Source organism: Streptomyces sp. BK340, assembly GCF_007827595.1.
Lineage (GTDB): Bacteria > Actinomycetota > Actinomycetes > Streptomycetales > Streptomycetaceae > Streptomyces.
Genome location: NZ_VISR01000015.1, coordinates 1 through 57,671, shown reverse-complemented (window position 1 = coordinate 57,671; position 57,671 = coordinate 1). Strand labels below are relative to the sequence as shown.

The 57,671-nt window shown below is 71.3% G+C and carries 41 protein-coding genes (1 of these 41 running past the window's edge); 10 read left to right on the top strand and 31 right to left on the bottom strand.

Translation table 11 applies throughout. The features are described 5' to 3' along the window. The 3 genes from FB157_RS25025 to FB157_RS25015 form a co-directional block, all read left to right on the top strand. On the top strand, window positions 1-4,633 hold the 3' portion of the coding sequence (locus FB157_RS25025) for a non-ribosomal peptide synthetase (protein ID WP_145882887.1). Its footprint begins 2,582 nt before the window's first position; the window shows 4,633 of its 7,215 coding nt (coding positions 2,583-7,215); the start codon falls outside the window, past its left edge; the stop codon is at window positions 4,631-4,633. Then, complete coding sequence (locus tag FB157_RS25020) at window positions 4,630-5,805, top strand: FAD-dependent monooxygenase (protein ID WP_145882886.1); 1,176 nt, start codon at window positions 4,630-4,632, stop codon at window positions 5,803-5,805. Before FB157_RS25025 ends, FB157_RS25020 begins: the two co-directional genes overlap by 4 nt. Before the next feature lie 267 nt (window positions 5,806-6,072). Beyond that, window positions 6,073-7,233, top strand: coding sequence for an acyl-CoA dehydrogenase family protein (locus FB157_RS25015; RefSeq protein WP_145882885.1), 1,161 nt, complete (start codon window positions 6,073-6,075; stop codon window positions 7,231-7,233). A 182-nt stretch (window positions 7,234-7,415) separates the two neighbouring features. Here the strand turns inward: FB157_RS25015 and FB157_RS25010 are convergent, their stop codons facing one another. The 5 genes from FB157_RS25010 to FB157_RS24990 all read right to left on the bottom strand — a co-directional run bounded on the left by FB157_RS25010 (window position 7,416) and on the right by FB157_RS24990 (window position 11,864). Then, the gene (locus FB157_RS25010) at window positions 7,416-8,192 is read right to left on the bottom strand and encodes a polysaccharide deacetylase family protein (RefSeq protein WP_145882884.1); all 777 of its coding nucleotides are present in this window, start codon (window positions 8,190-8,192) and stop codon (window positions 7,416-7,418) included. Window positions 8,193-8,232: 40 nt separating this feature from the next. After that, complete coding sequence (locus FB157_RS25005; protein ID WP_261386504.1) at window positions 8,233-9,309, bottom strand: acyltransferase; 1,077 nt, start codon at window positions 9,307-9,309, stop codon at window positions 8,233-8,235. 253 nt (window positions 9,310-9,562) lie between these two features. Further along, window positions 9,563-10,519: a transporter gene (locus tag FB157_RS25000; protein ID WP_145882882.1), complete on the bottom strand. Its 957-nt coding sequence runs from the start codon at window positions 10,517-10,519 to the stop codon at window positions 9,563-9,565. Beyond that, window positions 10,516-11,433 (bottom strand): ATP-binding cassette domain-containing protein, encoded by a 918-nt coding sequence (locus FB157_RS24995; RefSeq protein WP_145882881.1) that lies wholly within the window; start codon window positions 11,431-11,433, stop codon window positions 10,516-10,518. Before FB157_RS24995 ends, FB157_RS25000 begins: the two co-directional genes overlap by 4 nt. Beyond that, entirely contained in the window at window positions 11,430-11,864 is a 435-nt protein-coding gene (locus FB157_RS24990; RefSeq protein ID WP_145882880.1) for a GntR family transcriptional regulator, read from the bottom strand. Before FB157_RS24990 ends, FB157_RS24995 begins: the two co-directional genes overlap by 4 nt. Before the next feature lie 302 nt (window positions 11,865-12,166). Between FB157_RS24990 and FB157_RS24985 the strand changes: the two genes are divergently transcribed. After that, on the top strand, window positions 12,167-12,871 hold the full coding sequence (locus FB157_RS24985; RefSeq protein ID WP_145882879.1) for a phosphatase PAP2 family protein: 705 nt from the start codon (window positions 12,167-12,169) through the stop codon (window positions 12,869-12,871). Window positions 12,872-12,888: 17 nt separating this feature from the next. On the opposite strand, the gene FB157_RS24980 is transcribed toward FB157_RS24985, so the two are convergent. From FB157_RS24980 to FB157_RS24865, 23 genes are all read right to left on the bottom strand, one after another. Further along, entirely contained in the window at window positions 12,889-14,214 is a 1,326-nt protein-coding gene (locus FB157_RS24980; RefSeq protein WP_145882878.1) for a glutamate-1-semialdehyde 2,1-aminomutase, read from the bottom strand. A gap of 7 nt (window positions 14,215-14,221) precedes the next feature. Then, window positions 14,222-14,773 (bottom strand): dTDP-4-dehydrorhamnose 3,5-epimerase, encoded by a 552-nt coding sequence (gene rfbC / locus FB157_RS24975; RefSeq protein WP_145882877.1) that lies wholly within the window; start codon window positions 14,771-14,773, stop codon window positions 14,222-14,224. Further along, window positions 14,770-16,038: a polysaccharide pyruvyl transferase family protein gene (locus FB157_RS24970; protein ID WP_145882876.1), complete on the bottom strand. Its 1,269-nt coding sequence runs from the start codon at window positions 16,036-16,038 to the stop codon at window positions 14,770-14,772. Before FB157_RS24970 ends, rfbC begins: the two co-directional genes overlap by 4 nt. Then, window positions 16,035-16,982: a glycosyltransferase family 2 protein gene (locus FB157_RS24965; protein ID WP_145882875.1), complete on the bottom strand. Its 948-nt coding sequence runs from the start codon at window positions 16,980-16,982 to the stop codon at window positions 16,035-16,037. Before FB157_RS24965 ends, FB157_RS24970 begins: the two co-directional genes overlap by 4 nt. Further along, complete coding sequence (locus tag FB157_RS24960) at window positions 16,979-18,277, bottom strand: hypothetical protein (protein WP_145882874.1); 1,299 nt, start codon at window positions 18,275-18,277, stop codon at window positions 16,979-16,981. Before FB157_RS24960 ends, FB157_RS24965 begins: the two co-directional genes overlap by 4 nt. Beyond that, entirely contained in the window at window positions 18,274-19,557 is a 1,284-nt protein-coding gene (locus FB157_RS24955) for a DUF4910 domain-containing protein (protein ID WP_145882873.1), read from the bottom strand. Before FB157_RS24955 ends, FB157_RS24960 begins: the two co-directional genes overlap by 4 nt. Then, window positions 19,545-20,570: an NAD(P)-dependent oxidoreductase gene (locus tag FB157_RS24950; protein ID WP_145882872.1), complete on the bottom strand. Its 1,026-nt coding sequence runs from the start codon at window positions 20,568-20,570 to the stop codon at window positions 19,545-19,547. The genes FB157_RS24955 and FB157_RS24950 overlap by 13 nt, the downstream gene beginning before the upstream one ends. A 3-nt stretch (window positions 20,571-20,573) precedes the next feature. Beyond that, window positions 20,574-21,221 carry a PIG-L deacetylase family protein gene (locus FB157_RS24945; RefSeq protein ID WP_145882871.1) on the bottom strand — a complete coding sequence of 216 codons (648 nt, stop codon included), beginning with the start codon at window positions 21,219-21,221 and terminating at the stop codon, window positions 20,574-20,576. Next, window positions 21,218-22,024: a glucose-1-phosphate cytidylyltransferase gene (locus FB157_RS24940; RefSeq protein ID WP_145882870.1), complete on the bottom strand. Its 807-nt coding sequence runs from the start codon at window positions 22,022-22,024 to the stop codon at window positions 21,218-21,220. The genes FB157_RS24945 and FB157_RS24940 overlap by 4 nt, the downstream gene beginning before the upstream one ends. Further along, window positions 22,021-23,256: a class I SAM-dependent methyltransferase gene (locus FB157_RS24935; RefSeq protein ID WP_145882869.1), complete on the bottom strand. Its 1,236-nt coding sequence runs from the start codon at window positions 23,254-23,256 to the stop codon at window positions 22,021-22,023. The genes FB157_RS24940 and FB157_RS24935 overlap by 4 nt, the downstream gene beginning before the upstream one ends. After that, on the bottom strand, window positions 23,253-24,494 hold the full coding sequence (locus tag FB157_RS24930) for a glycosyltransferase (RefSeq protein WP_145882868.1): 1,242 nt from the start codon (window positions 24,492-24,494) through the stop codon (window positions 23,253-23,255). Before FB157_RS24930 ends, FB157_RS24935 begins: the two co-directional genes overlap by 4 nt. A 2-nt stretch (window positions 24,495-24,496) precedes the next feature. Then, window positions 24,497-25,729, bottom strand: a complete 1,233-nt coding sequence (locus FB157_RS24925) for an O-antigen ligase domain-containing protein (protein WP_145882867.1) — start codon at window positions 25,727-25,729, stop codon at window positions 24,497-24,499. Between the two features lies 1 nt (window position 25,730). Next, window positions 25,731-27,251 carry a right-handed parallel beta-helix repeat-containing protein gene (locus FB157_RS24920; protein ID WP_145883023.1) on the bottom strand — a complete coding sequence of 507 codons (1,521 nt, stop codon included), beginning with the start codon at window positions 27,249-27,251 and terminating at the stop codon, window positions 25,731-25,733. 207 nt (window positions 27,252-27,458) lie between these two features. Next, a complete protein-coding gene (locus tag FB157_RS24915) occupies window positions 27,459-29,405 on the bottom strand; it encodes an alginate lyase family protein (RefSeq protein WP_398947205.1) in 1,947 nt (648 codons plus the stop codon). Window positions 29,406-29,407: 2 nt separating this feature from the next. Then, window positions 29,408-31,591 (bottom strand): bi-domain-containing oxidoreductase, encoded by a 2,184-nt coding sequence (locus tag FB157_RS24910; protein WP_145882865.1) that lies wholly within the window; start codon window positions 31,589-31,591, stop codon window positions 29,408-29,410. Between the two features lie 28 nt (window positions 31,592-31,619). Then, the gene (gene asnB / locus FB157_RS24905; protein WP_145882864.1) at window positions 31,620-33,554 is read right to left on the bottom strand and encodes an asparagine synthase (glutamine-hydrolyzing); all 1,935 of its coding nucleotides are present in this window, start codon (window positions 33,552-33,554) and stop codon (window positions 31,620-31,622) included. Window positions 33,555-33,557: 3 nt separating this feature from the next. Next, complete coding sequence (locus FB157_RS24900; RefSeq protein WP_145882863.1) at window positions 33,558-35,078, bottom strand: Wzz/FepE/Etk N-terminal domain-containing protein; 1,521 nt, start codon at window positions 35,076-35,078, stop codon at window positions 33,558-33,560. Then, window positions 35,075-36,442, bottom strand: a complete 1,368-nt coding sequence (locus tag FB157_RS24895) for a Wzz/FepE/Etk N-terminal domain-containing protein (protein ID WP_145882862.1) — start codon at window positions 36,440-36,442, stop codon at window positions 35,075-35,077. Before FB157_RS24895 ends, FB157_RS24900 begins: the two co-directional genes overlap by 4 nt. After that, entirely contained in the window at window positions 36,439-37,719 is a 1,281-nt protein-coding gene (locus FB157_RS24890; protein WP_145882861.1) for a glycosyltransferase family 4 protein, read from the bottom strand. Before FB157_RS24890 ends, FB157_RS24895 begins: the two co-directional genes overlap by 4 nt. Continuing rightward, window positions 37,709-39,025 (bottom strand): nucleotide sugar dehydrogenase, encoded by a 1,317-nt coding sequence (locus tag FB157_RS24885; protein WP_145882860.1) that lies wholly within the window; start codon window positions 39,023-39,025, stop codon window positions 37,709-37,711. The genes FB157_RS24890 and FB157_RS24885 overlap by 11 nt, the downstream gene beginning before the upstream one ends. A 73-nt stretch (window positions 39,026-39,098) precedes the next feature. After that, the gene (locus FB157_RS24880; protein WP_145882859.1) at window positions 39,099-40,577 is read right to left on the bottom strand and encodes a sugar transferase; all 1,479 of its coding nucleotides are present in this window, start codon (window positions 40,575-40,577) and stop codon (window positions 39,099-39,101) included. 1,542 nt (window positions 40,578-42,119) lie between these two features. Next, a complete protein-coding gene (locus tag FB157_RS24870; RefSeq protein WP_145882858.1) occupies window positions 42,120-43,115 on the bottom strand; it encodes a hypothetical protein in 996 nt (331 codons plus the stop codon). A 78-nt stretch (window positions 43,116-43,193) separates the two neighbouring features. Next, window positions 43,194-47,921 carry a DUF6531 domain-containing protein gene (locus tag FB157_RS24865; protein ID WP_145882857.1) on the bottom strand — a complete coding sequence of 1,576 codons (4,728 nt, stop codon included), beginning with the start codon at window positions 47,919-47,921 and terminating at the stop codon, window positions 43,194-43,196. A 195-nt stretch (window positions 47,922-48,116) separates the two neighbouring features. On the opposite strand from FB157_RS24865, the gene FB157_RS48665 reads away from it, so the two are divergent. Beyond that, a complete protein-coding gene (locus tag FB157_RS48665; RefSeq protein ID WP_261386498.1) occupies window positions 48,117-48,242 on the top strand; it encodes a hypothetical protein in 126 nt (41 codons plus the stop codon). A 15-nt stretch (window positions 48,243-48,257) separates the two neighbouring features. Here FB157_RS48665 and FB157_RS24860 read toward each other — a convergent pair whose 3' ends face one another. Then, window positions 48,258-50,036: a non-ribosomal peptide synthetase gene (locus FB157_RS24860; RefSeq protein WP_145882856.1), complete on the bottom strand. Its 1,779-nt coding sequence runs from the start codon at window positions 50,034-50,036 to the stop codon at window positions 48,258-48,260. Between the two features lie 189 nt (window positions 50,037-50,225). Between FB157_RS24860 and FB157_RS24855 the strand changes: the two genes are divergently transcribed. Next, window positions 50,226-50,969, top strand: coding sequence for a tryptophan 2,3-dioxygenase (locus FB157_RS24855; RefSeq protein WP_145883022.1), 744 nt, complete (start codon window positions 50,226-50,228; stop codon window positions 50,967-50,969). A 78-nt stretch (window positions 50,970-51,047) separates the two neighbouring features. On the opposite strand, the gene FB157_RS24850 is transcribed toward FB157_RS24855, so the two are convergent. Beyond that, window positions 51,048-52,631, bottom strand: a complete 1,584-nt coding sequence (locus FB157_RS24850; protein ID WP_145882855.1) for a (2,3-dihydroxybenzoyl)adenylate synthase — start codon at window positions 52,629-52,631, stop codon at window positions 51,048-51,050. A 13-nt stretch (window positions 52,632-52,644) separates the two neighbouring features. Continuing rightward, the gene (locus FB157_RS24845) at window positions 52,645-53,850 is read right to left on the bottom strand and encodes a cytochrome P450 (protein ID WP_145882854.1); all 1,206 of its coding nucleotides are present in this window, start codon (window positions 53,848-53,850) and stop codon (window positions 52,645-52,647) included. A 180-nt stretch (window positions 53,851-54,030) separates the two neighbouring features. Here FB157_RS24845 and FB157_RS24840 point away from each other — a divergent pair, with 180 nt between their 5' ends. The 4 genes from FB157_RS24840 to FB157_RS24825 are packed head-to-tail and all read left to right on the top strand — an operon-like array spanning window position 54,031 to window position 57,524. Continuing rightward, window positions 54,031-54,750: a thioesterase II family protein gene (locus FB157_RS24840; RefSeq protein WP_186581669.1), complete on the top strand. Its 720-nt coding sequence runs from the start codon at window positions 54,031-54,033 to the stop codon at window positions 54,748-54,750. Then, window positions 54,747-55,835: an isocitrate/isopropylmalate dehydrogenase family protein gene (locus FB157_RS24835; RefSeq protein ID WP_145882852.1), complete on the top strand. Its 1,089-nt coding sequence runs from the start codon at window positions 54,747-54,749 to the stop codon at window positions 55,833-55,835. The genes FB157_RS24840 and FB157_RS24835 overlap by 4 nt, the downstream gene beginning before the upstream one ends. A 37-nt stretch (window positions 55,836-55,872) precedes the next feature. Then, the gene (locus FB157_RS24830; RefSeq protein ID WP_261386497.1) at window positions 55,873-57,201 is read left to right on the top strand and encodes an NAD(P)/FAD-dependent oxidoreductase; all 1,329 of its coding nucleotides are present in this window, start codon (window positions 55,873-55,875) and stop codon (window positions 57,199-57,201) included. Beyond that, window positions 57,192-57,524 (top strand): antibiotic biosynthesis monooxygenase, encoded by a 333-nt coding sequence (locus tag FB157_RS24825; protein ID WP_145882850.1) that lies wholly within the window; start codon window positions 57,192-57,194, stop codon window positions 57,522-57,524. Before FB157_RS24830 ends, FB157_RS24825 begins: the two co-directional genes overlap by 10 nt. Window positions 57,525-57,671: the final 147 nt, after the last annotated feature.

Below are 57,671 nucleotides of genomic sequence, written 5' to 3'. Positions count from 1 at the left end.
GGACGACCAGGTCAAGATCCGTGGCAACCGCGTGGAGCTGGGCGAGGTGGGCAACCGCCTGGCGGCCTGCCCGGGCGTGCGGGACGCCCTTGTGGTGGACCGGACCGCGCCCGGCCGCGGCGTGCACCTGGTGGGCTACTACGTGGCGGACGAGGAGGTGGGGGCGGCCAGCCTGCGGGCCCAGCTCCTGGGCTCTCTGCCGGAGTTCATGATCCCGGCGTACTTCGTGCGGATCGACCGGATACCGCTGACCGCGAACGGCAAGGCCGACCGGCGGCGGCTGCCCGCTCCCAGGGTGGAGACGGAATCCGGCGCGCAGGCGCCGTCCAACGAGACCGAGGCGAAGCTCGCGGCGGCCTGGGCGGCCGTACTGGGAACCGACGCGGTCGGCGTCGACCAGGACTACTACTCCCTGGGCGGGGACTCGATCCAGATGCTCCGCATCCAGGCGGAGGCACGGCGTGCAGGGGTCCACTTCACCCTGGCCGACATGGTCCGCAACCCCACCGTCGCCGCGCTCGCGGCGGCCGCGACGACCGCGCCGCGGGAGGAAGAGGACGCACCGCTGGCACCGTTCGCCCTGGTCCCGGGCGTTGACCGGGCACGGCTCACCGGCCTGGCGGACGCCTACCCGGCCACCCGGCTGCACCTGGGCCTGCTCTACCACAGCCGGGAGCACGAGAGGTCGGCCGTCTACCACGACGTCTTCCGCTACTCGCTGAAGTCGCCGTGGGACGAGCAGGCGCTGCGCCGCGCCTTCGACGGCCTGGTACGGCGCCATCCGGTGCTGCGCTCCGCCTTCGACCTCGGCGGCTACTCCGAGCCGCTCCAGCTGGTGCACCGGCAGGCCGACGGCGGACTGCAGATCGTGGACCTGCGCGGCCGCGGCGAGCAGGAGGCGCAGGACGAGGTGGACCGGCACGTCCAGGAACGGCGCTACCACGAGTACCGCCTGGACCGGCCGCCGCTGTACCTGTTCCGCATGCACGTCCTGCGCGACCGCCTGGAGCTGGTGTTCAGCTTCCACCACGCGATCCTCGACGGCTGGAGCGTGGCCACGCTGGTGCGCGAACTGCTCCAGGACTTCCTCCACCACGCCGGACAGCCCGTCGCCGCCGTCCCGGCGCAGGAGCTGCCCTCGCCGGCCCTGTACGTACGCGAGGAGCGCCGGGCCCTTGCCTCCGAGGAGAGCAAGCAGTACTGGCAGCGGCTGCTCGACGGCGCCGAACTGGCCCAGATCGACGGCCTGCGGCCGTACGAGGCCGCGGGCGACACGGGTCTCATCGTGCACCAGGTGGAGCTGCCGGACGGCCTGGCCGACCGGGTGGGCCGCCTGGCGCGCACCCACGACCTGCCGGTCAAGTCCCTGCTGCTCGCAGCGCACTGCCTGACGCTGCGGCTGTTCTCCGGCCTACGGGACATCACCACCGGCCTGGTCACCGGCGGACGGCCGGAGCAGGCCGACGCCGAACGGATCACCGGGCTGTTCCTGCAGACGCTGCCGCTGCGCCTGGACGCCCAGCCGCGTTCCTGGCTGGACTCGGCGCGCGAGGTGTACGCACAGGAGCGGGAGAGCCATCCCCACCGGCGCTACCCGCTCAGCGCCATCCAGGAGGACCGTGGCGGGGACATCATCTTCGACACGGCCTTCAACTACGTCCACCCGCACGTGCTCACCTCGCTCTTCGAGGGCACCGGCATGGAGCTGACCGAGTTCAGGACCTGGGAGGAGACGAACTTCAAACTCCTGGTCAACGCCGTGGTCGACCCGGTGGACGAGCGCCTGTGGCTGCGTATGGACTGCGACGGACGCACCTTCTCTCGCTCCCAGATCGAGAGCATCGGACAGACGTACGTCGCCATCCTCCGGCGGATCACCGAGCAACCCGAAGAGGACGTGGACTTCGCCTTCCTGGGCGGCGGGCGCGTACCCACCGCGCAGCTCGCGGGGGAGGCGCCCGCGGACGTCATCCGGCTGATCGGCGAGCACGTCGCCCGTACGCCCGACGCGGTGGCCGTCAGCTGCGGTGCGCGCAGCTGGACGTACGCCCAGCTCGACGCGGCCGCGAACCGGATAGCCCACGGCCTCATCGGCGCCGGAGTGCGCACCGGTTCCACCATCGGCATCGCCATGGACCGCTCGCCCGAGACCCTGGCGACCGTCCTGGGCGTGGGGAAGGCCGGAGCCACCTGCGTGCCGTTCGACGTCAGCTACCCGCGGGCCCGGCTTGCGATGATGATCGCCCAGTCCGATCCGCTGTGGATCGTTACCAACGAGGCACACGCATCGCTCTTCGACGGCTTCTCCCGGCTGCTGTACGTGGACGGGTTGCTCGCGGCCGAACCGGACCCCGGTGGCTCTGCGGAGTTGCCGGAGATCACCGGCGAGACCGTCGCCTACCTACTGTTCACCTCCGGGTCCAGCGGCGAGCCCAAGGGCGTCGAACTCCCGCACCGGGTGCTCGCCAACTACATGCGCTGGCAGGTGCCCTCCGCCAGCGGTGCGGCGGGCGGCAAGACCCTCCAGTTCGCCCCCCTGAGCTTCGACGTGGCGTTCCAGGAGATCTACTCCACGCTGTGCGGCGGCGGCACCCTGCAGCTGCTCGCCGAGGACGAGCGGAAGGACATGCCGGCCCTGCTGCGGCTTCTGGACCGCGAGGAGGTGGAGCGGGTCTTCATGCCCTACGTCGCGCTTCAGCAGCTCGCAGAGACGTCCCAGGCGCTGGGCATCCGCCCCGCTGCCCTGCGGGTGATCATCTCCTCCGGAGAGCAGCTGAGGATCACCGACGAGATCCGCCGGCTCTGTGCGGCGCGGCCGGACACGGTCCTGGAGAACCAGTACGGGCCCACCGAGACCCACCTGCTGACCCATCACACGATGACCGGCGACCCGGCCCTCTTCCCCGACCTGCCGCCCGTCGGCGTGCCGGTGGACGGCATCGAGTTGCACCTGCTCGACGGCCTGATGCGGCCGGTGCCGCCGGGCGCGAAAGGCGAGATCTACGTCGGAGGGGTGTGCCTGGCCCACGGCTACCGCAATCGCCCCGACCTGACCGAGCAGCGGTTCGTACCGGACCCGTCCGGTGAGCCGGGCGCCCGTCTGTACCGTACGGGCGACCTGGCCAGGGTCATGCCCGACGGCAACGTCGCATGGCTGGGCCGCGCCGACTCCCAGGTGAAGGTGCGTGGCTTCCGGGTCGAGCCGGCCGAGGTGGAACTCGCGATCGCCAAGCTCGCCGAGGAGCAGTCGGCGTCCGGTATCCGAGAGGTGGCGGTGGTGGCGCGGCGCCGGGAGGGCGGCGACGCGTTCCTCGCGGCGTTCCTCGTCGGCGACGCCGACGTCGTGGACCTGGATGGGGTGCGCAGCCGACTGCGCGCGGTGCTGCCGGACTACATGATGCCCTCGCACCTGGAGTGGCTGGAGAGCCTGCCCCTGACGCCCAGCGGCAAGCGGGACGACGCGCTGCTGCGCCGCATTCCGCTGGCCGCGCCGTCGTCGGACGCCGTCCCGCCCGCCGACGAGCACGAGAAGGCACTGGTGGGCATCCTGGCGGAACTGCTGGAACTGCCCGCGGTGGGCGTGCGGGACAATTTCTTCGACATCGGGGGCACCTCACTGACCGCGATGCGGCTGGTGATGACGATCGAGAAGCGCTACGGCGTCAACGTCCCGCTCTCCGCGTTCGTCGCCGCCCCGACCGTCGCCGGTCTGGCACAGCACCTGCGGGGCAGCGGCTCCGCGGCCCGGTTCGACCCGGTCGTGCCGATCCGCACCGAGGGCGACAAGCCGCCGCTGTTCCTGGTCCACCCGCTGGGCGGCCATGTGCTGTGCTACGTACGCCTCGCCCGTCACCTGCCGCAGGACCAGCCGGTCTACGCGCTCCAGGCGTCGGGGACCGTGGCGGGCACCGAGCCCCTCGGCTCAATCCCCGAGATGGCGGCGGGCTACCTGGAAGCCGTGCGGCGCGTACGCCCCGAAGGGCCCTACGTGATCGGAGGGTGGTCCTTCGGCGGCTTCATTGCCTTCGAGATGGCGCGACAGCTGCGGCGCAGTGACCCGGACGCCCTGCACGGCACCGTGCTGATCGACCCGATCGCCGTCAAGCAGGGCGAGCGGCCCGACGTCGCCGACCACTCGCTGCTGGAGTGGTTCTTCTGGGAGCTGCTGTGGATGGAGCGCGGTGGCACCGCACCGGTGGTCTCGCTGCCGGACGGCCTGGAGGAGGAGGCGAAGTTCGACTTCATCGTCGGACACGCCACACAGGCGGGCGTCCTGCCCGCGGGCAGCTCACGCACCGCCGTGCGCCGCCTGTTCGAGATGTTCAAGGCGCACTGGCGGGCGATCCTCACCTACCAGCCCGAACCGGGCGACGGGGACGTGGTGCTGCTCCGTGCGACCTCGGAACTGCCGGAGATCCTCCAGCCGATGCACGGGGCCGCGCAGAGCCTGCACACGGACCCCACCAACGGCTGGGGCGACCTGACCACGGGACGGCTCCAGGTGGTCGACGTCCCCGGTGACCACTTGGTGCTCCTGGAGGAACCGCACGTGAACGTCGTGGCCGAGAAGGTGGCACAGATGGTCATGGCCGGCCAACCGGGCCGCCGGCCGTCGAAGAGGAGTGGGAAATGACGCAGCACCCCCCGCGCAAGGCCCTCGTCATCGGAGCGGGCATCGGCGGCCTCGCAGCAGCCGCGGCACTGCGCCGCGCAGGCGTCGAGGTGCAGGTCTTCGAGCGGGCTCCCGAGCTGCGCCCGGGCACCACGGCGGTGTCGTTGATGTGCAACGCCGTCCTGGCGCTGCGCACCCTCGACATCGACATCGCCCCGGGGCTCGACAAGCGCGGCGAGGTCTTCGACGAGCTCAAGTTCCTCACCCGGCGCGGCCATCCGATCAGGGCCCTTCCGTTCCGTGAGGTCTCGGACCGGCTGGGGGCCTCGAACTACGCCGTACACAGGGCCGACCTCCAGCAGACGCTGCTGGACGCGCTCGGAGACGAGAGCGTCATCGAATTCGGTGCCGCGGCGGCTGAGTTCGTCAGCGGCGAGGACGGGGTCGAGGTCACCTTCGAGGACGGCAGGACCGCCTCGGGCGACTTCCTGATCGGGGCGGACGGCTTCAACTCGGCGATTCGCAGGCAGGTGGCGGGCGCCGACGAACCGCGGCCCGGCAACTACGCGTGCTGGCTGGCCACGGTGCCCTTCACACACCCGCAGATGAGCAAGGGCTACGCAGCGCACTACTGGGGGCGTGGGCAGCGCTTCGGCCTCGCTGACATCGGCCGTGGCCGCGCCTACTGGTGGGCGACGAAGAATGTGCCCCCGGGCGCCTCCGGACACCTGCGGCGCGGCAAGGAAGGGCTCGCGGGCCTCTTCGCGGGCTGGGCCGACGAGGTGCGGGAGGCGATCCGTACCACCCCCGAGGAATCGATCGTCCGCATCACCGCCCAGGACCGCCCGTTCCTCCAGCGGTGGGGCACCGGACGCACGACCCTGCTCGGCGACGCGGCCCACCCGATGCTGGTGAGTCTGGGCCAGGGGGCGGCGCTGGCCATCGAGGACGCCGTCGTCCTCGCCCAGCACCTGCGCGCGACAGCGGACCCGGTCGCGGCGCTGCGCGGCTACGAGGACGAGCGCAGGCCGCGGACGGAGGCGCTGGTCGCCGCGGCCCGTGCGCTGAGCGAGACCGAGCAGCTGGAGGGCTTCTTTCCCGCCCTGGCGCGCGACCTCTACTTTCGGTTCGCACCGCTGTCCAAGCTCACCAGTCAGAACGAAGCGGTCCTCACCTGGCCCCCACTGGGCTGACCACACCCCATGTCCGCCGGTGGCCGACCCGCGGGTGGGCACACGCGCGCCCGCCCGCGGGAGCACCCGTCTCCTCGCATTCCGCCACAGCCCACAGAACCCGCACACCGACCGTCTCGTGCGCTTCTCCTTCTGCAAGCCTGCGGACGTGGTGCGCGAAGCGACCTCGCGACTGACCGGGAAGTGGCAGGCCTGACCCGCCGGGCGGACTGACCCCGCCGGCTCTTCTTGTGTACGAAACCTCTCACTTAAGGACCGCCGAAGACCATGGACCATCGCCTCACCCCCGAGCACGAGGAACTGCGCCGCACCGTCGCCGAGTTCGCCCATGATGTGGTGGCCCCGAAGATCGGGGATCTGTACGAGCGCCATGAATTTCCGTACGAGATCGTGCGGGAAATGGGGCAGATGGGGCTGTTCGGGCTGCCGTTCCCGGAGGAGTACGGCGGGATGGGAGGGGACTACCTGGCCCTGGGGATCGCGTTGGAGGAGCTGGCGCGGGTGGACTCCTCGGTGGCGATCACGTTGGAGGCGGGCGTCTCGCTGGGTGCGATGCCGGTGTTCCGTTTCGGGACGGAGGAGCAGAAGCGGCAGTGGCTGCCGAAGCTGTGTGCGGGGGAGATGCTGGGGGCGTTCGGGCTGACGGAGCCGGAGTGCGGTTCGGATGCGGGCGGGACGCGTACGACGGCGGTGCGGGACGAGGCGACGGGCGAGTGGGTGATCAACGGGTCGAAGTGCTTCATCACCAACTCGGGTACGGACATCACGGGTCTGGTGACGGTGACGGCGGTGACGGGGCGCAAGCCGGACGGGCGGTCGCTGATCTCGTCGATCATCGTGCCGTCGGGGACTCCGGGCCTGACGGTGGCGGTGCCGTATTCAAAGGTGGGCTGGAACGCGTCGGACACACGTGGGCTGTCGTTCTCGGACGTGCGGGTGCCGGGTGGGAATCTGCTGGGTGAGGAGGGGCGTGGGTACGCGCAGTTCCTGCGGATCCTGGACGAGGGGCGGGTGGCGATCGCGGCGCTGGCGACCGGGCTGGCGCAGGGGTGCGTGGACGAGTCGGTGAAGTACGCGCGTGAGCGTCGCGCGTTCGGGCGCCCGATCGGTGACTACCAGGCGATCCAGTTCAAGATCGCGGACATGGGGATGCGGGCGCACATGGCGCGGGTGGGCTGGCGGGACGCGGCGTCGCGGTTGGTGCGGGGGGAGTCGTTCAAGAAGGAGGCGGCGGTGGCGAAGCTGTACTCCTCGACGGTGGCGGTGGACAACGCGCGTGAGGCGACGCAGATCCATGGTGGGTACGGGTTCATGAACGAGTACCCGGTGGCGCGGATGTGGCGGGACTCCAAGATCCTGGAGATCGGCGAGGGCACGAGCGAGGTCCAGCGCATGCTGATCGCGAGGGAACTGGGCCTCCCGGCCTGAGTTCTCGCAGGCCGCAGTGCAAGGTCACCGCAAGGCTCGCTTGCACCTCGGCGACGTACTGAGCGAGACGGGGAGCTGGAGCCTGCCGAAAAGGGTCGCTGACCCGCGAGTCCGGCTGGTCCGCGCGCGAAACTCGGGATCGCCTCACGCGCGGCCCTCGGGGACGCTCTCGCGGTGCTGCCTCAGGGCCGGTAGACCATGCCCGGCTGCGGCTCGGCGGGGGCGAGCAGCTGCGACACGGTGACGATGGTGTAGCCGCGCTGTTCGAGCGCCTTGATGATCCCCGGGACGGCGGGCACGGTCCCCTTGTGCAGGTCGTGCAGCAGGATGATGCCGTCGCGGTGCGTCTGGTCGAGCACCCTCTGGGTGATCAGGGCCGAGTCGGTCGTCTCGTAGTCCTTGGCCGTGACGCTCCACAGCACCTGGGCCAGCCCCAACTCCCGGCAGATCTTGGCCACTTTGCGGTTGGTGCGGCCCTCCGGGGGACGCATCAGGACGGGCTTCTTGCCGGTGATCCTCTCGATGGCGTCCTGTGTCCGGGTCAGTTCCCGACGGGCGTCGGCCTCGGCGAGGTCCGTCAGCCTGGGGTGAGTCCAGGTGTGGTCGCCGATTTCGTGCCCCTCGGCAGCGATGCGGCGCAGGATGGCGGGGTACTTCGCGATGTGGCCCTCGCCCTGCACGAAGAAGGTGGCGTGCAGGCCGTCCTGTTTGAGGATGTCCAGCAGTTCGGGCGTCGTCGGGCTGGGACCGCCGTCGAAGCTGAGGGCCACGCACTTCGCCTTGCGGCAGTCGGTTCCGGCCACCGATCCCGACGCCTCGGCGCGGGCGGCGCGCGGTGAGGTGTGATCGTAGGTCGTGACCGTCAGGACCAGGGTCAGCGCGACGGCCAGGGCGGCGGCCACCGTCGTGACGGCGGCGATGAGTATGCGTGAGCGTCTTGTGCGCGCGCTGAAGGGCATGCGAGACCTTTCTTCGGATGGAGTTCCTGGAGTTCCGGGGTTATCGGGTGCGGGCGGGAGTCGGCTTCGCGGCCAGGTCCCGCGCCCGCACGTCGAGCGTCAGGCGATGCCTCAGCAGGTGTCCGAGACGGCGCTCCACCGTTGTGTGGATGAGCAGGGACAGCCCTAGCGCGCAGACGACGGCCACCGCCATCGAAGGCAGCGGCCCGAGCCCTGGAAAGGCCCGGAGCAAGCCCTTGGCCAAGGGAATTCCGATGCTCTGGTGGACGAGGTAGAAGGGGTAGGTGAGTCCCCCTGCGGTGACCAGCCAGCGCCGGCGCAGCCTCGCCAGCGGTCCTTTGCCACCGGCCAGCGCCAGCAGTCCGAGACAGACCGTGAGCACGGCCGCGCACACGGCCCAGGAGGGCCGGCTCTCGCCAGGGGGCACGGTGGCGTGGTCGGCCACCCGGAGTTCGAGCACGGTGAGTTCGTAGGACCACGCGAATCCCAGCAGCAGCCACAGCAGGAGGCTCTGTCCGAACCTGTGCATGAGGTGGAGGACGATGCCGGCCACGAAGAGGCCGGCGTACCGGGGCAGTACGAATTCGTCGAGCAGGGGCGAGTGCAGTTCGAGGGTGATGACAGCGGCCAGGAGCCAGGCTCCGCAGAAGGCCACCACCCGCCGGTACGACAGCCCGAACAGGAGCAGTACGGCCATCAGCAGGTAGAAACGGGCCTCCACCCAGAGCGTCCAGGCGACTCCGTCGATCAGTTCGAGGCCCAGTGGTCCCGGAGCCATCGTCAGGTTTCCGAGGACGGTACGAGGGTCGACACGGGTGGCGGCGGGCCAGTGGCCCAGCCGTGAGACAAGGACGAGCGCGACGACGAGGAGGACGGCGCACCAGTAGGCCGGGAAGAGCCGTGCGACACGGGAGACGGTGAACTGTGCGGGAGTCCGGCCCCAGCAGCTCATGCAGATGACGAAGCCGCTGATGACGAAGAAGAACTCGACACCGAGCCAGCCGTAGCGGCTGATCTCGTGCAGGAACGGAGTGAGATCGCGGAGTTCGGTGCGTCCCCAGAAGTGTGGGGTGGGTGTCCCGAGGAAGTGGTACGCGGCCACCATGACCGCTGCCACCAGGCGGAGCCCGTCTATCGCGGCCAGGCGTGCGGGCCTGTTCCGCTCTCCGGAAGACGGCGTGTCGGAGACCGTCTCGGGCGCTGGGCGGCGGGGCGCCGCCGACCCGTGTCCTCGACTGGCCGTGCGGGTGCTTCTCCCGGATGACGTGGCGTCGGCAGGCATGGCGAAGCGACCTCCGTACGAAAGGTGACACCGGTGGGGGATGAAGGGGGAGGGGAGGGGGTGAAGTGGCCGGATGCGGTCGCCGCGGTCAGACGCGGCGGCGCAGGAACAGCACGGTGACGACTGTGAGCAGTGCGGCGAGGCCGCCGAGTACGGCGGTGTCGGTCCACTGGAAGATCCAGTAGTCACCTGCCGGGTTGGCCTCGTAGAAGCGGGCGACGTACCCGTGTGCCGCCATGCACTCCCTGAGCCGGGCGCCGGACGGGAAGGCGCAGTGCAGCACGTCGTCGTGGCGGCCCGAGGCGGTGATCAGGCCGTAGTCGCCGGTCGACCACTTCTCACCCATCACCGGTTTGGGGATGCTGCCTGCGCTGACGTAGGTGTGCGGCGGGACCAGCACCCGCGCCCGGTGCGTCCACTCCAGCAGGAGCGTCACCGCCCCGGTCACCAGCAGGGTCAGGCCCATCGCCGCCAGTACCCGGCGGGCCAGCAGGCCCAGCAGGGTGCCGGCCGCCAGGCCGAACAGGGCGGCCGCCACGACGCGGGGGCCCGAGCCGCTCAGGGCCGTGGCGTCGTACCAGAACAGCCCGTAGCTCCGGTCGGCGGCCGGTCGCCACCACCAGGCGAACACTCCGGCGAGCAGGCCGGAGAGGGCGGTCGTGATCGCCGCGGCCAGGGCGAACCGGAAGGTGAACCACTGGCCCCGGCTCACTCCCTGGGCGAGGACCATGCGGTGCGTGCCCAGTTCCCGGTCTCGGCCCAGCAGCGGGGCGCCCCAGAAGACGCCGATCACGACGGGCAGGGCGATGTTCAGCGCCCCGAGGTATTTCAGCGGTTCGACGTCCAGCAGCAGGGGCAGGCCGGTGTCGGACCGTGTGCAGTACAGCGGCCCGGTGGCGCAGTGGTCGAACAGTCCGCTGTGCAGGGCGTCCAGCATGCCCGAGCGGTAGTACGCGGCGATCGCCGCGACGGCGACGAGGGCGGCCGCGCCGATGCCGGCCGACATGCGCTGCTGTCGCCATGCGAGCCAGAGGGAGCCCTTCACGCCGCCGCCTCCGTCTGCTCGACGAGCCCGGTGGCGGGGTGCCCCGGCTCACCGGCCTGGAGGTAGCCGATCAGGACGTCCTCCAGTCCGGGCCGTTCGACATGCCAGTCGCCGCGCAGCGGTCCGTGCCGCCGTATCAGGGCGGTCAGTTGTCTGCCGGCGGTACGGCTCCGCACGACGGTGTGCGATCCGGCCAGGGCGTCGGCCCGGTCGGCGGGTCCGGTCAGTACGGCATGGCTTTCGCGCAACGTTTCGGCGTCCTCGCTCAGCTCGACGCGGCCGTCCCGGAGTACCAGCACCCAGTCGCAGGTCTCCTCGAGTTCGGGCAGGACGTGTGAGGACAGCACGATGTTCGTGGCGCGTTCGGCTGCCTCGGCCATCAGTTCCGCCATGATCTCGCCTCGTGCCACGGGGTCGAGGTCGGCCAACGGCTCGTCGAGCAACAGGAGTTCGGGTCGCTTGCCCAGTGCCAGAGCGAGTGCGACACGAGTGCGCCGGCCGGGGGACAGTTCGCCGACGCGGGCGTGGAGCGGGATGTCGCCCGCGCGGACGATCCGCTCGGCGGTCGTACGGTCCCACGCGGAGTTCAGCTTCTCGCCCATCAGCAGGGTGTCCGCCACGGTGAAGCGGGGGTAGAGCGGCTTGTCCTGGGTGAGCAGCGCGACCCGGGCGCGGGCCTCGGGCGTGCCGGGTGCGGCGCCCAGTACGCGAAGTTCCCCGGAGTCGGGCCGCAGCAGGCCGCCGGCAAGGTGCAGCAGAGTGCTCTTGCCGGCGCCGTTGCGTCCGACCAGTGCGGTGATACGACCGCCGGGCACGGTGAACTCGCAGTCCCGCAGGACCCGGCCGCCCCGCCTGCGGTACCGGAATCCCAGTCCCGTGGCGCACAGCGCGGCCGACGCGTCAGGCCCGGTCATGCATCCTCCTCCTTCTTCCGGTCCCGGTCGCCCGGGATTCCGCTGTCCTGCTCGTTGTCGTGGGCGTCCAGGACGGCTGTGACCAGGGCGAGGACATCGGCCCGCTCCAGGCCCGCGGTCCGCGCGCGGGCCACCCAGCCGGTGACCTCCTGGCGCAGCGGGGAGTCGTCCTCCGATCCGGGCCGGGCGAGCGACCGTGTCACGAAGGTCCCGAGGCCACGGCGCAGTTCGACCAGACCGGCCTGCTCCAGGTCGCGGTAGGCCCGCAGCACGGTGTTGGGGTTGATGGCGGTCGCCGCCACCACCTCCCTGGCCGTGGGCAGCTTGTCCCCGACCCGCAGGGTGCCCATCCGGAGCGCCCGTTCGGTCTGTTCGATGATCTGCACGTAGGCCGGTACGCCGCTGCCACGGTCGATCCGGTAGTCGATCACGTCGCCTTCCCAGGTTCCACCATGCTTGTATTAATGAATTAATGGAAGCATGGTGGATGTCCGGCGGCGATGTCAAATACCTGGGGATCGACGCTCCACGGCTCCGGCGCGCAAGAGCGATCCGCGGACTTTCCGACAGCGGCTCGCCCCGGCCGCGTTGTTGGTTAGGGTGGCGGGCAGAGACTGATTCCGTTGTCCATGACCGGGGTGATGGACAGGCCGGCGAGCTCGCCAGGTCGGACACGACGGGGGGCTCGTCGGTGGGGAGTTGGCGCGCGCAGCAGCCCGGACGCGGTGGGCGGGTGACCGGCCGGCCGGCACGCGCGATGCTGCCCCCACCGCTGCGCGTGTGGCTCGGGGGGATTGCGGCCCTCGCCGCGCTGGTGGTCGTCGTGCTCGGGGTCCTGTATGCCGACGACAGCGAGCCCGGCAGGGTGGACGCGCGGATCGGGGCGGCGCTGGACGGAGTGGGGCAGCCCTGGCGGCATGTCGCTCTGGCCTTGGACTTCTTGGGGGAGCCCGGCGGATCGGTGCCGCTGGTCGTGGCCGTCGTGGCGGGCTGTCTGTTGCTGCGGAGTCCTCGTGCCGCGGTGCTCGTCGTCGCCGGCGCCGGCCTCGCCGTGGCGACGGCGACGCTGCTCAAGTCCCTGGTGGGGCGCACCATCCACGAGGGGAACCTGTCCTACCCGAGTGGGCACACAGCCTTCCTCACCGCGCTCGCCCTCGTGGTGGCGCTGCTCGCGACCGGCCGGCTCGGCCTCGGCAGGACGGCCGGCACGTCACTCGTGCTTGCCGCGGCGCTGGTCGCCGGTGCCGCCATGGGCTGGGCACAGGTCGCCCTGGGCGCGCACTACCCGACCGACGTCCTCGGCGGCTGGTGCACCGCGCTGGCGGTGGTACCGGCGACCGCGTGGGTGGTCGACCGGACGGCCGACCGGAAGGCTGACCGGACGGCCGACCGGAAGGCCGGCCCCAAAGCCGACGCCGGTCGGCGGGAGTGCCGCTGACGTCACGCCACGTCGGTTCACGCCAAGCGGCGGAATACGGGCTTCACCGGGCGTCCGCCCAGCCAGGGGGTGGGGTCGGCGGCGTCCAGTGCCTTCCGGTACACCGCACACGCCTGGGCCACCACCTCGACGGTGTGATCGATGTCGGCGTCGTCGAGCGCGCTGCTCACCACGAACGACGGGGCCAGCACCCCGCCCGCGAGGAGCCGGCGCAGGAACAGGGTGCGGTACTCCTGGGACGGCTGCAGGTTCTCGTCGAGGGTGGCGAAGACCAGGTTGCTGGCCCGGCCCCGGACGACGATGTGATCGCCGACGCCCATGCCGGCCGCAGCGGCGCGGACACCGTCGGCCAACCGCTGGCCGAGGGTGTGCAGCCGCGCGGTGACGCCCTCTTCGACGTAGGTGGTGAGCACGGCCATCGCGGCTGCCAGGGAGTGCGTTTCCGCACCGTGCGTGGTCGACAGCAGGAACACCCGGTCGCCGGAGTGACGCAGCCCGCCCAGCTCCATCAGTTCGCGGCGCCCGGCCAGCGCGGAGACGGCGCATCCGTTGCCCAGCGCCTTGCCGAACGTGGAGAGGTCGGGGACGACGCCGTACAGGCCCTGGGCGCCCGCCTCGGACCAGCGGAAGCCGGTGATCATCTCGTCGAAGACCAGTACGCAGCCGTGCCGGTCGGCCAGCTCGCGCAGGCCGGCGAGATAGCCCGGCGGGGGCTCGGTGTGGGTGGCGGGTTCGAGGATCAGGCAGGCGACCTCGTCCTGGTACCGGGTGAGCAGTTCTTCCGTGGCCGCCAGGTCCCCGTAGGGGAAGGACACGGTGAGTCCGGTGCTCGCCTCCGGGATGCCGGCGGACATCGGCGTGGTGCCGATGAACCAGTCGTCGACGGAGAAGAACGGATGGTCGGCGCAGATGGCCACCCGCGGGCGCCCGGTGGCGGCGCGGGCGAGGCGCACCGCGGCGGTGGTGGCGTCGGAGCCGTTCTTCGCGAACTTCACCATCTCGGCGGTCGGCACCGTGGCCAGGAAGCGTTCCGCGGCCTCGACCTCCACGATGGAGGGCCGGACGAAGTTGCTGCCGCGGTCGAGTTCCCGCCGCACCGCCTCGGTCACGCGTGGGTGGGCGTGGCCGAGGCTGACCGACCGCAGGCCGGAGCCGTACTCGATGTAGCGGTTGCCGTCGACGTCCCACACGTGGGCACCGCGGCCGTGGCTGATGACCGGTGCCAGGTTCTCGGGGTACTGGTCATCGCCCTTGGCGTAGGTATGAGCGCCCCCGGGGATCATGGCGTGCAGCCGCTCGTTGGCTGTCCGCGACAGGGGCAGGTCGAGCACTTCGGTGTCCACGGGGACCTCAGCTCTCTCTGTGCTTCAGGACCTGGGCGAGGCTCGGCGCCTCCCGGTCCCGTTGGGACATCAGGGCGACCGGCAGCGGCCAGGGAATGGCCAGCTCCGGGTCGTCGAAGGCGATGGTCACGTCCTCGGCCGGATCGTGCGGGCGGTCGATGCGGTACGAGGTGTCGGCGGTGTCGGTCAGTGCCTGAAAACCGTGCGCGCATCCCGCGGGAATGTAAAGAGTTGGTTGTGTTTCTCCTGAAAGTTCAAAGGAGGCCCAGTTGCGGAAGGTGGGGGAATCCGGCCGCAGGTCCACGACGACGTCGAAGATCCTCCCGTACGAGCAGCGCACCAGCTTGGCCTCGCCGGCGCCGGAGCGCAGGTGCAGGCCGCGCAGCACGCCCCGGACCGAGCGGGACACGCTGTCCTGGACGAAGGCGTCCGGGTCCAGGCCCACCGAGCGGACCACGTCGGCGTCGAAGGTGCGGCAGAAGAAGCCGCGCTCGTCGGCGTACGGCGTCGGCTCGAACAGGAACGCGCCGGCGATCTCCGGGACTTCGGTCGCTTTCATGGAGACTCCTGCCGAGGACGGGCCTGGGTGGGGGCGTGGGTGGGGGCGTGGCCCTGGTCGTGGTCGGTCGCCGGGAACAGGGCCGCGGTCAGGGCGGCGAACTGGTCGTCGAGTTGCCGGGCGGCGGCCAGGTTCCGCGCGGCGAGGGTCCGCCGCAGGTCGGCCGAGTTCTTCTCCAGTGCCCGGAACTGCTCCAGCAGCCGGTCGGCGTCGACCTCGCGCGCCGGGTGGCAGTAGGCGCCGAGGCCCATCCCGGCCATGAGCGCGTCGCTCTTCGCCGCGTAGCTGAGGGCGAGCACCGGTGTGCCGGTCTTCAGCGCGCAGATCAGGTTGTGGTAGCGGACCGCCACCACGGTGTCGGCGGCCGCCATCTCCTTCATCAGGTCGGCCAGCGAGGCCGGTTCGGCGGCGGTGACCAGCGGTGAGTCCACCGCGTCGAGGATCGCGGCGACCACCGAGGCGTCGCACCGGTCGCCGGTGAGCAGCCGGACCGGTCTGCCCTCCTCGACCAGCGTGCGGACGAACCGGATCGTGCCGTCGAGGTAGCGGCGGTAGATCTCGTCGGCCCGGGCGCGGTCGTCGTTGCCGCCATGGAAGTCCATGACGCCGACGCAGACCGGGCCCGGCGAGCCCGAGGGCGCGCTCGCCGGCGGTGTCGGCAGGGAGAAGGCGAGGTCCGGGTAGACCTCGTCGCGGGCGGTGTCCACGCCCATCGCCCGCATGGCGTCCCGGGACTGGGCGTCCCGGTAGGACCGGTAGGCGGCCAGGCGCCCCGACCAGCGGACCAGGGCCCGGGTGGGCCGGTTGCGGATCTCGGCGGCGCCGACGCTGACCAGCGCGACCTCGGTGCCCACCAGCCGGCCGCTCGCGCAGAGCAGGAACAGCGAGTACGGGAATCCCCAGGGCCGCAGCGGCAGGGTGGCCTCCAGGACGCCCATGCCCGGCACGATCACCACGTCGTGCCGGCGCACCCAGCCGGCGGTGCGGAAGACGTCGACGAGTTTGCCGAGCCCCTTCGACGCGATCGCGCCCGCGCGGGACGCGGTCCGGTACTCCGCGCGGTTCCAGTGCAGCCGGGTGGCGGGGATCCCGAACCGGGCCGTCACGGCCTCGGGCCCGCCGCACAGCGCGTCCACGACCGCCTCCGGGTGCTCGGCGCGCAGGTACCCGAGGACGGCCTCCAGCGAGCCGTCGTTGCCGAGGTTGCCGGAGCCGAGCAGGCCGAACACCCCGACGCGCACCGGGGCCCCGTCCGCGGCCGTCATGCCTGCCTCCCCTCACGGCCGGCGACGAGGGCGTCGACGGAGACCGTGAGCAGGGCCGGGTCGACCGGGGCGCGGTCCTCGACCCGCTCGCCGGCGCCCGGCCGGGCCCGGCTGGTCATCCACGATGCCAGGTGGCCGTAGCACGCGCGCCGGTCGGCCGGGGACAGCGGCGCCCGCCGGATCGCCGAGGCGAAGCCCCAGACGTACTCGGCGAGCAGCCGGGGCGTCGGGTGCAGCAGGCCTGACCGGCGCGGGTCCAGGTTGACGCACCGGGAACGCTTGGACGGGTTGGCCCGCTCGGCGCGGGTGGGGTGGTCGCGGCGGAAGTACAGCAGCTCGGGCACCTGGTGGAAGCGCCCGTGCAGGGTGATCTCGGCGACGAACGTGCGGTCCGCGTGGTGGTAGCTGTCCATCGGTTTCACCCGGCGCAGCATGTCGGCCCGCATCACCCCGTAGAAGTCGTCGCCGCCCGGCTCGAACAGCAGGCTGCGGAAGCGCTCCGGGGCGTGCGGCGAGCCGGTGGCGAGCGTGTACTCGTAGGGGACCGTCACCTGGCCGTCGCCGTCGATGACCGCCTGGTCGGTGTGGGCGAGGATCACGTCCGGCCGCTCGTCCAGCGCCTCGACGCAGCGCCGGATCAGGTCGCGGCCGTAGAGGTCGTCGTGCGAGGCCCACTTGAAAAGCTCGCCGCGGGACTCGGCGAACACGTGGTTGTGGTTCGGCGTGGCTCCGATGTTGCGGGGCAGCCGGTGGTAGCGGATGCGGGAGTCCTGCGCGGCGTACTTGCGGCAGATGTCCTCGGTCCCGTCGGTCGAGGCGTTGTCGGAGACGACCAGTTCGAAGTCCTCGTAGGTCTGGCCGAGCAGGGCGTCGAACGACTCGGCCAGGTACTCCTCGCCGTTGTACACGGGCAGGCCGATGCTCAGCCTGGGTCGGTCGGTCATGCGGTCCTCACTTCGGGGATGGGATTGCGGTGGCGCTCGCGCAGGGCTGACCGCAGTTGCAGCCACCACACGGCCGAGCCGCTGACGGTCGCGGCGGCGACGCCCCAGGCCGAGCCGGACGCGCCGGATACGGCCGCCCCGCCGAGCCCGCCGCCGACGTAGCAGGCGGACGCGAACAGCTGGCAGCGCAGGCTGCGCCGGGCCGCGCCGAGTGCGCGCAGCCCGGCCGCCGCGCCGGTGCCGAGGCCGGCCCCCGCGACGCTGAGGGTGATCTGCACGATGAGGTGCGAGGAGGAGTGCCAGACGTCGCCGAGAGCCAGGTCGCCGAGCCGGTCCGGCATCAGCAGCAGCGCCGAGCCCCAGAGCAGTGCTCCGGCTGCCTGTCCCCCGCCGAGGAGGAGGCAGAACCTGCCCAGTTGATGCGGGGCCCGCCGCAGCACCCGGGCCGCCTCCGGGACGGTGACCAGTGAAAGACCCATCAGCACGGCGAGGAACGGACCCATCAGGAGTTCGGCGCCCCGCACCGCGCCCACCGCACCGACCCCGGCGATCACGCCGAGCCCGTACGCCCGCAGCTGGCTCGCGCCACTGAGGCTGACGTTCTCGACCAGGTACCGGTAGCCGAGATCACGCTGTTCGCGCAGCCAGCCGCGCGCCCCGGTCACCCGGGGCCGGATGCCGGACTGGAGGCAGCCGTAGCCGGCGGCCACTGTGGCGGACGCGCCCCAGGCGAGCACGAAGGCGGCCACGCTGTCCACGCGGGCCGCCACCACCATGGCCGGGACGAGTGCGATGCCCCACACGACGTCGTTGACGAACGCCTTGCGCCCGGTGCCGGCGGCGAAGAACGAGAACCGCCACGCGTCCTGGAGCAGCAGTCCCGGCAGCATGAGACCGAGGGCGGCGAACGCGGGCCCCACCCGGCCGCCGAGGCCGAGTCCGGCCACCAGACACACCACGCCGAAGGCCGTACCCACGCCGAGTGCGGTACCCGTCGAGCGGGCCACCGCCCCGCGCCAGGAGGCGTCCGGCGCGCCGCTGAAGCGGACGACGAACGGGTCGGTGGCCAGGCCCCGGGAGACGTTGAGCACCACGCCATAGGTCACCCAGGCCAGGCTGAACACGCCGAACGCGGTCACCCCGAGCGAGCGGGCCACGTAGATGCCCACCGCGAAGTTGCTGATGCTGGAGGCCGCCTGGTCGGCCAGTCCCCAGGACAGCCGGCCGACGAGGGCCCGCCTGGCGGATCCGGCCGGTGCCGTCGTCTTCTCCCGCTCGGTGGTCATCGGCGTCATGCCTTGATCAGTTCGGCGCCGCACAGGGCGTCGGCCGCGGCTGCGACGGTGTCGAACGGGAGCCCGGACCGCTCGGCGACGTCCAGCAGAGTGTGCTCGCCGTCGGAGAGGTTGAGCACCCAGAGCATGGCCATCTGGGCCTGCTTGGTGTCGCTGCGGCCGCCGAGCGCGTCGTACAGGCCGCGCCGGCCCAGTTGCGGTTCGCCGTAGGGGCTGAGGTTGAGGTACCGCCGGTTGCGGTCGAGGACGGCGAACGCCTCGCGGCAGACGGCGAGGGTGTCCGCCATCGCCGCCGGGGAGACGAAGTCCAGGTTGTCCGCCGAGGTGTGATACTCGGGGTAACCGGCGTACGGGGTCCGGGTGAGCGAGCCCACGCCCAGGTTGAAACCGGGCGAGCAGAACTGCCGTTCGTCGTAGCCGTACGGCGTGAACCCGGTGATGCGGTGCGGCCGTTCGGAGGCGGTCAGCACATGCCGCAGCACCCGGTCGATCTCGGCGTCGCCACGCCTGCTCTGTTTGTACGTCAACCGGCCCGGGTCGCCGGCACAGGCCAGCACCAGCCCGTGCTTGACCTGTTCCACCCGCTCCGCGTTGCGGGCCAGCCAGGTGATCGCCCCAATGGTGCCCGGCGCGTAGATGAACCGGTAGGTGTAGTACGGCGTCTCCTGCGCCAGCGCGCGGGCCAGGAACGTCGCCACCGCGATGCCGGCCAGGTTGTCGTTGGCCAGCGACGGGTGGCAGACATGGCAGGAGACGATCACCTCGTCGGCGACCTGCCCGGGAACCACGTGCTCGGCGTAGGTGAGGTGGCCGTCGGCGAGTGTGGAGTCGATGCGCACCTCGTACTCGCCGTCCGGCAGCGCGTCCAGGGTCTCCTGGGCCAGGCAGAACCCCCACTCCGGCTTGTAGTAGCTGGTGCGGTACGGCACCCAGGCCGGGTGGTCCGGCAGGGTGTGCAGGTGTCCGCGCAGCTCGGCCAGCGGCATGGTCGCCGAGACCGGCACGCTGTAGCCGAGCACGTGCAGGCTGGACGCGGCGAAGTCGACGACCCGGTTGCCCGCGGAGTCGGCGACGTACGCGTCCCGGATGTTCCACTCCTGCGGCACCGTCCAGTCGAGCACCTGAGTCCCCGTCGGCACCTCGTGCACCTGCAGCGGTACGTACTCGCCGACGATCTCCAAAGTGGCGCGCACCCCGTCGCCGGTGATGCTCCGGCACAGCGGGTACAACCGCTCCACCAGCGCGTACATCTCTTCGCCCGCCGTGGTCATCGGCGCCACCGCAGGGTGTCGTCGACGGCGCCGGCGTCGGACGCCGCGCGCAGCACGGCCAGCCGGGTGAAGCGTCGCTCGAAGTCCTCCTTGGTCAGTGCGTGTTTGCGGTAGGCGTCGGCGAGTTCGAGCGCACCCTGCTTCACCGTCCACTCGCAGTCGAAGCCGGGGATCGCCGTGCGGAACCGGGAGAAGTCCACCCGGTACGACCGCGGATCGGCACCGTTCTCCCCAGTGATCACCACCTTCGCACCGGACACCGCCTCGGCGACCTGCTCGGCGATCTCGGCGACCGTGACGTTGTTGATCTCGCTGCCGATGTTGAACGCCCGGTCGTGCACCGCTTCCCGCGGCGCGACCAGCGCGGCCGCGAAGGCCCGTGCGATGTCGGCGGCGTGCACCAGCGGACGCCAGGGGGTGCCGTCCGAGAGCACCAACACCTCGCCGGACAGGAGCGCGTGCCCCACCAGGTTGTTCAGCACGATGTCGGCGCGCAGCCGGGGCGAGTGGCCGAAGGCGGTGGCGTTGCGCATGAACACCGGGGTGAAGTCGCCGTCGGCCAGCGCGTGCAGGTCGTCCTCCACCCGCACCTTCGACTCCGCGTACGGCGTCACCGGGCGCAGCGGGGCGTCCTCGGCCACCAGTTCGCCGCCGCCGGCGGCGCCGTAGACCGAGCACGTCGACGCGTACAGGAAGCGCCGCACTCCGGCGTCGCGGGCCAGCCGGGCGAGCCGGACGGACGCGTGGTGGTTGATGTCGTAGGTGAGCTCCGGCGCCAGCGAACCGAGCGGGTCGTTGGACAGCGCGGCCAGGTGGATCACGGCGTCCACCCCGGCCACATGGTCGGCCGTCACGTCGCGCAGGTCCACCCGGTGCCCGGGCGGGTCCGCCGGCTGCGGGCCCAGCACGCAGTCGGCGAACAGGCCGGCGTCGAGGCCGACGACCTCGTGCCCGGCGGCCGCGAGGACGGGGGCCATCACGGTGCCCAGGTAGCCCTGGTGTCCGGTGAGCAGTACGCGCAAGGTTCATTCCCCCAGGTCGAGAGTGAGTTTGGTGAGGGCGAACGCCTCGGCGTAGCGCGCGTGGCATTCGATGCCGCGGATCCGTGCGAGGCCGAGGAAGGCCTCCCGGTCGTACCAGGGCCGGTGGCGCTGCGAGGGGTAGTGCTCCTGCAGCAGCCGCACCTTCTGCTCGGCGATCTCCGGCGACAGCGGCTGGTAGGCCGCCGGACGGCCGAGATCGCCGTCCCACTTGACGATCTCGTAGCCGAGCACCAGGTGGTCGCGGAATGCGGTGGGCAGCAGCTGCGCCAGGCCGCGGTGATCCTGGTGCGCGTCATCGGTACGCGGCGCGAGCACCAGATCCGGATCGGTCCGCTCGCGCAGCTCCTCGACCGCGGCCTTCGCCTCGTCCCAGTACGCGGGCAGCCGGCCGTCCGGCAGCTTGAGCACGGTCAGCCGCAGGTCGGCACCCGGGCAGAAGGCGGCGAGCGCGGCCTGCTCCTCCTGCTCCCGCTCGCTGCCGCCGCCGGAGAGCACCAGCGCGTCGACGCGGACACCCGGCCGTGCGAGGCACAGCGTCAGCAGGGTGCCGCCGGCGCCGATGGCGATGTCGTCGCAGTGCGCGCCCACCGCGACGATCCGGTCCAGGGGCCCGGCCCCGAGCCGGATCACGCTCTGGCTCCGGCGCCGGCTCCCGCGCCGTCCTGTTCCCACACGGCCCACGGGCGCTCGCCCCGGGCGTAGGCGTCGTCCAGCGCGGCCCGCTCCTTCACGGTGTCGGTCGGCTTCCAGAAGCCACGGTGCTGATGCGCCACCAGCCGCCCGCGCTTGGCCAGTTGGGCACATCCGTCGGCGACCAGGTCCCCGTTCTCCGGTATGTGGTCGAAGATCTCCTGGCGCAGCACGAAGTAGCCGCCGTTCTCCCACAGCGGCAGTTCGCTCACCGCGGTGATGCCCCCCACCAGGCCGTCCTCGCCCAGCTCCACGCAGTGGAACGACGACTGCGGCGGCACCACCATCATCGACGCCCCGGCGTCACGCCGGGCGAACCGGTCGATCATCTCCGGCAGCGGGGCGTCGGTGAGCACGTCGGCGTAGTTGGCGAGGAACATCTCGTCGCCGTCCAGGTGGTGCCGTACCCGGCGCAGCCGCTCCCCGATCGGCGACTCGATGCCGGTCTGCGCGAACGTGATCGTCCAGTCGGCGATGTCGGTGGACAGCAGCTCGGTCCGCCCGCCCCGCAGCACGAAGTCGTTGGACGTCGTCTCCTCGTAGTTGAGGAAGAAGTTCTTGATGTGGTGAGCCCCGTACCCGAGACACAGGATGAACTCCGTGTGCCCGAAGTGCGCGTAGTAGCGCATGACGTGCCAGATCAGCGGCCGCGGGCCGACCATCGCCATGGGCTTGGGGACGTCGTCCGCGGCACCGCTCCGCATCCGCATCCCGTAACCGCCGCAGAACAGAACGACCTTCATGACCCCACCTCGACGATGCTCAGTTCCGGGACGGGGAAGACCAGCCGGCCGCCCCAGTCGTGCACGAAGGACAACTGCTCGACCAGCTCGGCCCGGAGGTTCCAGGGCAGGACGAGGACGTAGTCCGGTCTGTCGGCGGCTATCTGCTCGGGCGGCAGGATCGGGATGCGGGTGCCCGGGGTGAACCTGCCGTGCTTGTAGGGGTTGCGGTCGACCGTGTACGGGAGCAGATCGGGCCGGATGCCGCAGTGGTTGAGCAGGGTGTTGCCCTTGCCCGGGGCGCCGTAGCCGACGACCGTCTCGCCGCGTTCGGCCGCCTCGATGAGGAACCGCAGCAGGTCCCGGCGCACCTTGGCCACCCGGGCGGAGAACTCGGTGTACCCGGACAGCTCCTGCAGCCCGGCGGCCTTCTCCCGGTCCAGCACCTCGGCCACCTGCGCGGACGGCTCCCCGGCCACCTCGGCCGGCCGGGCCCACAGCCGGATGGAGCCGCCGTGCGTGGGCAGCAGCTCGACATCGACGAGCGCGAGTCCGCCGCTCGCCAGCGCCCGGATCGCGGACGCAACCGTGTAGTACTGGAAGTGCTCGTGGTAGATCGTGTCGTACTGGTTCTCCTCGATCAGGGTCAGCAGGTGCTGCACCTCGATGGAGACCCAGCCGTCGTCGGCGACCAGGGCGCGCAGCCCCTGCGTGAACCCGACCACGTCGGGGATGTGCGCGTACACGTTGTTGGCCACGACCAGGTCCGCCGGTCCGTGCTCGGCACGGACGTCGCCGCCGGTGGCCGGGTCCAGGAACGCCGTCAGCGTGGGCACACCCGCGTCCCGCGCCGCGGCGCCGACGTTCACCGAGGGCTCGATGCCCAGACAGCGGATCCCCTGATCCACCACGTGCTTCAGCAGATACCCGTCGTTGCTCGCGACCTCGACCACGAAGGAGTCGCCGCCGAGACCCAGCCGCGTCGCGGCGCTGTCGACGAAGGTGCGCGCGTGCTCCACCCAGGAGGTGGAGAAGGAGGAGAAGTACGCGTACTCGCTGAACGTCTCCTCCGGCGTGATCAGCGGCGGGATCTGCGCGAGCCAGCAGTCGGTGCAGACCCGCAGGTGCAGCGGGTACGCCGGCTCCGGCTGATCCAGTTGGTCCGCGGCGAGAAAGCTCTCACAGGGTGGCGTCGCCCCAAGATCGACGACGCTCGCCATCGCCTCCGAGCCGCAGAGTCGGCATCGTGTCATCTACTGCCCCCATCCCCCCTGCTCGCGCGGGTGTCCCCGCCGCGAGCCAGTACTGACCGTCCCGCGATCGCGGTGCGGTACCCCTCCACCAGGCGCTCCAGCCCGACGGCCGGACTGAAGTCCTGCTCGTACCGGCGCCGGGCCGCCTGTCCCATCTCCCGGTTGCGGTCCGGATCGGCCGTGATCCGGCGCAGACAGGACGCGAGCGAGCCGGGATCGCCCGGCAGGTGCCGCAGCCCGGTCACCCCGTCCTCGACGAGTTCCACGAAGGCCCCGTGACCGGCGGCGACGGCCGGGACCCCCGCCGCCATCGCCTCCACGACCACCAGGCCGAACGCCTCCAGCCAGGTGGAGGGAGCCACCACCGCCACCGACCGTGCGACGGCCCGCCGGCACTCCTCCTGGTCGTACAGACCGACGTACCGCACGTCGTCCCGGCCCGCGGCCCAGGCGGCCACCTCCGGCTCCAGGGGCCCCGTGCCGGCGATCATGAGCGGCACGCCGATCCCGCCGCCGGAGGCGATCTCGTCCCACGCGGTCATGAGCAGCCGTACGCCCTTGGCCTCCGCGAGCCGGCCGAGATAGAGCAGATGCTCGCCGGCGCCCGCCCGGACGACACCCGGCTCGGGTACGAAGTTGTGCTTCACCGCAAGGAGTTCGGGCGGCATGCCGGCCCCCACCAGGACCTCGCGCTGCGCCGCCGAGATGCAGAAGAAGCGCTCCACGCCGGACCACCACCGCCGCCGGTTGGCCGAGAGGCTGACCGCGAGCGGCACGGTCGCCAGCCGGGAGCCGCGGTAGCAGCCGTGCCGGACCGCGGGCAACGGCGTGGAGCCGACGCACTCGGTGCACGGCCGGCCGTCCCGCTGCAGAGTGCCGGGCGGGCAGACCTGGGTGTAGTTGTGCAGGGTGGCGACGGCGGGCACGCCCGCGTCGGCGCAGGCGGCCAGCACCGCGGGCGACAGCAGCGGGAACACGTTGTGGACGTGCACCACGTCCGGCCGCTCGGCGCGGAGCTTCGCCGCGAGCTCCCTGCGGACCGCCCGGTTCCACGGCACCCGCAACGGCAGCGCGGCCTTGGCCGGCAGGGACAGCGCGCCGATGTCGTCGCTGCGCCGCTCGAACAGCTCGACCCGGTGGCCGGCCCCGCGCAGCAGCGCCACCTCCTGGTCGACGACCTTGTTCTCCCCGCTCGGCTGCGCCGAGGCGTAGCGGTTGTGCACCACGAGGACCTGCATGCTCAGCCCACCTCCGTTCTCTGGGCCCAGCGCGGGACGCGCCGTCGGGGGACGTCGGGTGCCGGGAAGGGAGCGGCCGGCGCGGGCGTCGCCAGCAGCGAGGCGGCCACGGCCAGATGCAGCAGATACGGCGAGGCGTCGCCCAGCCCGGCCTCGGTGTAGGACGCGATCGCGCAGTAGCTGATCAGGAAGATCGCGCAGGCGCGCGACAGCGACGGCGGCCGCAGCAGCGCGACGCCGCCCAGCACGACGATGAACGCCGCCACCAGACCGACGCCGATCACACCCTGCTCGTTGTAGACGGCCAGCCAGCTGTTGTCGATCGGCAGCCCGTCGAACGACTTGTCGCCCAGGCCCACGCCGAACAGGTACTCGGTGGTCGTCCGGGGTGCGGTCAGCAGAGCGTGCCAGACCTTGGCCCGGCCGGTGAGGCTGGAGAAGTTCTCCTGGCTCTGCCCGCGCAGGAACCACGTCTGGAGCGCGGAGGCGAACCCCACCGCTGCCACCGCGGCGATCGCCACCGCCCGGGTGAAGAACCGGCGGGCGGCGCCGCTGGTCAGCATGAGCGAGCCGATCGCCAGCGCCAGCCCGAGGAGCAGGCCGAGCGTGGCCGTGCGGGTGTGGGTCAGGGCGAGCAGGACGAGTGACGGCACGATGACCACCGCCGCGCTGGTCCCGTCGGTCCGCCGGTCCAGCAGGAGCAGCACGGTCAGCCCGATGATCACCGCCGCGTACTGTCCGATCTGCGGCGGGGTCAGCGGCCACAGCGCGCCGACCAACCGCCCGCCGTAGAGGTCGGGCAGGGCCGCGCCCGGTGAGGCGACCAGACCGGCGGCCACCGTGCCGAGCACCGCCAGGTACATCCGGATGTGATGCCGGACGAACGTCGTGCCGCCGTCCCACCAGCGGCTCAGCAGCCACAGCGTGCCGACGAACAGGGCCAGCCGGAAACAGCGGAACAGAGCCCCGAACCCCGACTCCAGGTGTGAGCTGGAGATCACGCTCATCACCAGCAGCAGGGTGAGCAGGAACAGGTAGGCGCTGGCCCGCAGGCGCAGCCGGAGGTTGACCGCGAGCGCCAGGGCGAACGCGGTGACCAGCGCGCCCATCGTGACCATCTGGATGAGGGAGCGGGGGAGCGGGACGATGGTCTTCGCCCCGGCGGAGCCGAGCGTGTTGAGGACCAGCAGCCCCCAGACCGTCCCGACGATCTTCGGCGTGTGGTTCGCGCTCATCTCAATCACCGTCCGGTGCGCGGAAGGTGCTGCCCGCGTCCTGCTGGTACGGCATGCCCTGCCACTGCCCGTAGTCGAGGATCCGGCTCGGGTCGTGGGCGATGAACTTCCACGGTCCGACGTAGACGTTGTCGTGCCAGCGGTTGTGCTGCTCGAGAGTGATCGCCTCGGCCACCCGCTCGCCCTGGTACGGCGACCAGTCCGGATAGGTGCCGTAGTTCGCCAGCACCGCCATGCGGTCGCACTTCACCGTGCAGTCGACGACGGACTTGTCCAGCACGAAGCGGTTGTTGTGGATGTCCACCCGCTGGGTCCGCCACCGGCAGTCGGCGTAGAGAGGTGCGGTGGCGATCGCCGGCTGTGCGCAGCGCTTGGTGTTCTTCACCAGCAGAGTGCAGTCACCGGACGAGGTGTTGGCCGGGCTGTTGCAGAACCGGTCGGCGTTCTCCCACAGGGTGATCCCGGACCAGTTGTTCTCCAGCACGTTCCGGTAGATCTCGATCTTGTCCGTGCGGGCTCGGATCCGTGGTTCGCCGCCGGACTCGGACAGGTAGACGGTCGCGAACGGGAAGCTGTCGCCGCGGTCGGCGTACCTGCGGCCCTCGACCCAGTTGTTCCGCCGGATCGTGTTGTTCCGGATGACCGCGTTGTAGCTGGTCTCGTAGATCAGCGCGGCACCGTCGTTGGCCTCGAGCACGTTGTCCTCGATGCGGAAGTCGTTGTTGTCGGTGTCCGCCCACAACCCGGCTCCGCGGTTGTCGTGCACCCAGTTGCCACGTACGTCGGCGCCGTCGACGGCCCAGAACTTGACGCCCCCGGTGCAGCCGCAGCCGGGCCGCCGCCGCTCCCAGTCGTCCTTGTTGTTGCCCACGATCTCGTTGCCCTCGACCACCAGGCCGCTGATCCGGCCGGTGGCCTTGTACGCGTTCATGCCGTACTGGCCGTTGCCGCGCAGACAGCTGGCGCGGACCTGCTGGCGGTCACCGGCCATCAGCCCGGCGCCGGAGTTGTTCCGGATCGTCGAGTGCTCGATCACCCACCCGTCGGCCGAGTCGTGGTTGACCACGCCCTCGTTCTGCGGCGCGACGAACCCCTGGACGGTCAGGTAGCGGATGGTGACGTTGCGGGCGGTGCCGCCGAACGCGTACTGGTTGGTCCTCCGGCCGTCGAGCACCGCGCCCGGCGCGCCGAGGTAGCTGTCCCCTTCCTTGGGGATGACCTGGGCGTAGCGGTTCGGCTCGAGCCTGTGCCTGCCCGGTCGGAGCCAGAACGTGGTGTGCGGGGGGCTGCTCCTGGTCTTCGCAGCGAGGTCACCGGCCACCGCGGGATCGACGGTCACCGCGCCGGCCGGCGCCTTCGCCGGCCCGGCCGCGGGCTCGGCGCACATCCGGGCCACGGGTGCGGACCGCACGGCGGTCGGCTTCGGCCGTGCGCTCGCCGTGTTCTCACACCCGGTCGACGCCAGCAGGACCAGCACCACCGGTACCGCCGGCCACGCCCGGTGCAGCCGCCTGATCCCCAGGCGTCCTCCGCCCGGGGGCTGCTGAGGGATCTCCGCGGCGTCGCGACGTCCGGCACGTTCCCCCACTGCCTCAAGGGCGTCGGGCCGGCTGCGGTCATCGGCCTCCCTCAAGCTCTCGGCCTCCCCCGAGCTCTCGGCTTCGCTCGGGCAGGGGGGACCCCCGTCGCGGCGGGCGCTCTTGCTTCCACGGAGTTCCACCAGAGCCCCCTAGCCGCGGAACCTGAGCACGGTGGTGAACTCGTCCGTGCCGTCGGCGAAGCCGGTGCCGACCAGCGTGGTGGCGGGTTCCTTGCGTCCGAAGCCGGCGGAGTACCAGCCCAGCGGCGGGTCGCTCTCGCCGCGATGCGCCCGCCAGCTCAGCTGCCCGGGCAGGTCGAGCGCCGCGGAGCGGTCCTCGCCGTCCCGGGTCCAGCTGAGCTGTGCCCGGTTCCCCGCCAGGTCCGCGGCGATCGCCGGGCCGAGGTGGAACGCCAGCCGCACGGCCCGGCGCGGGCCGCGCACCTCGTCGACCACCGTCAGTTCCTGGCTCGCGGCCGTCAGTTCCACCCGGCGGCGGTGCACGGAGTGCTGGTAACCGTCGTGCTCGGCGCACCAGCGGGCCGTTCCTCCGTCCGAGGCGCCGGACGTGTCCGCGACCAGGACGCGGGTGCGGGCATGCCGGGTCCACAGGAACGGGCCGCCGGAGACGGACTGGTCACCGCCGTCCAGTTGCAGGGTGTTGTGGCCGAGGGTCGACCGGAAGTACTGCCGCCACTCGGGCTGCCCGTGGTAGCAGAACGTCCCCGGGTCGGCGAGCACGTCGACCCCGTCGTGCCGGACCTCCACCGACAGCGCGTCCGCGTGAGCATGCGCGGCGATGGACAGGAACCCGTGCGGACCGCCGTCGCAGCGGCACCAGATCTCCGCCGGACCACGCAGGATGGTCATGCCCGCGTCGGCGAAATGGGCCGGCCGGCCTGCCGGACGGGACACCGCCGGTGCGGTGGGCCGGATGAGCGCGGCCAGCAGCGGGGTGCGCACATCGGTGCCGGTCACCTCCGGCCACCAGCTGAGCCGGCCGAACACGGCGTCCCCGGTGGCCAGCAGCGAGGCCCAGCGGTCGGTGCCCGCGCCGTCCACCACCAGACCGTGTCCGTCGTCCGCGTCCCCCTGGCGCGGCGGCCGTAGCCGGCCGTCCACGACGGCCGCGAGCGCGTCGGTCATCCGCAGCAGCACCAGCCGGATCGACGAGGGAACCGGCACGCCCGCGGCATCCGCCTCGGCCACCGCGGCGAGGCCCAGCTCCAGCACGAGGCCGTGATACTCGGTGGCCAGCTCGCGGTTGAGACCGGACTCGAAGGTGTTGTCGCGCAGATGCCGCTCCAGCGACCTGAGCGCGTCGGCTCGCAGGCGTGCCGAGGAGGGGAACCATGCGAACGCGCAGGCCGCGGCGAACTGCCCGGCGGCCTCGGCGATGACGTGGTTGTTCGCCGAGGACCCCCGGCTGGGGAAGGCGGCCAGCCAGCGCTGGTGGTGCCAGATCTGGCGGTGTGCCACGGGGTTGTCCTCGAACAGCGCGGCCACGCCCGGCCAGCCGTCGAGCAGCCGGCGGATCCACACCCAGGACAGCAGCCGGATCCCCAGCTCGATGCCGCTGGTCCAGTGCACTCCGCGCAGCGGCGCGTTGCCCGCCCACCACGACCGCAGGTGCTCGGCCACCCGTTCGGCGTACCGGACGTCCCCGGTGATCGCGTAGGCGGCGGCGAGCCGGGTGAGGTACTGATGCCGGGACAGCTCCCAGATCTGCTTGATGTCCCCGACCGCGTCCTCGTTCCGGTACGGCACGTCGAAGGCGTAGCCCCACGGAGCCCGGCGCCCGGTCTTCGGGTCGTACCACCAGTCCGGGTCGGCCAGGTCGTCGCGGTCCACCCCGAAGTACTCGGCGTGCCCGGCCATCAGCCGGTCCGCCTCGGCGATGAGGCGTTTCGCGGCGTCCGGCGGCACGGCGGCGATGGTCCCTGCGGGCAGTACGGCGGTGAACCGGGCGCCGGTCACGCTCGGGCAGTCCGGCCGCACCGACCGCCACCGCCGCCTGCGCACCGCGTCGCCGACCCGCCCGCCGACCTCCCGCGGTCCCATCCGGGACAGCCGCCGCAGGTACCAGCCCGGGCTCATGGTCACAGCGCCCTCGCCAACGTCACCGGCGCGCCGCCGGACAGACCGGCCTGCACGGCGAGGGTCGCAGCCGTGGTGGCGACCAGCGACTCAAGCGGCACCGGCATCGGGCCGCCGGTCCGCACGGCCTTGATGAACGCGGCCAGTTCGGCGGACTGGCCCTTGTCCCGGGCCTTGGGCAGCCGCGAACTGACCCACCGCTTGCGGGCGTACACCGAGGCACGGACGAAGTCGTCCAGCCGCAGCACCTTGCCGTCCGCGACGAGGTCCAGCGTCTCCTTGGGGAAGCCGGGCGCGCCGGTGGTGACGTAGCTGATGGTGGCGGTGGACCCGTCCGGGTAGCGCAGCACGGCCTGCAGATCCTCGTTGCCGGACGTGGCGACCGCGTACACCGAGACCGGATCGGCATCGAGCAGCCAGCTCGCCGTGTCGATGAAGTGTCCGCCCTCGCCGGCGAACCGCGAGCCCTCGGCGCCCTGTTGGAGGTACCAGCTGCCGTGCGCCAGCCGGCCCGCGTTGACCAGGTAGCGCAGGCTCGCCGGACCGGTCCTGGTGCCGAACCGCTTCCTGGCCTCCTGCAGCAGCGGCGCGAACCGGCGGTTGAAGCCCACCTGCAGCCGGTCGTTGCCGGACTCCTCCACCGCCGCGAGCACGCCCGCCAGCTCGTCCTCGGTGAGCGCCAGCGGCTTCTCCACGAACACCGACTTGCCGGCCAGCAACGCCTTTCGGGTCAGTTCGGCGTGCGAGCTGTGCCGGGTGACCACGAACACCGCGTCGATGGACTTGTCGCCGAGCACGGCGTCGAGATCGGTGGTCGCCCCGGCGAAGCCGAACTTCCGCTGAGCGTTCGCCGCGGACAGCGCCGTCGTGGTGACGACCGTCGACAGCTCGACGCCGTCGCGCTGTGCCAGGTGCGGCAGCAGCATCGACGTCGCGTAGTTTCCCGCGCCGACGAACGCCAGCCGAACCGGCGTCCTGGCGGCCCGGCCCGGGGTGGACACTCCGCCGCCGTGCCGCTTCACCGCGGGCACGGCCACCGCCACGGGCTCCGCCTCGGCCGCGTGTTCGGGGTACCGGAACAGCACGGCCACGGCCTTCAGGTCGCCGTCCTTCAGACGCCGGTACGTCTCGACGGCGTCGTCGAAGTCGGCGATGTGGGAGACCAGGGGATCCACGTCGACGCTGCCGCGGGCGACGAGGTCGAGGAAGCAGGCCAGGTTGCGGCGCTCGGTCCAGCGGACGTAGCCGATCGGGTAGTCCCGCCCCTCCAGCTCGTACTCCGGGTCGTAGCGCCCGGGGCCGTAACTGCGGGAGAACCGGACGTCGAGCTCCTTCTCGTAGTACGCGTTCCACGGCAGGTCCAGGCGGCACTTGCCGATGTCGACGACCCGGCCGCGGTCCCGGCAGAGCCGGGCGGCCAGCTCGACGGGCTGGTTGCTGCCGCCGCCGGCGGCCAGGTACACCTGGTCCACGCCGTGACCGCCGGTGAGTTCGGCGACGGCGGTCTCCACGGCAGCGGAGGAGGGATCGCCGCAGGCCGCCGCGCCCAGGCGCTCGGCCAGCTCGCAGCGCACCGGGTCGGGGTCGGCCCCGATGACCCGGACTCCCGAGGCGGCCAGCAGCTGCACCACCAGCTGCCCGATCAGTCCGAGGCCGATGACCAGTGCCACTTCGCCGAGCTGCGGCTCGCCCTGGCGGACCCCCTGCAACGCGATCGACCCGACGGTGCCGAAGGCCGCGTGCCGCGGCGCGAGGCCGTCCGGCACGGGGGTGTAGAGGTTCTTCGGTACCCAGTTCAGCTCGGCGTGCAGGGCGTGCTCGTTGCCGGCGCAGGCCACGAGGTCGCCGGCCTTCACGTCGTCGATCCCGGTGCCGACCTGCTCGACCACCCCGCACAGCGAGTAGCCCAGCGGCGTGTAGGAGTCCAGCTTGCCCATCACCTTGCGGTAGGTGGCGGGCACCCCGTTGGTGGCCACGCTCTGCATGACCTTGGCCACCTGGTCCGGCCGGGAGCGGGCCTTGCCCAGCATCGACATGCCGGCCTCGGACACCTTCATGAGCTCGGTCCCGGTGGATATCAGCGAGTAGGCGCTGCGGACCAGCACACCGCCCGGCTTGCACCCCGGTACCGGCACGTCGAGCACCGCCAGCTCGCCGCTCTTGTAGTTCTGCACAACCTGCTTCAACGAAGTCCCCTTGTTTCTGAGCCGTCTTCTACGCCGCCGAGCGAGCGTTCCGGCCCGGCCCGGAGGTCGCGCCGCGATACCAGTACTCGAGGGTCAGCACATGCCACAGATGTTTGGAGTAGTCCCGGTGCCCGGCGGCGTCCTCGGCGGCCAGCCGCGCCAGCGCGTCGCGGCGCAGCAACCCGGACCGGACGAGCTCGCCGTCGTGGATCACCTCGCGCACCAGCGGTGCCAGATCCCGGCTCATCCAGGCGCGCAGCGGGGCGCTGAACAGGCCCTTGGGCCGGTACACGATCTCCCGGGGCAGGACCGAGGCGGCCGCCTCCTTGAGGACGGCCTTGCCCTGCCGTCCGACGATCTTGCGGTCACCGGGCACGGTGAACGCCGCCCTGACCACGTCGACGTCCACGTACGGCACCCGCACCTCGGTGGACGCGGCCATGCTCGACCGGTCCGTGTAAGCGAGGTTCAGGCCCGGCAGGAACATCCGGGCGTCGCCCAGGCACATGCGGTTGACGAAGTCGTCGAGGTCGTTGTCCTGGTAGACGTCCGCATGCTCGGTCAGCACGTCCTCGACCGCCGGGGCCAGGTCCGGGTCGACCAGGGCGAGCAGCTCGTCCTGGTCGTACATGGTGTAGCTGCGCCGGAACGCGGTCTCCTCCGGCAGATCGGCGAAGGAGAGGAACCGCTTCGCGAAGCGCACCGACCGGTACCCCCGGCGGGCGGTGGCGACCGGGAGCCGGTCCACGGCCCTGGACAGGCCGCGCCGCAGGGGCCGCGGGACGCGCTGGTAGCGCAGCGCGATCAGGTTGGCCAGGTGCTTGCGGTAACCGGCGAACAGCTCGTCGGCGCCCATCCCCGAGAGCATCACCTTGACCCCGGCCTCCCGGGCCGCCGAGCAGATCAGGAACGTGTTGATCGCGGCGGGGTCGCCGATCGGCTCGTCCAGGTGGTACGTCATCCGCGGCAGCAGGTCGAGCACGTTCGGAGCGATCTCGATCTCATGCAGGTCGACACCGAACCGCCCGGCCACCTGCCGGGCATAGCGCAGGTCGTCCGGCATCGCCTCGAACCTGGCGTCCTCGGCCCGGAACCCGATCGTGTAGGCGGAGATGCCGGGCCGTTCGCGGGCCGCCAGCGCGGTCAGGTAGCTGGAGTCCAGACCGCCGGACAGGAAGGTCGCCACAGGTACGTCGGAGAGCAGGTGGCGCCGGGTCGACTCCTCGACGACGGCGGCGATGTCCGGCTGCTCGCCGGCCCGGGCCCGCTCCCGGCCCTCGGCTGCGACGTCCTTCAGGTGCCAGTACCGGCCGCGCTCCACCCGGCCGTCGGGCCGGATCCGGAGCCAGCTCCCGGGCGGCAGCTTCTCCGCTTCGCGGAACGCGCACCGTGAGTCCGGCACCCAGTAGTAGAGCAGCGAGGCCACCAGCGCCGCATGATCCACCTGCAGTGACCCGCCGGTCACGGCGGCGAGTGCCTTGAGCTCGGAGGCGAACACCAGACCCTCGCCGCGCCGGAGCAGGAACAGCGGCTTGATGCCGAGCTGGTCGCGGGCGAGCACCAGGTCACCGGTGCGCTCGTCGAAGATCCCGAACGCGAACATGCCGCGCAGCCGGGGCAGGCAGTCCGTGCCCCAGCGCCGCCAGGCCTCCAGCAGCACCTCGGTGTCCGAGGTACCGCGGAAGCGCACTCCGGCGGCCGACAGCTCGGCACGCAGCTCGGGCGCGTTGTACAGCTCGCCGTTGTACGTCAGGACGAGGCCGCCCGAGACCATCGGCTGGGCGCCGGTCTCGGACAGGTCGATGATGGCCAGCCGGCGGTGCCCGAGGTGTACTTCGCCGTCACCGGCGGAGTGGCTGTAGCGGCCCGCCCCGTCCGGACCGCGATGGGCGAGGGTATCGGTGAGCCGGTCGGTCACGGCCTTCCCGTCCGGCCATCGGTAAGTGCCTGCGATGCCACACATGTCCTACCGCGCCTCCTGGTCGCTGTCCGGGACCCGGTCCGCCCACATCGGCAGCCGCTCCCTTCGCCGCCGGCCCGACCCGCTCTGCCGGGCCAGCCGCTCGCTCTGGCCGCGCAGCGCGGTGTGCAGGCCGTCCCACAGCGTGCCGTCGGACCGGTCACGCGGATCGGGGTCGATCAGCACCACACCGATCACCGGGATGCACTGGTCCGCGAGCTGCCGCGCCACGGTGTGCAGCCATGCGGCGCTGCCGTGTCCGGCCCGTACGACGAGCACGGTCTGGGTGCCGAGGTACTGCAGGTCGGTCCACGCGGTGCCGGGCGCCACCGAGCCGACGCCGAGCCTGCGTTCCTGGTGCGGCACGGACGCGGCATGCTCGCCGCTGACCACGGTCGGGTCGCCCGGCTTCGGGCGGCGCCTGGCCAGCTGCGGGCCGGGCAGACCGTCGATGACGGCCACGGGCCCGTCCGCCGCCAGTGCCCTGGCCACATCCAGGGCGAGCGCGCTCGTGCTGCGCGCACAGCCCAGCTCGAGCAGCGACACGGGGTCCGCGCAGCCGCGCACGGTGCGGGCCAGGGACGTGGTGAGCCGTTCGCGTGCCGTCCGGATCCGTCGGCGCCGCCAGAGCCTGCCCGACCGGCGGGGCAGCTCCGCGATGACGGAGGCGCCGAGGTTGGCCGCGATCTCCCGGCGCAGCACGGGGCGGTCCGCCACCACCGTGCCGACCGCGGCCACCGCGAGTCCGAGGACGAGCCCGAGGACGAGGCCGATCGCGGAGTTCGTGGCAGCGGTCCTGGGCAGGGAGTGCCGCAACGCGCGCGGTGCGTCCACGACCTGTGTGCCGGCCACGAGCTGGGGCGTGCCGATGCGCGCCTCCGCGGCGCGCTGGCCGAAATCGGAGATCCGCGAGGTGAGCTCGGCCCTGCGGGCGAAGAGCGACTCCAGGTCCGCCGACGCCTTCGGCCCGCTCCCCCCCGATCCGTCGCCGATCGCCTTGTTGACCTGTGCGAGTTCGCCCTGCAGCCGGTCCCGCTGGTCGAGCAGGGCCTTGGCCTCGGCGTTCGCGGCTCCCTGTATCCGCCTCACGTGGTCGGCGACGAACGCATCGGCCAGCGCCTTGGCGCGGGCCACCGCCTCCGCGTCGCTGTCACCTGTCACGGTGATCTGCATCAGGTTGTTGGTCAGGCCGACGGCGCTGTAGTCCTTCATGAAGTCCTCCGGTTTCTCCGGGGACTTGACGGACTGCAGGGCCGCGGCGGCGATCCGCGTGGTCTGCAGCAGCCCGACGTCGGTGCGGATCAGCGTTCCGGGGTCGTTCGGCTGGTCCTCCTGATGCGCGACCAGCACCTTGGCCACGGCGGTCGGAGGCGGCGGCATGAGGATTGCCATCGCCGCGCCGAGCAGCAGGCCCAGCAGGGCCGTGGAGCACCAGAGGCGGCGGCGCCGGCGCACCGCCACCACCAGCGCCTGCAGGTCCAGCAGCGGAGCGGCGGCCGACGACTCCGGCGTCGTACTCGTCGTCACCCTGAACTTCCCTTCACCTTGTCGCCCACCGCGAGGACCGGCGTGCCGGTCTCCCGGGGACGGCCGGCGGACTGCGTCGCGCGGGCCCGGACCGGGCTCGCGAGGACGATGCCGACGACGTCGTGCCCGGCGTCCGCACACGCTTCGGCGATGCCGGCGAGCTCGCCCGCGGTCCAGCTGCCCGCACTGAGCACGACGAGGGCACCGGACTCGTCGTCGCGGTCCGGCACCAGCGGCTGGGACACCGGGACCTCCACCACCCGCAGCACCGGACCGCTTCCGGCCGCGGCGACGAGCTGCTCTGCGGCCCGGCGGGCGATCTCGTCGCCGTCCGGGACCACGACCAGCAGCCGCCGCGAGGACGGCAGTTGGTCCCGGAGACGGGCGCACACCCGCCGGTAGCGGATCTGCAGACCGGCCTCGTCGCCGGACGTCTGCGGGGTGGGCAGGTCCCACCGGATGTCGGTGCCCAGCAGCCGGCGGATCCGGGCCCGTGTGCCACGGTCCTGCGAGCGGTGCGCGGAGCGTTCACCCGGTACGTCGACGGTGCCGAGCAGCGTCGAGCCCAGCGCCGCGGCGATCTCCGGTTCGCTGCGCAGCCGACGGCTCATCCGCGCGGCGGTGAGATGGCCGATGACGGCGAGCAGGAAGAACAGCAGCGCCCCGCCGACGATGAGCTGCAGTCTCGTCGGCGCTGCCTCGCCGGTCGGCCGGGCGGCCGGCCCCATGACGACCATGTTGGCCTTGTTTGCGGCCGGGGCGGCCTGGTCCAGCTTGTTGATGGCCTCCTGCAGCGAGGTGCGCAGCTTCTCCAGTTCGGTGCGGGACTGCACGCTCTCCACGGTCCGCCCCGGATCTGCGGCGTCGGCCAGGTCGGTGATGCGGCGGTTGGTCTGCACCACCGACTGCCGCAGGGCCTCGAGCTGTTCGGCCGCTTCCGGGTCGGTGTTGCCGTCCGCGACCCGCGCGGCGAACGTGACGAACTGCTGAGCCACCTGGTCGGAGAGCTGCTGTGCGCGCTCCGGGGTGTCGGCCGTGCCCGAGATCTTGATGATGTTCCCGTCGGCGGCCGTGGCGCTCACCTGGTCCCGCAGCTCGCTGCCGCCGGTTCCGGGCCAGTGGAGCGTGGCGGCCGCGCGGTCGACCACCACCGAACTGGTCGCGATCTCCTGCTGCGTGAGCAGCTCGCGCTCCTCCCACGCGCCCGGCAGCAGCACCGATGCCGACGTCGTGTAGCTCGGTGGGAACAGCAGAGAGGTGCCGTAGCCGGCGAGCGCACCCACCAGGGCGAGGATGGTGAGGAGCCGCCAGCGCCGGCGGATGATCCGCCCGACCGTGACCAGGCGTATCGTGTCGTCGTTCAACTGCGCGGCCTCCGCCCTGCACGGTTCTTGTCGCCCGCCCGGACCGGAGCGTGGTCACGGCAGGCAGTGGCGTAGGCGGCGAGCAGTGCTCGCTGGGAGTTGCGCCAGGAGAGCGGTCCGCTGATCCGCTCCTGGCCGATCTTGCCCATCAGGGCCCGCTTCTCCGGATCGTCCATGAGCTGCGCGACGAGCCTCGCGAACTCGGCCTCGTCGTTGGCCGGCGCGTACACGGCGGCGTCGCCGGCGGAGACCCGCGCCTCCCGGAGGTCGAACGAGACGACCGGCCGGCCCATCACCATGTACTCCAGGACCTTGTTCATGGTCGACACGTCGTTGAGCGGGTTGTGCGGATCGGGGGAGAGGCACACGTCCGCGGTGGACAGGTAGCGCACCAGGTCGGCGTCCGGAATGCGCCCGGTGAACTGCACCTGCTCCGCCAGCCCGAGCCGCCGGGACAGCTCCACCATCGCGTCGAAGGTGTCGCCGCCGCCGACGAACACCGCGTGCCAGTCGGTCCGCCCGAGCTCGTCGCGCAGCTTCGCGAGGGCCCGCAAGGCGTAGTCGACGCCGTCCTGCGGGCCCATGACGCCGAGGTAGCACAGCAGATGAGGCTTGCCGCGCTTCAGCTCCGGCTCGGGCGGTACGGGGTGGAACCGGTCGATGTCGGGTGCGCTGCGCACCACGAAGACGTCCGCCGGCCGCCGGCCGCCACGGCGCACCGCGGTGTCCCGGTAGCTCTCGTTCGTGGCGAGCACGACGTCCGCGGCCCGGTAGGTCAGCCGTTCCAGCGCGCACACGCCGCGGTAGAGCAGGTCCTCGCCGCGGCCGAACCGGGAGAGGTACAGCTCGGGAACCAGGTCGTGCTGGTCGAAGACGAACCGCGCTCCGCGCCGCTTCAGCCACAGGGCCGGCAGGAACAGCAGGTCGGGCGGATTGCAGGCGTGGACCACGTCGACGGGGCCGACCTTCCGGGCCAGCCGGAGCGTGTGCCACAGCGCCGACCCGTACTCCCGCAGGTAGCCGGCCGGCCCCCCGGTGGCCGCGCGCAACGGGTAGCGGTGGATCCGCACCCCGTCGATCTCCGCCTCCGGCTCCGTGTCCCGTTTGGTTCCCTGAGGACAGATGACGTGCACCGTCCAGCCCGCGTCGCGCAGCGTCGTGCACTCCTGCCACACCCGCCGGTCGAACGGCACCGACAGGTTCTCCACCAGGATCAGCGCGCGCCGGCCCGGCCGGCCGGCGCCGACCGTGTCACCGAACGATGTGTCACCAAGCAAGGCCCACGTACCCCGGTTCGGCCCGGCGCGCCTCGGCGTCGGGAAGGCGGACGAGGTCGACGATCACCGTGCCGTCACCATGGGGCAGCGCCGACAGCACGGCCGGATCCCTGGTCCCGACCAGGCACACCTCGGCGTGCTCGAGCACCTCGTGGACGGAGTCCGCGAGCAGCTGCGCGAGGTGCGGCAGCCGGGTCTCGACGTACTCGCGGTTCGCGCCGAGCAGCCGGGAAAGGCTCACGTTGGCGTCGTAGATCCTGAGGTCGTAGCCCTTGCCGAAGAGCCGCTCCGCCAGCTCGACGAGCGGGCTCTCGCGCAGGTCGTCGGTGCCGGGTTTGAAGGACAGCCCGAACAGTCCCACCCGGCGCCTGCCGGTGCGCTCGACCAGCTCCACCGCGCGCTGCAGATGGTCGGAGTTGGAGGGCAGCACATGGGCGAGGATGGGCACCGAGACGTCGGCCCGCTGTGCCGCGTGGACCAGGCTGCGCAGGTCCTTGGGCAGGCAGGAGCCGCCGAAGGCGAAGCCGGGCCGCAGATAGGCGGGGCTGATGTTCAGTTTGCGGTCGGCCAGGAACACGTCCATCACCTGGTGCGAGTCCACCCCGAGCGCCTGGCACACCGCGCCCAGCTCGTTCGCGAAGCCGATCTTGAGGCCGTGGAACGCGTTGTCCGCGTACTTGATCGCCTCGGCCGTCGGGACCGGTACCCGGAACACCTCGCCGGGCAGGCCCTCGTACAGCGCCTTCACCGTGTCGCCGCTTGCCGGGTCGAGCTCGCCGATGACGGTCTTGGGCGGATCGAAGAAGTCCCGCACGCTCGTGCCCTCGCGCAGGAACTCCGGGTTGACCGCCACCCCGATGTCCACCCCGGCCGTGCCGCCGACGTACTTCTCCAGGATCGGTACCAGCAGGTTCAGGCAGGTGCCCGGGAGCATGGTGCTGCGGAACACGACGGTGTGCCGCCCACCCCGCTCGGCCAGTGCGGCGCCGATCTGCTCGGTGACCCGCTCCAAGTACGTGGTGCACAGGCTGCCGTTGGGCTCCGAGGGCGTGCCCACGCAGACCAGCGACACCTCGCTGCCCACGACCGCCTCGCGGACGTCGTCGGTGGCGCGCAGTGCACCTGTCCGCACGACCTCGGCGATGAGTTCGCCGATCCGTTCCTCGACCACCGGGGCCTTGCCGTCGTTGACCAGGTCGACCTTCACCTGGTTCACGTCGACCCCGATGACCTCGTGCCCCATGCTGGCCAGGCACGCGGCCGACACGCAGCCCACGTAACCGAGACCGAAAACGCTGACTCTCATGACCCGTTCCTCCCCCAAGGGCAGGCCTCCCGGCCTGCGGTCCCTGCGCCGGCCGGACGCCGACCTCCGCGCATCAGTACGCCCCCTGCCCGTAGAGCACCGCACGCAGCGTCTTCCACAAGATCACTGTGTCCAGGGCGAGCGACCAGTCCTCCACGTACCGCAGGTCCAGCCGGACCGCCTCCTCCCACGACAGGTCGCTGCGTCCGCTGATCTGCCACAAGCCGGTGAGTCCGGGCTTGACCAGCAGCCGCCGCCGGATGTCCGGGCCGTAGGCGGCGGACTCCTCCGGCAGCGGAGGCCGCGGACCGACGAGCGACATCGATCCGGTCAGCACGTTGAACAGCTGCGGGAGCTCGTCGATCGAGTACCGGCGCAGCACTGCTCCCACCCGGGTCACCCGCGGATCCCGGCGTAGCTTGAACAGCGGGCCGGCACCCTCGTTGCGGCCGGCCAGCTCGGCACGTGCCCGGTCGGCCCCGGCGACCATGGTGCGGAACTTGAGAATGGTGAACTCGCAGCCGTCCTTTCCGACCCTGCGCTGGCGGTAGAACACCCCACCGCGACTGTCCACCAGCACGAGCAGCCCGACGAACACCATCAGCGGCGCGAACAGCAGGAGCAGGACCGCCGCGCCCATCCAGTCGACGACGCCTTTGACCACCCGGCGTCCCCCGGTGAAGGTCGGCATGCTGACCCGCAGCAGCGGGATCCCGAGCACCGCGTCGACGTGCAGCCGTGGACCGGCCACCTCCATCAGCACCGGGGCCACGACCATCTCGGCATCGCTGCCCTCGAGATTCCAGGCCAGCCGCTGCAGCCGGTCCGGCGTCCAGTGCTGGTCCGGTGTGACCGCGACGACGCGGTAACCGTCGTGGCGGACGTGCTTGGCGACGTCCTCCAGGCGGCCGACGACCGGCACTCCCTCCAGTTCGTCACCGTCGAGCCCTCGGCCGTCCGGCGTGCACACCGCCGCCACCTGCCAGCCGATGTGCGGGAACTTGCGGGTCCGGGTGATCAGGTCGCACACGGTGTCCGGGCTTCCGGCAGCGAGCACCGGTCTCAGACACTGCCCTTGCTTCCGCTGTCTGTGCAGACCGAGGCGGAGCAGATACCGCGCGGTCATGGTGACGAGCGCGATCGCGGGGATCGCGACGAAGATCCAGAGCTTGATGTTGCGCGAGGTGAGGGCGATCCCGCCGAGCGCCAGCACGACGGTCGCCGTGAACAGCGAGCGTCCGAGCCTGCGGAACTCCTCGGCGCCCTGGCCGAGCACGGCCGGAGCCCACGCCCGGCTCACCGCGAACGCCCCCAGCACCAGCAGCTCGGTGCCGAAGGCGAGAATCCCCCACTTCTCGTGCCAGTTGGCCGCGTCCCGGGCCCCGAAGAAGTTGCCGATCGCCGCCACCACGAACGCGGTGGCCACGGTGTCGCTGATGATCACGGTACGGCGGTACCGCTGCTCCCAGTCGATCGTGGGCCGGCTGAACGCACCGTTCGCCAGACGCCCGCGCGCAGACGGAAACGGGCCGACTAGTCCCCCTTGCCGCACAGAACCCCCCAAGGTCCCCAGTGGTTCGACGTGTTCGCCTAACACTGTTTTCGCCCCCCGGGAGGCCCCCGCCTCCCGTGCTGTTTCGCCCCCCGGGAGGCCCCCCGCGCATGACATCCCGGCTGGTGCAGAGCTATGTGATCAACCCACCCTGGCGACAGCGGACTCGCATGTCCTGCCAGACTCTCGAGGTACGTGGGAACCCGTCGAAACCTCGGTTGCTCCCCGCAGCCAAGGCCCACCCCCGGGCTCCAAGAATTGATCACCCCCACGTCCGGCGCCGGGACGCGACTGCTGACTTTCCGCAGCGCCGGACCTATAGATCATTATCGGTCGCCTCGTGTTCGAACAGCTGAAGCACGGTCAATCTAGACCATCGGGGCCAGTATGAAGAGAGGGATGTATGTAATTTGTGCTCAACCTGTGTGGCCGGCCCCACCGGCCGGTGACCGCCTGTAGGTGCTTTCTCGCCACCGCGCGCTCCGGCGGATCGACGGGCTCGGTGCGGCTTCCGTGCGACGGTGATCAACTGGCTGCGGTGGGACTCCTGTTGCACCCGGTTCGGCGAGCGGGGCGCACGACTTGATCGTTTCGGGATGCGGCGTCGTGATCAAGAACGAGTGCAACCACGTCAGGGTCCGGTGCGCGCCGTGATACCGACCCAGGCGCTGATGAACTCGCCGGATCACTGGGCGTGCGCCGCCGCATCCGAGTCACCGGCGGCAATGATCGGGTTCCCGTTCCGAATGATTCATTTTACAATTCAGATGCCTGTCGAATTGTTGCTGGGGTCGGCTCGTCGAGTGGCTTTCCCGGATCGGAACGGCGCGCTGTGGCAATGTTCCGAACCAGCCTTGTATATGCGGCGGCTCACGGGTCGGCGTGTCCGGGAGGCCGGGTGCCGACTGCTACGAGATCACGATGCGGCAGGGATCGCGGCGCTTCCACCGGGATATCGGGCCGGCAACCGTGTGGGGTTATCGGGCCACGAACCCGCACGATCCTCACAAGCCGATCGGCATGGGCTGCCTGGGGCCGGCCTTCAGTGTGACCAGGGATCACCCGACGGTAGTCGAATACCGCAACGAGCTGCCGACCACCCATCTGTTCCAGTTCGTGATCGACGCCATTCGCAACGGGCAGTCCGACGGCATGCCGCTGCAGTCGTTCATGGAGACTTCATCAAGGAGGGCTCGTCCGAGATCTGGGATTACATCGATCCCCACCACGACGCCCGCCCGATGCATGTCCACCTCGTCAACTGCCAGGTGCCGAACAGGCAGCCGATCGACGCGGCCGCCTACCGGACGGACTACCACAAGTGGATCCACGACGGCCGCAAACCGAAGAGCCGGCCGGTGCCGGCGAAGCGCGGTCCTACAAGGACACGGTCAAGGCCTGTCCAGAGATTATGACCAGAATCATCATTCAGGAATTCACCCCGCCGACGGAGGAGATCGCGTCGATTCCGGGCAGCGGCCCCGAGCTCCCGGCGGCGTACGTCCACCACTGCCGACGACTGAGGGCCCTGTGCCTGGCTGTTCACTGGCTGACGAGGCCGAGCGGATGGTGCGGGTCGCGGGGGCATACCGCGATGGTCAGGCGGCCGTGGCCCGGTGACACGCGGGTCGGAACGTTGGCGCCCCTGACACCGGCGTCCTGCTGGTCCTCGTACGGGATCCAGCTCGTGGTGGCGGGGTCCCATTCGCGTCGGTCAGCTGTCAGGAGCGGGGCGAGTTCCGTGCCGCAGGTGGCGCAGGGCAGAGGTCGCGGTCCGGTGAGGTTCCAGGCGATGTATCCGCCGGTCTTCCAGCCGGGGGCCGTGGACAAGTCGTAGATGTACTGCGGGCCTTCGCCGTCCTCCGGGCCTTCCCATGCGTCGATGCGAGCCTGCAGATCCGGGGGCAGGGTCTCGAGGTAGGGGTGTTCGACGATCTCCTCGGGATGCAGTACGCAGGGGGAGGGGATGAGTTCTTCGCGGCCGACGACCTCCGGTGCCGGCTGTTCGGCGAGAGGCGCGGTGATGTCCGTGGAGCGGTGCCGACGTAGCTGCACATGGAGGTCGTGGCGGGTGTCGCCGTGCCGTTCGAAGCCGCACCAGAACACCTGGAGCAGGTCGTCCTCCCCGGCCCAGGGCAGGTCGGGGACGTCGCGGCGGTAGAGCTGGGCCACGGCGAGCATCGGAATGGGGTCCGTGTCGGCGAGGTGCGGTGCGTGCCGGCCTCGTTTGAATCCGTCGATGATCTCGATCTCTTCGGCGGTGGGTCCGGGGTTCGGTTCGCGCCGCCCGGCCGCTGCCAGGATCTCTCGCTTGCGGATCACATCGGTGTAGCGGTAGCCGCTTCCCCGCTTGTGGGGGATCGTGCAGACCGGCCAGGGCTCGTCGGCGGGCCACAGAAACGGGCCGCCGACCGAGCTGTCCTGAGCGGTGGGGATGCCGTGCCGCGGGTGCAACCGTGTGGCGCCCCGGCGCATACCGCCCAGTTCGGGGAAGGCTGCTTCTACGTCGACGGGGCGGGGCGGGGTGGTACGCGGCATGAGCCAGGACTCCCAGGGGCCGGGGGGCGGGACAGGACGGGGGTGCGGTGCCGAGGACCGGACGTGGACTCTACACAGTCAGGGTTTCCAACCGGGCACGGCAGTGCGCACCCCGGCCGCCGGGTTGTCGAGCCAGCCGGTCAGCTCGAATCCCTTGTTGCCGTACGCGGCGTACTCGAGGCGGACGGGTATGGGATTCGTCCCCTCGTAGATCGGAGTGATGTCGTACTGGACGACCTCCTTCTTGTCGTCGACGGCCCGGTAGATCTGCTCCTCGATCAGGTCGCGCTGGTACGGGGAGTTGGTGGGGTCCTGGGTCTGGGTCACCAGGTTGTGCTTGGCGTTGTGCTTCACGCCCGCGCCGCCGAGACGGTTGGCGAGAAGATGGCCCCGGGCCTCGTTGAACGCGGTCCCGTGGCCGCGCCAGCCGGGCGGCTTGGACTTGCCCGCCTCGGTGCCTGAATCGAGCATCTCCGGCCGTATGCACGCCGAGACACCGGTGGGCCGGCCGAGGTGGTCCAGCGGCTTGTACCGGACGCTGCCGCCCCGCCCGTTGCTGCCCTGGGTCCACTCGTAGTGGTCCTTGCGGCACGGCGCCAGGCCCACCGGGTCGTAGAGGTCCAGCGGGTTGACGACGTAGGCGACCGGGTTGGGTGCCGGCATCAGGCCCAGTGGGTCGGGTGTGACGTACCGGGCGGTCTCCGGGTCGTAGTGCCGGAAGTAGTTGTAGTGGAGGCCCGTCTCGGGATCGGCGTACTGGCCGGGCTGGCGCAGGGGTGTGTGGGCGGTGGCGTCCGGGTTGACGGCCGTGGTGCCCCAGACCGTCGCGCGGGTGCGCCAGGCGATCGTGCCGGTCTCGTCGACGAGTTCGGTCGGGGTGCCGACGAGGTCCGAGACGACGGCGAAGAAGCGGGAGTCGACCTCGTCGTCGGACAGCGGTTTGCGCTCGTACTGGACGAGGGGCCGGAAGCCGTCGTGGTCCCAGGTGAGCGTGGTGTCGGTGGCGGGCGTCGTCTGTTCGGCCAGGCGGGTGCCGTCCCAGGTGAAGCGGGTCTCGTCGATGACCGAACCGGCCTCGTCCAGGCGGAACTTGGCGGTGCGGCGGCCCAGTGGGTCGTACCGGTAGTGCCAGGTGGCGCCGTCGGGGGTGGTGCAGGAGGTGAGGCGGTTCTCGGCGTCCCAGACGTAGTGCCACACGTCGGGTTTGCGGGACAGACGCTTCTTGACGCGTTCGACGAGGCGTCCGGCGTCGTCGTAGCGGTAGCCGGTGTGTCCGGCGCGGATGACGCGGGTGCCGGTGTACTCGCGCTCCCCGCGGGCCGCGGGGTCGGCGGCGCGGTCCGGCCATTCGGCGGTGAGCTGGTTGCCCGACGCGTCGTAGGCGTAACTCTCCGGTCCGGCGGGTCCCGTGGCGTGCAGCGGGCGGCCGACGGGGTCGAGGACGTAGGTGGTGCCGCGGCCGGTGACCTCTTCGTGCACGGCGGTGAGGTGGTCGTCGGCGCGGTAGGTGTACTTGCGGGCGCGGATCCGGCGGCCCGGGCGGGTGCTCAGGTTCTGCTGCGTGAGGCGGCCCGCCGCGTCCCAGTCCGAGGTGAGACGCAGGCTGTCGCCCACGGTGCGTTCGGTCTCGCGGCCGAGGAGGTCGTGGCCGAAGGCGAGGGTGTGCCGGCCGTCGACGGTGAGGGCGGTGCGGTTGCCCACCTCGTCCCAGCCCAGCTCGGTGCGCGCGCCGGTGGGCGTGGTGCGTGAGACACGCCTGCCGGCCACGTCGTAGCCGAGGCGGAGGGTGGCGCCGTCCGCGGTCTGGGTGAGCAGGCGCCCCGCCACGTCGTAGGTGAACTCCAGCGCGCTCTGCGGGCTTTCTGCTGCTGTCAGGCGGGACGCGACGTCGTAGGAGAACGTGGTGCGGGTGCTCCCGACCGTTTTCGCGGTGAGCCGGCCGTTCTCGTCGAACTCGAAGCCGATGTCCTGTCCGGCCGCGTTGGTGCGTTTGACCAGCCGGCCGGCCGGGTCGTAGGCACAGCGGCTGGTGCGGCCGTCGAAGTCGGTCTCGGCGACCACACGGCCGAGCGGGTCGAACTCGTAGGTCCACGTCAGTCCGGTCGGGTCGGCAACCTGGACGAGGCGCTGCTCGGTGTCGTGGACGAAGGTGTGCGTGCGGCCGTCCGGTGTCGTCCGTGCGGTGAGCAGGTCGAAGGGGCCGAAGGTACTGGTGGTGACGCCGCCGAGCTGGTCGGTGTGGCGGACGCAGTTGCCCTCGCCGTCCCACTCCCAGGTCTCGCTGCTGCCGTCCGGGCCGGTGCGGGTGCGGAGCCGGCCCTCGGCGTCCCACACGAACCGGCTGGACCGGCCGAGCGCGTCGGTCAGTTCGAGCGGTTGCCCGAAGGTGTCCCGGCGGACCACGGTGCGGGCGCCGCGGGCGTCCTCCACGGCGACCGGCAGCCCGGCCGCGTCGGCCTCCAGCCGAAGGACCGCTCCGAGCGGGTCGGTGACGCTCCGCACCGCGCCGGTGGGGTGGTGGGCGAAGTGGTGGGTGGCGCCGTCCGGACCGACGACCCTCGTCCGGTTGCCCCGTGCGTCGTACTCCTGGCGGGTCACGGTGCCGTCCGGGCCGGTGAGGGTGACCGGCAGCCGCAGGGCGTTGTAGGCGATGCGGGTGACGGTCCCGTCGGGGGCGGTGACGGAGGTCAGGTTGCCGTCCGCGTCCCAGTCCCAGCGGGTGGTGCGGCCGAGCGGATCGGTGTGGGACAGCAGGTGGTCGTGCCGGTCCCACTGCTGGGTGGTGGTGTGCCCGAGCGGATCGGTGATGGCGATGATCTGGCCGTGGCGGTTGGCGACGTAGGCCGTGGCGTGTCCGAGGGAGTCGGTGTACGTGACGGTACTGGTGCCGTCCTGCTGCGGATCTCCGTACGCTATGCGGGAGTTGAGGATGCCGTCGGTGCCGCGGGTCTCGATCACCCGGCCGGCGGCGTCGTAGGTGTAGGTGAACTCGGTGCCGTTGGAGTCCCGCCAGCCGGTGACACGGTGGGCGCTGTCGTAGGTGAAGTGCGTCGTGGCGTCGACGGCGTTGCGCACCTCGGTCAGGTCACCGGCGTCGTCGTAACGGAAGGAACGTATCTGTGCCGGCTCCTTGTCCGTGAGTACCGACAGCCCGGTGACCAGGCCCCGTTCGGGGTCGGAGTCGACCCGGACCCGGTAGCCGCCGCCGTGGGTGACGGTGAGCGGGACGTCGTCCTCGCCCCGTTCCACGGTGACGGAGTTGCCGTTGCGGTCCTCGAGGCCGACCAGCCACCACACGTGGTCGGCCGAGGCGGCGGGTTCGAAGTGACGTACGAGACCGCTGTGCGGGTCCTGCACCGTCAGGACGTAGCTGCTGCCGTGCGTGACATAGGTGAGCGGCAGCCGTACGCCCTCGGCCGGGCCGACCCGGTCGCCGGGCAGGTCGGGCAGGCGCGGATAGGCGAGCGCGGAGCCGTCCGCGCGATACCACCAGTATCCGCCCAACGCCTCGTCCTTCTCCAGGCGTTCGTCCAGCGTCGCGGCCCACGACGGCCCGAAGGAGCGTCCCGCGTCATAGCCGGACAGATGGGTGCGGCGCAGCACCAGCGGCAGTACACCGGGCAGTTCCACATCGGTCTGGGCGAGGATCATCTGGCCGCTGGCCATGTCGATCGGGTCGCCGCACGTCTCCTTGGCCTCCAGCTCGCGGGCCTGCTGGGACAGTTTCGAAGAGTCGATCTTGAGGCCGTCGTCGGGCTTGCGGCCGGATGCGGGACCGCCGCCGTGGCCCGAACCGGCGCCCGCGTCCCCCTTGTTGACGTGAATGCCGTGGGCCCGCCGGCCGATCTCGATGTCGTTGTGCTTGTGCAGCCGGGAGGTGGCCTTCACCCGGTCCGGCACAGTCTCGGTGACGTGCTTGGCTATCTTGCCCAGGGCCTTCTCCGAGCCCTTGAGCGCGCCGTGCAGGACGCTGTCGAAGGCCTTGGTGAACGGATCGCGGCCCTTGCTCCGCCCGAACGCCCCCCTGGCCCGGTTCAGCGACGAGGACGATGCCAGATGCAGCTCGCTGCCGTGCCGTGAGACCTTGCCCGCGCCGTCCTCGAACTCGGCGTGGTCGATCTGGGTGATCTTCTGGGCGCCCCCGGTCCCACCGCCGGCCGAGGCGAGCTGCATCCCGCTGTGACCGCCATGTCCACCGTGGCCGCCCTTGCCGCCGGCGGCGGGCGGCATGGAGAACGCCCCGTCGACCAGGTCGAGCACCATGTCCTCGACCATCGCCTCCAGTTTGGCGTTGACCGGCTCGGTGATCTTGGCCAGAACCTCGTCGACGATCCGGTCCACGGCCTCGTCGATGATCCGCTTGACCACCTGGCGCATCGCCGTGACCTCGGCGGCGCCGATCAGCGCGGACAGACCGCCTGTCACGACCGCGAGCCCGGCCGAGACGCCCACCGAGGCCGCCATTGCCGCCAGTTCGATCTCGGCCTTGGTCTTCATCCCGAAGATGATGTCCGCGAGCACGTCACAGGCATCGGCGAACAGCCGTGCAAGTTCCGGGAGTTTCTCGAGGTGGCTCGCCTTGACCTGGTTCCAGTGCTGCTCCATCGAGTCGACGGCCCAGCCCTGCGAGGACGACAGGATCCGGGACACCGCCTTGTGCGCGTCGCCGCCGTGGCCCTCGAACTTGTCGGCGAAGTCCCGCATGGCGTCGGCCATTTCGCGGTAGTCGTCCTCGTCCACGTTCGGGAACTTGATCCCGATGAAGTCCAGGACGTCGTCCAGCCAGCCCGGGATCGTGTATCCCATCCCCGTTCCTCCCCGTTGCCCTGCATGCACTCGCGAAAACCGTTCACGCGTTGCGCTTGAGAAGCGTAATCGGTGGTGATCTCTCGACGCCGCAGGGGTGGCTGGGTGAAACGGGAAGTGCCGATCGGCCCGGGTTCGAGGGTGGGTCGGAGTGCTCGCGGCCGTGCCGGTGGCCGCATCGAAGATCACGCACGTGTGCAGAGCGAACATGGCTGCCGGGCCGACGCCGTCACCGGAGATCTCACGGTGGACGAACAGGCCGTCGGCGCCCGCCACGGCGTAGGTGGTGCGGGCGCGCGCGGCGTCCTCGGGCCGGCGTGACCGGCGACGCGCACCTCACGGCTCGTGGTGCGTGCCGGACCGCCCTTCGGCCGCCTCCACGAGAACCGCCAGTTCCTCCAGCGTGGCGGCCTGGAAGATCGTCCGCATCGGGATCACGACGTCGAACTCCTTGCGGATTCTCCGGGCCAGCAGCGTGGCCAGGACCGAATGCCCGCCGAGCTGGAAGAAGTTGTCGTCGGGCCGTGCCTCCGGGACCGCGAGGATCTGCTTGACGAGGTCGTACAGGTCCATGCCGGCGGAGGCCGCCGTTTCCGGTTCAGGAGGGTTGGCGCCGGCCTCGCGGAGGGCCGTGCGGTCGACCTTGCCGTTCGGCGTGGTGGGAAAGCGGTCGAGGACGATGACGGTGTACGGCACCATGTGCTCCGGCAGCGACCTGGCCACGTACTCCCGCAACTCCGCGCCGGTGGCCTCCGCACCCGCCGACGTGGTCACGTAGCCCACGATCCGCGCGGTCGCGAGATCGCCCTCCACCACGACACAGGCGAGGTCGACGGCGGGATGCGCGGCCAGCCGGGTCTCGATCTCGCCCAGTTCGATACGGAAGCCACGGAGTTTCACCTGGTCGTCCGCCCGGCCCGCGAAGAACAGCTCTCCGTCCGCGCGGCGCCAGCCCCGGTCGCCCGAGCGGTACATCCGGCTGCCCGGCGGACCGGCCGGGTCGGCCACGAACCGCGCGGCGGTCAGGCCGGCCTGGTTCAGATACCCGCGTGCCAGCCCCGGCCCCGCCAGGTACAGCTCGCCCTCGTCGCCCGGACCGGCCCCGGCCAGCCGCTCGTCGAGGATGTGCACGGTGCTGCCGGGGAACGTCCGGCCGATGCTGATGTCGTCGGGCCCGGTGATCCGCCCGATGGAGATGCCGACGGTCACCTCGGTGGGGCCGTAGCCGTTGAGCAGGGACCTGCCCTCGGCCCAGGTCCGCACGAGGGACGGGGAGAGGGCGTCACCGGTGGAGACGAGCGTCCCGCCGGGCAGGACGCCGTCCGCCTCGGTGACGCTGAGCGCCACCGGGGGCAGCGTGGCGTGCGTGACCTTGTTCTCGGTCATCGTGTCCCGCAGCGGCTGGCCGGGCAGCAGGTCCTCGGCCGGCGCCATCACGAGCGTCGCACCGGACAGCAGGGCCAGCGAGATGTCCCAGAAGGCCGCGTCGAAGCTGATCGACGCCCACTGCAGGACCCGGTCGCCCGGGCCCGCCCCGATCTGCTCGGCCTGGCTCGCCACCAGGCCGGCGACGCCACGGTGCGTCACCGCGACGCCCTTGGGCCGGCCCGTCGACCCCGAGGTGTAGACGACGTACATCAGATGCTCGGCGCGCAGCTCGGCGAGGCGCTCCCGGTCGGACACGTCGTGGTCGGCGTGCGCCTCGCACTGCGCGCGGAACGCGGGGTCGTCGAGGACGACCTCCGGCACGCCCCCGTCCGGCTGCGCGAGTCCGGTGTGCTCCGCCGCGCGGATCAGCAGCACCGGCCGCGCGTCGGCCACCATGTGCGCCAGCCGCTCCACCGGATACGCCGGGTCGAGGGCGAGGTAGGCACCGCCCGCCTTGAGTACCGCAAGGAGCACCGTGACCAGTTCGGCGGACCGGGGCACGGAGACGGCGACCACCGAGTCCGGTCCCACGCCGCGGGCGATCAGGTACCGTGCCAGCCGGTTGGCCGCGGAGTTGAGAGCCGTGTAGCCGACGGCCTTGCCCTCGAACAGGATGGCGGTGTCGTCCCCCGCCTCGGCGGCGACGGCCTCGAAAAGCCGGGGGACGGTGTGCTTTGCATCGCCCATTTCGCGTCCATTCAGTGATGCATTGGAACGACGACGATTTCTCCTGGCACTCATGCTTCCCCATCATGATGGCCTGCCAGGGCGATGAGCCGCCCCGTTGAATGAGAGGTGACAGATTCTGGCCTTCGGCCGGTTTCGCCGTGTTACCAAGGGGAGTAAACGCCCGGCGAGCGGAGGCCCCGACCCGTGATGAGCAATTCCCATTCCGCCTACTGCGGCTATCGTGATTACTTGGTTCTCGAAACGTTGCTCGACATTCAGAAGCCGATCACGGAACAGCATGACGAGTTGCTCTTCGTCGTCGTCCACCAGTCGCACGAGTTGTGGTTCAAGGAGCTGCTCCACGAACTGGACGCCCTCCAGGTGACCTTGCGCAAGGCGGACAGCGGCCCCGCCCTGCGGACGCTGCGCCGGGCGCGCGCGATCTTCCGGGCGCTGACGGCGCAGATCGACGTGCTGGAGACGATGACCGCCGACCAGTTCGAAGCGTTCCGCGACCAGTTGGTGGGCAGCGGCTTCTACTCGGCGCAGTTCCGCGAGATCGAGGTGGTGCTCGGACGGCGTGACGGGACGGCGGCCGAGCACTTTCCCGAGGGCAGCCGGGAACGGGAGCGCATCAGGGCGCGGGCCGGCGAGCCCACCCTCTTCGACGCCTTCCTCGCCTGTCTCGACGCCAAGGGTTACTCGCCCCACGACCTGCCCTCCGCATTGCACGGCCTGCACAGCGACGACGGTGTGGTGGAACAGATCTGCCAGGGCCTGGTGGATCTCGACCAGGCCTTTCAGGAATGGCAGTACCGGCATGTCGTTCTCGTCCAGCGAATGATCGGCAAAAAGATGGGTACGGGCGGAACGGCCGGCGCGGAGTTCCTTCGCAAAGCGATTTTCACGCCTTCTTTTCCCGCCCTGTGGCAGGCACGGCACGGCGAGTAGGAGAGCGGGCGGCAGGGCCGGCGCGTTCGGCGACCGGCCCTGCCGCACCTTCAAGGCATCCGCGCCGTCACGGCACGCTCACCTGGCCGACGAGACGGCGAGCGCCCGCAGGGTCTTCTTGTCCACCTTGCCCATCGGGGTGCGCGGCAACTGGTCCAGGGGCACTATCCGGTCGGGGATCTTGTACGTGGCCAGACCGCAGCCACGGAGGAACTCCTTCACCGCCGACGTCCTGACCTGCGCACCGGTCAGCACGAGGAAGGCGTACGTCCGCTCGCCGAGCACGGTGTCCGGCACGCCGACCACGGCCGCGTCCTGGACGGACGGGTGGGTGCGCAGCTGCCGCTCCACCTCCTCCGCCGACACCTTCTCACCGGCGCGGTTGATGACGTCCTTGATCCGTCCGACGATCGTGATGTCGCCCTCCGGGCTGCGCCGGACGAGGTCGCCGGTGCGGAAGAACCCGTCCGGCGTGAACGAGCGGGTGTTCTCCTCTGGGGCCCGGTAGTAGCCGCGGATCGTGTACGGGCCGCGCGCGATCATTTCGCCCGCCTCCCCCTCGGGCACGGGGTTCAGGGACTCGTCGACGATCCGGACCTCGTCGTCCCGTGACATGGGCCGGCCGTCCGTGCCCATGATCACGTCCTCCGGGTCGTCGAACCTGGTGTGGGTCAGCAGACCCTCGCTGATGCCGTACCAGCGCATGATCCGGCACCCGAGGACTTCTCCCGCCCGACGGGCGAGCGCCGGGTCGAGCGGCGCGCTGCCGACCTGGACGAGCAGGTGCGACAGATCGGGCCGCTGCCCGGAGTCGGCCCACAGCCGCAGCACGGAGGGCACGACCGTGGTCACGGTGACGTGCTCGCGGCGGATCAGCGGGAACACCTCGTCGGGCCGCACGCTCGACGTCAGGACCGCCTTGCCGCCCAGCAGGAGGCTCCCGAACACCCCCGGGCAGGCGAGCGCCGCCTGGTGCGCGACCGGATTGACGGCGAGGTAGGCCACCTCCTCGCCCACGTGCATCGCCTCCGCCGTGGCCCGCATGACGTAGGCGTAGTCGTCATGGGCCCGGGGGATCAGTTTCGGCAGTCCGGTGGTGCCCCCGGAGAGGAGGAACAGCGCCGGATCGGACGGGTCGACGCGGGGCAGGGGGACGTCGTCGCCGCCCACCGACTCCAGCGCGGTGAACTCCTGGGCGTCGCCGCTGACGAGGACGTGCCGGACCGGAGGGATCTCCCGGGCGAGTTCGCGGTAGTCGAACCCGCCGAACTCGTCCTTCACGGCATAGGCCACCGCACCGGAGTGGGCGCACAGGTGGGATATCTCGGACTTGCGGTGCCCGGGCAGCGCCAGGACGGGTATGGCTCCGGCCCGCAGCAGAGCGAAGACCAGGACGACGAACTCGGGGATGTTGGGCAGGTGGACGACCACCCGGTCGAGCGGTCTGATGCCCAGTCCGATCAGGCCGCCCGCCAGCCGGTCGGCCCGCCGGGACAGCTCCGCGTAGGTCATCCTGTGCCCGTCGCAGACCACGGCCACGCGGTCGGCGTGCCGCCGGCACGAGTCGTGCAGCAGGTCACCGAGCGGCCGGCCCAGCCAGATTCCCCGCCGGCGGTACTCATCCGCGAGGTGGTCGGGCCAGGGGACGAAACCGTCGAGCATGAGGCGTTCCCTTTCAGGAGGCGGAGCGCGACTGGAAGACGACGGGGAGACTGCCGTAGCCGTAGAGGAAGTTGGAGTAGATGCGCTGCGGCTCCCCGTCCAGCTCGATGTCCCCCACGGACGTGACGAGCGCCCGCAGCAGTGCGCGCAGCTCGGCCCGGCCCAGCGCCGCACCGACGCAGAAGTGCGGACCGTGGCCGAAGGTGAGGTGCTTGTTGGGGCGGCGGGACAGGTCGAGGGTCCGGGGCTCGGCGAAGACCGTCTCGTCGTTGTTCGCCGAGGTGTTCCAGAACGTCACGATGTCACCGGCGCGCACCTGCCGGCCGCCGAGGGAGAAGTCGCTCAGCGCCGTGCGCGCGAAGTGCATGCCCGGCGTCGCCCACCGCAGCAGTTCCTCCACCGCCGTGTCGAGGCCGATCGTCCCCTCGCGCAGCCCGCGCCACTGGTCGGGGTGCCGGGTGAAGGCGAGGACTGAGCTGATCGCGGTCATCCGCGACGACTCGTCCCCGCCCAGGAGGAGGCTGTAGCAGTTGAGCGCGATCTCCTCCGGGGTGAGCGGGCGCCCGTCGACCTCGGCGGTGGCGATCATGCTGATCACGTCGTCGCCCGGCTTCGCCCGGCGCTCGAACCCCAGCTCCATCAGATAGAGCACGATCTCGTTGCGTGCCTCCAGGGCGTCCAGCCGGGCGCCCTCCTGATGCTCGGACGCCAGGGCCTCCTTGCTCCACAGGAGCAGCTGCTTGCGGTCCTGCGCGGGGATGGACAGCAGGTCGCAGATGGTGTTCATCGGGATGTGCTCGGCGACCTCGGCGGCGAAGTCGAAACTGCCCAGCTCGGTGACGGTGCCGATCAGCTCCTGCGCGCGCTCCTCGACCTTCCGCACCACGTCGCCGAGCACCCGGGGGGAGAAGGCGCGGAGCATCAGGTTGCGCAGATGCCGGTGCCAGGGCCGGTCGGAGACGGCGAGCATCTTCCCGCCCGCCGAATCGCCCCCGCGCAGCAGGACGTCGAGGACGTTGCCGCGGGCGGAGCTCAGCCGCTTCCAGTCGTCGTAGCAGGCCAGGACGTCGTCGTACCCGGCCACGACCCAGAAGCCGGGGCGCTCCGCGGCGGCCGGGTGCCAGTACACGGGGCTCTCCCCGCGGACCCGGTGCCAGAACTCGTAGGGGTCGTTCCTGACGAAGGTGGCCGGGTCGGTGAGATCGAGCGACGGGCTCATCCGGGATCCTCCTTTTCCCCGCATCGTCATGCCCCGGCCCCACGGCGCCCGTGATGTCTTGCCGACATCTTTCGCGGAACCCGCGATTTCGTGCGCGGCGGAAAACATGGGACGGGACGGGTTAGCCGATGGCCGACGAGAAAGGCGGAGATGATGAGCCGGATACGGGAACGGGGCTGGGTGCGCTCTCTGACCACCGTCGAACGTCCCGAGCTCCGTGTGGTGTGCTTCCCGCATTCCGGGGGTTCGGCGACGGCCTTCGGTGAATGGTCCACCGCGATGCCGCCCGGCGTGGAACTCATGGCCGTCCAGTACCCCGGCCGCGGTGACCGGTTCGGGGAGCCGTTGGTGGACGACGTGGCCGCGATGGCCGGCCACGCGGCGGCGGATCTGCTGCGGCTTCCCCCGCGCGACTTCGTGCTCTTCGGGCACAGCCTGGGCGCGGTGGTGGCCTACGAGACCGCCCTGGTCCTGCGGGACGCGGGCGAGGAACCGCGCGCGCTGTGCGTCTCCGCCTGCGAACCGCCCGGAAGCGTGGAGGACGCGGACCTCCACCTGGCACCCGACGACGAGTTCTGGTCGACGCTGGTGGGACTGGGCGGTATCGAACCCGGGATCGCCGAGCACGCCGAGTTGCGCGAACTGCTGCTGCCGACGCTGCGTTCGGACCTGCGGGCCCACGCGGAGTACCGGCCGCGCCCCGGCGCCAAGCCGCTGTCGTGCGGCGTGCGCTGCTATCACGGTGCGGGCGACCCGCTGGTGGACGAGGCGCGGATGGGCGAGTGGGCGGAGGTCACCTCCGGTGAGTTCACGGTGCGCGCGCGGCCGGGCGGGCACTTCCATGTGACGACCGACGTGGCGGAACTGGTGGCGGACATCGTGCGCCAGGGCCGGGCATGAGCGGCGCCACGACCAGGATCACCGTCATACCCGGTGACGGCATCGGGCCGGAGGTGACCGAACCCGCGCTGGCGGTCCTCGACGAACTCGCACTCGGTGTGCGGCTGGACGTCCTCGACCAGGTCAACGCGCAGACGTACCTGAGCACCGGAAGCGCCCTTTCCCCGGCCGATCTCGACCGGATCCGGGGCAGCGAGGCGACGCTGCTCGGCGCGGTCGGGGATCCCCGGCTGGCCGACACCGCCTACGTGCGCAGCGTGCTGACCACACTGCGCTCCGAGCTGGACCTGTACGTCAACTACCGTCCCGTACGGCTGTGGCACGACCGGCTCAGCCCGCTGCGCGACGGCACACGACGCGGCATCGACTGCGCGATCGTCCGGGAGAACACCGAAGGGCTGTACAGCGGTGTAGGCGGCAGCACGCGCACGGGATCGCCGCAGGAGATCGCCATCGACGTGGACCTCAACACCCACCACGGTGTGTCGCGCATCCTGGACTTCGCGTTCTCCGTCGCACGACGGTCGGTGTGCGTGGTCGACAAGGCCAACGCCGTGCGCAACGGCGGCCGGTTGTGGCAGCGCTGCTGGCAGGATGCCGTCGCACGCCACCCGCGGTTCGACACCTCGCATCTCTATGTGGACGCCGCCGCGATGAAGCTGGTGACCGACCCGACCGCGTTCGACGTCATCGTCACGAACAACTCGTACGGCGACATCCTGAGCGATCTCACCGCCGCCCTCGCCGGCGGCCTCGGCGTGGCCGCGTCGGCCAACCTCAACCCCACGACCGGGCAGGGCGTCTTCGAGCCGGTGCACGGCAGCGCGCCCGACATCGCGGGCACCGGGGTCGCCAACCCGTTCGCCGCCATTCTCTCCACGGCGCTGCTGGTCGAACACCTGGGCCACGACGAGGAGGCCGACGCCGTGCGCCGGGCGGTCGCGGCCGCCGTCGAGGCCGGACGGGTCACCCCCGATCTCGGCGGGTCCCTGGGAACGAAGGAGGTGGGCGCTGTGGTCCTGGCGGAACTGCGGCAGCCGAACAAGGGCCGGACGAAGGGACGGCGGTGCCATGCGGGGGCCTAGCCGAACTCGCGCCGGGGGGAGTCCGGAGACCGTCATCGTGGGGGGCGGCCTGGTCGGCGTGGTCACGGCCATGTATCTCGCCCCCCGGTTCGGTCCGGTCACGGTTCTGGAGAAGCGGGCGGACCCGCGCCGCGGTGGCGCCGGGCAGGGACGGTCCCTCACGGTGATGCTGTCCGCGCGCGGGTGGCGCGTACTGTCCGACCTGGGTCTCGACAGGACGGTGCGGGAGATCTGCGTCCCCCTGCACGGACGCTGCGCGCACCTGCCCGACGGAACCTCCCACGTCACCCCGTACAGCAGGGACGGGCAGCCGATCTGGTCGGTGGAGCGCGAGCGGCTGCACCGCATCCTGCTGGACGCCGCCGAGGCCACCCCCGGCGTCGGTATCCGCTTCGAGCAGCGGGTGCGCTCCGTGGACCTGGACGAACCGGCCGTGCTCGTCGAAGACGCCGACGGCGAGCGGAGGCTGACGTGCCGCCGCGTCCTCGGCTGCGACGGCGCGCACTCCACGGCCCGTGCCGCCCTGACCGCCCGCACCGCACCGGCGGAGGTACGCAATCTCGAGCTGGCGTATCAGGAGATCGACGTGCCGGGCGGCTGGCTCGACAGCCGCACCATGCACTACTGGCCGACCGGCGACGCGCTGTTCGCCGCGTTCCCCATGCCTTCGGGGGAGTACTCCGGCTCCCTGTTCATGCGTCTCGAAGGGCCGGCCCCCTCCTACGCCACGGTCGGCGGCGGCGACGAGCTGTACCAGGTGTTCGCCGACCGCTTCCCCGAACCGACCGCCGCCATACCGGACATCGCCGAACAGCTCGCCGCCAAGTCCGTCTCCACCCTCACGGTCGTACGCTGCGACCGATGGGTCTGGCGGGACACGCTGGCGCTGCTCGGGGACGCCTGTCACGCGATGGCCCCCTTCATGGGACACGGCATGAACTGCGGCTTCGAGGACGCCCGTACGCTCGTCGACTGCCTCGACTCCACCGCGGACTGGACGGCGGCCCTGGCGGCCTACGAGAAGTCACGGATCGAGGACGCCAACGCGATCTCCCAGCTCTCGTACCAGCACTACCACATCATGGCCAACCCGCCGCAGGAGGAGACCGCACACGACAGGGGAGTTCTGCGCAGGCGTCTCGTCGATCTCTTCCCGGACCGGTTCGTGCCCCTGTACGAGCAGTGCGCCTTCACGGAGGAGAGCTACGCCTCGGTGCTGAGGAACGACCAGCGCCTGGACCGTCTCGTGGAGAGCCTGCTCGGCCGGCACGGCGCGCAGCTGGTCACGGCGTCCGACAGCCGGCTGCGCGCCTGTGTGCCCCTTGACCCGAACACAGTCACCCTGGAGGACTCCGGATGTTCGTGATCCTGTTCAAGTCGCGTCTCACCGATCAGGCGGGCGAGGACTACTACGAGACCGAGGACGAGATGCGGCAGCGCGTCCGTGCCATCGCCGGGCCCGACCTGGTGGACGTCCAGCACTACACGGGCGAGGACGGTGAGCGCCTCGCGGTCGTGCTGTGGCGCGACGCGGAGACCCTGGAGAAGTGGCGCACCGACCCAGAGCACCAGGTGGCGCAGCGGCTGGGCCGGGAACGGTGGTACTCCACCTACGAGTTGACCGTGGCCGAGGTGCTCAGGACCAGCTCCCACACGGCCGACGAGAAGCCGTCGGACGAGCCGCAGTAGCGCGTACGTCACGGGACGTCGGGGGGGGGGGGGGGGGGGGGGCGGGCGCCCGCCGCCGGGGGGGGGGGGGGGGGGGGGGGGGGCGGCGGGGGGGGGGGGGGGGGCGGCACAAGAGGAAAAAGGGGGGGGGGCGGGGGGGGGGGGCGC

What these genes read in the sequence shown, in the direction of transcription:
- FB157_RS25020 (WP_145882886.1), top strand. Translation starts at nt 4,630, where the DNA reads ATGACGCAGCACCCCCCGCGCAAGGCCCTCGTCATCGGAGCGGGCATC.
- FB157_RS25015 (WP_145882885.1), top strand. Translation starts at nt 6,073, where the DNA reads ATGGACCATCGCCTCACCCCCGAGCACGAGGAACTGCGCCGCACCGTC.
- FB157_RS25010 (WP_145882884.1), bottom strand. Translation starts at nt 8,192, where the DNA reads ATGCCCTTCAGCGCGCGCACAAGACGCTCACGCATACTCATCGCCGCC.
- FB157_RS24995 (WP_145882881.1), bottom strand. Translation starts at nt 11,433, where the DNA reads ATGACCGGGCCTGACGCGTCGGCCGCGCTGTGCGCCACGGGACTGGGA.
- rfbC (WP_145882877.1), bottom strand. Translation starts at nt 14,773, where the DNA reads ATGAAAGCGACCGAAGTCCCGGAGATCGCCGGCGCGTTCCTGTTCGAG.
- FB157_RS24970 (WP_145882876.1), bottom strand. Translation starts at nt 16,038, where the DNA reads ATGACGGCCGCGGACGGGGCCCCGGTGCGCGTCGGGGTGTTCGGCCTG.
- FB157_RS24965 (WP_145882875.1), bottom strand. Translation starts at nt 16,982, where the DNA reads ATGACCGACCGACCCAGGCTGAGCATCGGCCTGCCCGTGTACAACGGC.
- FB157_RS24960 (WP_145882874.1), bottom strand. Translation starts at nt 18,277, where the DNA reads ATGACGCCGATGACCACCGAGCGGGAGAAGACGACGGCACCGGCCGGA.
- FB157_RS24940 (WP_145882870.1), bottom strand. Translation starts at nt 22,024, where the DNA reads ATGAAGGTCGTTCTGTTCTGCGGCGGTTACGGGATGCGGATGCGGAGC.
- FB157_RS24935 (WP_145882869.1), bottom strand. Translation starts at nt 23,256, where the DNA reads ATGACACGATGCCGACTCTGCGGCTCGGAGGCGATGGCGAGCGTCGTC.
- FB157_RS24930 (WP_145882868.1), bottom strand. Translation starts at nt 24,494, where the DNA reads ATGCAGGTCCTCGTGGTGCACAACCGCTACGCCTCGGCGCAGCCGAGC.
- FB157_RS24925 (WP_145882867.1), bottom strand. Translation starts at nt 25,729, where the DNA reads ATGAGCGCGAACCACACGCCGAAGATCGTCGGGACGGTCTGGGGGCTG.
- FB157_RS24915 (WP_398947205.1), bottom strand. Translation starts at nt 29,405, where the DNA reads ATGAGCCCGGGCTGGTACCTGCGGCGGCTGTCCCGGATGGGACCGCGG.
- asnB (WP_145882864.1), bottom strand. Translation starts at nt 33,554, where the DNA reads ATGTGTGGCATCGCAGGCACTTACCGATGGCCGGACGGGAAGGCCGTG.
- FB157_RS24885 (WP_145882860.1), bottom strand. Translation starts at nt 39,025, where the DNA reads ATGAGAGTCAGCGTTTTCGGTCTCGGTTACGTGGGCTGCGTGTCGGCC.
- FB157_RS24870 (WP_145882858.1), bottom strand. Translation starts at nt 43,115, where the DNA reads ATGCCGCGTACCACCCCGCCCCGCCCCGTCGACGTAGAAGCAGCCTTC.
- FB157_RS24865 (WP_145882857.1), bottom strand. Translation starts at nt 47,921, where the DNA reads ATGGGATACACGATCCCGGGCTGGCTGGACGACGTCCTGGACTTCATC.
- FB157_RS24860 (WP_145882856.1), bottom strand. Translation starts at nt 50,036, where the DNA reads ATGGGCGATGCAAAGCACACCGTCCCCCGGCTTTTCGAGGCCGTCGCC.
- FB157_RS24855 (WP_145883022.1), top strand. Translation starts at nt 50,226, where the DNA reads ATGAGCAATTCCCATTCCGCCTACTGCGGCTATCGTGATTACTTGGTT.
- FB157_RS24850 (WP_145882855.1), bottom strand. Translation starts at nt 52,631, where the DNA reads ATGCTCGACGGTTTCGTCCCCTGGCCCGACCACCTCGCGGATGAGTAC.
- FB157_RS24845 (WP_145882854.1), bottom strand. Translation starts at nt 53,850, where the DNA reads ATGAGCCCGTCGCTCGATCTCACCGACCCGGCCACCTTCGTCAGGAAC.
- FB157_RS24835 (WP_145882852.1), top strand. Translation starts at nt 54,747, where the DNA reads ATGAGCGGCGCCACGACCAGGATCACCGTCATACCCGGTGACGGCATC.
- FB157_RS24825 (WP_145882850.1), top strand. Translation starts at nt 57,192, where the DNA reads ATGTTCGTGATCCTGTTCAAGTCGCGTCTCACCGATCAGGCGGGCGAG.